Source organism: Chryseobacterium sp. 'Rf worker isolate 10' (genome assembly GCF_050753305.1).
Taxonomy (GTDB): Bacteria; Bacteroidota; Bacteroidia; order Flavobacteriales; family Weeksellaceae; genus Chryseobacterium.
The window spans coordinates 1-57671 of record NZ_JBOZOF010000008.1 but is presented as its reverse complement, the minus strand read 5'-3'; the positions used below and the strand labels follow the sequence as shown (position 1 = coordinate 57671).

At 35.7% G+C, this 57671-nt stretch carries 52 protein-coding genes (1 of these 52 running past the window's edge); 29 read left to right on the top strand and 23 right to left on the bottom strand.

Annotated features, from left to right (window positions below):
* The 8 genes from clpB to LKL37_RS22625 all read left to right on the top strand — a co-directional run.
* On the top strand, window positions 1-1343 hold the 3' portion of the coding sequence (gene clpB, locus LKL37_RS22660; protein ID WP_431612522.1) for an ATP-dependent chaperone ClpB. 1252 nt of this gene lie to the left of the window's left edge; only the last 1343 of its 2595 coding nucleotides appear in the window; its start codon lies off the left edge, out of view; the stop codon is at window positions 1341-1343.
* Window positions 1344-1480: 137 nt separating this feature from the next.
* On the top strand, window positions 1481-1633 hold the full coding sequence (locus LKL37_RS22655) for a hypothetical protein (RefSeq protein ID WP_164976812.1): 153 nt from the start codon (window positions 1481-1483) through the stop codon (window positions 1631-1633).
* A 203-nt stretch (window positions 1634-1836) separates the two neighbouring features.
* Window positions 1837-2400: a hypothetical protein gene (locus tag LKL37_RS22650; protein WP_431612521.1), complete on the top strand. Its 564-nt coding sequence runs from the start codon at window positions 1837-1839 to the stop codon at window positions 2398-2400.
* Between the two features lie 704 nt (window positions 2401-3104).
* Window positions 3105-3836 carry a sensor histidine kinase gene (locus tag LKL37_RS22645; RefSeq protein WP_431612520.1) on the top strand — a complete coding sequence of 244 codons (732 nt, stop codon included), beginning with the start codon at window positions 3105-3107 and terminating at the stop codon, window positions 3834-3836.
* Window positions 3833-4474, top strand: coding sequence for a response regulator (locus tag LKL37_RS22640; protein WP_431612519.1), 642 nt, complete (start codon window positions 3833-3835; stop codon window positions 4472-4474). The genes LKL37_RS22645 and LKL37_RS22640 overlap by 4 nt, the downstream gene beginning before the upstream one ends.
* Before the next feature lie 246 nt (window positions 4475-4720).
* Window positions 4721-5734 (top strand): zinc metalloprotease, encoded by a 1014-nt coding sequence (locus LKL37_RS22635; RefSeq protein ID WP_431612518.1) that lies wholly within the window; start codon window positions 4721-4723, stop codon window positions 5732-5734.
* A gap of 362 nt (window positions 5735-6096) precedes the next feature.
* Window positions 6097-7110 carry a zinc metalloprotease gene (locus tag LKL37_RS22630; RefSeq protein ID WP_431612517.1) on the top strand — a complete coding sequence of 338 codons (1014 nt, stop codon included), beginning with the start codon at window positions 6097-6099 and terminating at the stop codon, window positions 7108-7110.
* 109 nt (window positions 7111-7219) lie between these two features.
* On the top strand, window positions 7220-8629 hold the full coding sequence (locus LKL37_RS22625; RefSeq protein ID WP_431612516.1) for a phosphatase PAP2 family protein: 1410 nt from the start codon (window positions 7220-7222) through the stop codon (window positions 8627-8629).
* Between the two features lie 37 nt (window positions 8630-8666).
* On the opposite strand, the gene LKL37_RS22620 is transcribed toward LKL37_RS22625, so the two are convergent.
* The 3 genes from LKL37_RS22620 to LKL37_RS22610 all read right to left on the bottom strand — a co-directional run bounded on the left by LKL37_RS22620 (window position 8667) and on the right by LKL37_RS22610 (window position 14016).
* Window positions 8667-10532, bottom strand: coding sequence for a M1 family metallopeptidase (locus LKL37_RS22620; protein WP_431612515.1), 1866 nt, complete (start codon window positions 10530-10532; stop codon window positions 8667-8669).
* Between the two features lie 106 nt (window positions 10533-10638).
* Window positions 10639-13008, bottom strand: coding sequence for an outer membrane beta-barrel protein (locus LKL37_RS22615; RefSeq protein ID WP_431612514.1), 2370 nt, complete (start codon window positions 13006-13008; stop codon window positions 10639-10641).
* 174 nt (window positions 13009-13182) lie between these two features.
* Window positions 13183-14016, bottom strand: coding sequence for a GLPGLI family protein (locus tag LKL37_RS22610; protein WP_431612513.1), 834 nt, complete (start codon window positions 14014-14016; stop codon window positions 13183-13185).
* Between the two features lie 119 nt (window positions 14017-14135).
* Between LKL37_RS22610 and LKL37_RS22605 the strand changes: the two genes are divergently transcribed.
* Window positions 14136-15458, top strand: a complete 1323-nt coding sequence (locus tag LKL37_RS22605; RefSeq protein WP_431612512.1) for a sensor histidine kinase — start codon at window positions 14136-14138, stop codon at window positions 15456-15458.
* Entirely contained in the window at window positions 15448-16134 is a 687-nt protein-coding gene (locus LKL37_RS22600; RefSeq protein WP_431612511.1) for a response regulator transcription factor, read from the top strand. The genes LKL37_RS22605 and LKL37_RS22600 overlap by 11 nt, the downstream gene beginning before the upstream one ends.
* A 4-nt stretch (window positions 16135-16138) precedes the next feature.
* Here the strand turns inward: LKL37_RS22600 and LKL37_RS22595 are convergent, their stop codons facing one another.
* The 9 genes from LKL37_RS22595 to LKL37_RS22555 all read right to left on the bottom strand — a co-directional run bounded on the left by LKL37_RS22595 (window position 16139) and on the right by LKL37_RS22555 (window position 24566).
* The gene (locus tag LKL37_RS22595) at window positions 16139-16966 is read right to left on the bottom strand and encodes an endonuclease/exonuclease/phosphatase family protein (RefSeq protein ID WP_431612510.1); all 828 of its coding nucleotides are present in this window, start codon (window positions 16964-16966) and stop codon (window positions 16139-16141) included.
* Window positions 16967-17032: 66 nt separating this feature from the next.
* A complete protein-coding gene (locus LKL37_RS22590; protein ID WP_431612509.1) occupies window positions 17033-17236 on the bottom strand; it encodes a hypothetical protein in 204 nt (67 codons plus the stop codon).
* Complete coding sequence (locus LKL37_RS22585; protein ID WP_431612508.1) at window positions 17233-18495, bottom strand: S8 family peptidase; 1263 nt, start codon at window positions 18493-18495, stop codon at window positions 17233-17235. Before LKL37_RS22585 ends, LKL37_RS22590 begins: the two co-directional genes overlap by 4 nt.
* A 12-nt stretch (window positions 18496-18507) precedes the next feature.
* Complete coding sequence (locus tag LKL37_RS22580) at window positions 18508-19086, bottom strand: hypothetical protein (RefSeq protein ID WP_431612507.1); 579 nt, start codon at window positions 19084-19086, stop codon at window positions 18508-18510.
* Entirely contained in the window at window positions 19086-19784 is a 699-nt protein-coding gene (locus LKL37_RS22575) for a hypothetical protein (protein WP_431612506.1), read from the bottom strand. The genes LKL37_RS22580 and LKL37_RS22575 overlap by 1 nt, the downstream gene beginning before the upstream one ends.
* Before the next feature lie 15 nt (window positions 19785-19799).
* Complete coding sequence (locus tag LKL37_RS22570; protein WP_431612505.1) at window positions 19800-20687, bottom strand: DUF2589 domain-containing protein; 888 nt, start codon at window positions 20685-20687, stop codon at window positions 19800-19802.
* Window positions 20688-20854: 167 nt separating this feature from the next.
* Window positions 20855-22795: a M1 family metallopeptidase gene (locus tag LKL37_RS22565; protein WP_431612504.1), complete on the bottom strand. Its 1941-nt coding sequence runs from the start codon at window positions 22793-22795 to the stop codon at window positions 20855-20857.
* Between the two features lie 82 nt (window positions 22796-22877).
* Window positions 22878-23759, bottom strand: coding sequence for an SDR family oxidoreductase (locus LKL37_RS22560; protein ID WP_431612503.1), 882 nt, complete (start codon window positions 23757-23759; stop codon window positions 22878-22880).
* A gap of 396 nt (window positions 23760-24155) precedes the next feature.
* Complete coding sequence (locus LKL37_RS22555; RefSeq protein ID WP_431612502.1) at window positions 24156-24566, bottom strand: DUF1573 domain-containing protein; 411 nt, start codon at window positions 24564-24566, stop codon at window positions 24156-24158.
* A gap of 148 nt (window positions 24567-24714) precedes the next feature.
* Between LKL37_RS22555 and LKL37_RS22550 the strand changes: the two genes are divergently transcribed.
* From LKL37_RS22550 to LKL37_RS22540, 3 genes are all read left to right on the top strand, one after another.
* Entirely contained in the window at window positions 24715-25968 is a 1254-nt protein-coding gene (locus LKL37_RS22550) for a sensor histidine kinase (protein WP_431612501.1), read from the top strand.
* A gap of 12 nt (window positions 25969-25980) precedes the next feature.
* Window positions 25981-26664 carry a response regulator transcription factor gene (locus tag LKL37_RS22545; RefSeq protein WP_431612500.1) on the top strand — a complete coding sequence of 228 codons (684 nt, stop codon included), beginning with the start codon at window positions 25981-25983 and terminating at the stop codon, window positions 26662-26664.
* Between the two features lie 76 nt (window positions 26665-26740).
* Window positions 26741-29038, top strand: a complete 2298-nt coding sequence (locus LKL37_RS22540; RefSeq protein WP_431612499.1) for a GH92 family glycosyl hydrolase — start codon at window positions 26741-26743, stop codon at window positions 29036-29038.
* 104 nt (window positions 29039-29142) lie between these two features.
* On the opposite strand, the gene LKL37_RS22535 is transcribed toward LKL37_RS22540, so the two are convergent.
* Complete coding sequence (locus LKL37_RS22535; RefSeq protein ID WP_431612498.1) at window positions 29143-30480, bottom strand: dihydroorotase; 1338 nt, start codon at window positions 30478-30480, stop codon at window positions 29143-29145.
* A gap of 100 nt (window positions 30481-30580) precedes the next feature.
* On the opposite strand from LKL37_RS22535, the gene LKL37_RS22530 reads away from it, so the two are divergent.
* The 8 genes from LKL37_RS22530 (at window position 30581) to ribA (ending at window position 37642) form a co-directional block, all read left to right on the top strand.
* The gene (locus LKL37_RS22530) at window positions 30581-32008 is read left to right on the top strand and encodes an oligosaccharide flippase family protein (protein WP_431612497.1); all 1428 of its coding nucleotides are present in this window, start codon (window positions 30581-30583) and stop codon (window positions 32006-32008) included.
* A gap of 150 nt (window positions 32009-32158) precedes the next feature.
* Window positions 32159-33175, top strand: coding sequence for a sugar phosphate nucleotidyltransferase (locus LKL37_RS22525; protein ID WP_431612496.1), 1017 nt, complete (start codon window positions 32159-32161; stop codon window positions 33173-33175).
* Window positions 33176-33283: 108 nt separating this feature from the next.
* The gene (locus tag LKL37_RS22520; RefSeq protein WP_105704309.1) at window positions 33284-34135 is read left to right on the top strand and encodes a DUF4292 domain-containing protein; all 852 of its coding nucleotides are present in this window, start codon (window positions 33284-33286) and stop codon (window positions 34133-34135) included.
* Entirely contained in the window at window positions 34132-35694 is a 1563-nt protein-coding gene (locus LKL37_RS22515) for a M23 family metallopeptidase (RefSeq protein ID WP_105704308.1), read from the top strand. Before LKL37_RS22520 ends, LKL37_RS22515 begins: the two co-directional genes overlap by 4 nt.
* Before the next feature lie 31 nt (window positions 35695-35725).
* Window positions 35726-35941, top strand: a complete 216-nt coding sequence (locus LKL37_RS22510; protein ID WP_105704307.1) for a twin-arginine translocase TatA/TatE family subunit — start codon at window positions 35726-35728, stop codon at window positions 35939-35941.
* A gap of 15 nt (window positions 35942-35956) precedes the next feature.
* Entirely contained in the window at window positions 35957-36571 is a 615-nt protein-coding gene (locus LKL37_RS22505) for a DUF4254 domain-containing protein (protein ID WP_431612495.1), read from the top strand.
* Window positions 36568-37026 (top strand): hypothetical protein, encoded by a 459-nt coding sequence (locus LKL37_RS22500; RefSeq protein ID WP_105704306.1) that lies wholly within the window; start codon window positions 36568-36570, stop codon window positions 37024-37026. Before LKL37_RS22505 ends, LKL37_RS22500 begins: the two co-directional genes overlap by 4 nt.
* A 19-nt stretch (window positions 37027-37045) precedes the next feature.
* Window positions 37046-37642: a GTP cyclohydrolase II gene (gene ribA, locus LKL37_RS22495; RefSeq protein WP_105704305.1), complete on the top strand. Its 597-nt coding sequence runs from the start codon at window positions 37046-37048 to the stop codon at window positions 37640-37642.
* 225 nt (window positions 37643-37867) lie between these two features.
* On the opposite strand, the gene LKL37_RS22490 is transcribed toward ribA, so the two are convergent.
* Window positions 37868-38425, bottom strand: coding sequence for a hypothetical protein (locus LKL37_RS22490; RefSeq protein WP_431612494.1), 558 nt, complete (start codon window positions 38423-38425; stop codon window positions 37868-37870).
* Window positions 38426-38541: 116 nt separating this feature from the next.
* Here LKL37_RS22490 and LKL37_RS22485 point away from each other — a divergent pair, with 116 nt between their 5' ends.
* The 6 genes from LKL37_RS22485 to LKL37_RS22460 all read left to right on the top strand — a co-directional run bounded on the left by LKL37_RS22485 (window position 38542) and on the right by LKL37_RS22460 (window position 43536).
* Window positions 38542-40245 (top strand): glycoside hydrolase family 3 protein, encoded by a 1704-nt coding sequence (locus LKL37_RS22485; protein WP_431612493.1) that lies wholly within the window; start codon window positions 38542-38544, stop codon window positions 40243-40245.
* Between the two features lie 27 nt (window positions 40246-40272).
* Window positions 40273-41421 carry an N-acetyl-alpha-D-glucosaminyl L-malate synthase BshA gene (gene bshA, locus LKL37_RS22480; protein WP_193546784.1) on the top strand — a complete coding sequence of 383 codons (1149 nt, stop codon included), beginning with the start codon at window positions 40273-40275 and terminating at the stop codon, window positions 41419-41421.
* Window positions 41422-41449: 28 nt separating this feature from the next.
* Window positions 41450-41728 (top strand): DUF2851 family protein, encoded by a 279-nt coding sequence (locus tag LKL37_RS22475; protein ID WP_431612492.1) that lies wholly within the window; start codon window positions 41450-41452, stop codon window positions 41726-41728.
* A 35-nt stretch (window positions 41729-41763) separates the two neighbouring features.
* Entirely contained in the window at window positions 41764-42705 is a 942-nt protein-coding gene (locus LKL37_RS22470; RefSeq protein ID WP_431612491.1) for a DUF2851 family protein, read from the top strand.
* Window positions 42706-42798: 93 nt separating this feature from the next.
* The gene (locus LKL37_RS22465; RefSeq protein ID WP_027373948.1) at window positions 42799-43020 is read left to right on the top strand and encodes a PspC family transcriptional regulator; all 222 of its coding nucleotides are present in this window, start codon (window positions 42799-42801) and stop codon (window positions 43018-43020) included.
* 3 nt (window positions 43021-43023) lie between these two features.
* Window positions 43024-43536: a GNAT family N-acetyltransferase gene (locus LKL37_RS22460; RefSeq protein WP_431612490.1), complete on the top strand. Its 513-nt coding sequence runs from the start codon at window positions 43024-43026 to the stop codon at window positions 43534-43536.
* A 262-nt stretch (window positions 43537-43798) separates the two neighbouring features.
* On the opposite strand, the gene LKL37_RS22455 is transcribed toward LKL37_RS22460, so the two are convergent.
* From LKL37_RS22455 to LKL37_RS22440, 4 genes are all read right to left on the bottom strand, one after another.
* Window positions 43799-44533, bottom strand: a complete 735-nt coding sequence (locus LKL37_RS22455; RefSeq protein ID WP_431612489.1) for an SIMPL domain-containing protein — start codon at window positions 44531-44533, stop codon at window positions 43799-43801.
* A 110-nt stretch (window positions 44534-44643) separates the two neighbouring features.
* Window positions 44644-45456 carry a carboxypeptidase regulatory-like domain-containing protein gene (locus LKL37_RS22450; RefSeq protein ID WP_431612488.1) on the bottom strand — a complete coding sequence of 271 codons (813 nt, stop codon included), beginning with the start codon at window positions 45454-45456 and terminating at the stop codon, window positions 44644-44646.
* 12 nt (window positions 45457-45468) lie between these two features.
* Window positions 45469-46287: a hypothetical protein gene (locus LKL37_RS22445; RefSeq protein ID WP_431612487.1), complete on the bottom strand. Its 819-nt coding sequence runs from the start codon at window positions 46285-46287 to the stop codon at window positions 45469-45471.
* Window positions 46288-47034: a hypothetical protein gene (locus LKL37_RS22440; RefSeq protein WP_431612486.1), complete on the bottom strand. Its 747-nt coding sequence runs from the start codon at window positions 47032-47034 to the stop codon at window positions 46288-46290.
* Window positions 47035-47216: 182 nt separating this feature from the next.
* Here LKL37_RS22440 and LKL37_RS22435 point away from each other — a divergent pair, with 182 nt between their 5' ends.
* On the top strand, window positions 47217-50357 hold the full coding sequence (locus LKL37_RS22435) for a UvrD-helicase domain-containing protein (RefSeq protein WP_431612485.1): 3141 nt from the start codon (window positions 47217-47219) through the stop codon (window positions 50355-50357).
* 136 nt (window positions 50358-50493) lie between these two features.
* A complete protein-coding gene (locus LKL37_RS22430; RefSeq protein WP_431612484.1) occupies window positions 50494-50709 on the top strand; it encodes a hypothetical protein in 216 nt (71 codons plus the stop codon).
* Between the two features lie 151 nt (window positions 50710-50860).
* Here LKL37_RS22430 and LKL37_RS22425 read toward each other — a convergent pair whose 3' ends face one another.
* The 5 genes from LKL37_RS22425 to LKL37_RS22405 all read right to left on the bottom strand — a co-directional run bounded on the left by LKL37_RS22425 (window position 50861) and on the right by LKL37_RS22405 (window position 57296).
* Window positions 50861-51370 carry a ferritin gene (locus tag LKL37_RS22425; protein WP_068938790.1) on the bottom strand — a complete coding sequence of 170 codons (510 nt, stop codon included), beginning with the start codon at window positions 51368-51370 and terminating at the stop codon, window positions 50861-50863.
* 127 nt (window positions 51371-51497) lie between these two features.
* The gene (locus LKL37_RS22420) at window positions 51498-51953 is read right to left on the bottom strand and encodes a hypothetical protein (RefSeq protein ID WP_431612483.1); all 456 of its coding nucleotides are present in this window, start codon (window positions 51951-51953) and stop codon (window positions 51498-51500) included.
* Window positions 51954-52153: 200 nt separating this feature from the next.
* A complete protein-coding gene (locus LKL37_RS22415) occupies window positions 52154-53215 on the bottom strand; it encodes a hypothetical protein (protein WP_431612482.1) in 1062 nt (353 codons plus the stop codon).
* Between the two features lie 139 nt (window positions 53216-53354).
* Complete coding sequence (locus LKL37_RS22410) at window positions 53355-56006, bottom strand: 4-alpha-glucanotransferase (protein WP_431612481.1); 2652 nt, start codon at window positions 56004-56006, stop codon at window positions 53355-53357.
* A gap of 126 nt (window positions 56007-56132) precedes the next feature.
* Window positions 56133-57296 (bottom strand): T9SS type A sorting domain-containing protein, encoded by a 1164-nt coding sequence (locus LKL37_RS22405; protein WP_431612480.1) that lies wholly within the window; start codon window positions 57294-57296, stop codon window positions 56133-56135.
* Window positions 57297-57671 lie beyond the last annotated feature (375 nt).

Genomic DNA, 57671 nt, shown 5'->3' with positions numbered 1-57671 from the left:
TGCAGCTGGAAATTGAACTGGCAGCCATCTCAAGAGAAGGCAATCAGACAAAAATTGATCATTTGAAGGAGGATATTGCTAAAATTTCCGAGCAGAGAAATGAGATCAACGCAAAGTGGCTGAAAGAAAAACAAAAAAGTGAAGATCTTACCCAGATCAAAAAAGATATTGAATCTCTGAAACACGAAGCCGAAAGAGCTTCCAGAACCGGAGATTATGCAAAGGTAGCAGAGATCCAATACGGAAAACTTCGTGAAAAAGAAGAGGAACTCAGCAAAATGGAACTGGAAATGCAGAATCATCAGAATGAACTGATCAAAGAAGAGGTTACTGCAGAAAATATCTCTGAGGTGATTGGTAAATGGACAGGTATTCCTGTAACCAAATTATTACAATCAGAAAGAGATAAATTATTAAATCTTGAATCTGAGCTGCATCACAGAGTGGTTGGACAGGATGAAGCGATTCAGGCTGTTGCGGATGCTATCAGAAGAAACAGAGCCGGATTGAGCGATGATAAAAAACCTATCGGATCTTTCTTATTTCTGGGAACAACCGGGGTTGGTAAAACTGAGCTAGCAAAAGCATTGGCTGAATTCTTATTCGATGATGAAAACAATATGACCAGAATTGATATGAGTGAATATCAGGAACGTCACAGTGTTTCAAGATTGGTAGGAGCGCCTCCGGGATACGTAGGCTATGATGAGGGTGGACAATTGACTGAAGCAGTAAGAAGAAGACCTTATTCCGTAGTGCTTTTAGATGAAATTGAAAAAGCACACCCAGATGTTTTCAATACCTTACTTCAGGTTTTGGATGATGGACGTCTGACAGATAATAAAGGCCGGGTGGTGAATTTTAAGAATTCTATCATCATTATGACCTCGAATTTAGGTTCACATCTGATTCAGGAAAATTTTGAAAATCTTACGGAGGAAAATCAGGATGAAATTGTGGATAAAACAAAAGACGAAGTTTTTGATCTTTTGAAACAGACGCTGCGTCCGGAATTCCTGAACAGAATTGACGAGATTGTACTGTTCCAGCCTTTAAGAAAAAAAGAAATCGGAAAAATCGTACAGTACCAGTTGAGAGGATTCAATGAAATGCTATCTAAAAGAAACATTATCATGACTTTCACTCAGGATGCGGTAGATTATCTGATGAATAAAGGATATGATCCTGCCTTCGGAGCAAGACCACTGAAAAGAGTGATCCAACAGGAAGTATTAAACAAACTGTCTAAAGAAATTCTTGCAGGAAACGTAAACGATGGAGACAGAATCACTCTGGATTACTTCGTAGAAACAGGTTTGGTTTTCAGACCTACTGAACAATAAAATAGTTTTTTTCATATACATTATTTTTGTGGATAAGTGCTGTAGAATAATCTGCAGCACTTATTTTTTATCTAATTTATCCTTATTAAGTGAAATATAATTATATTTACTATTCTAATAACTTAAACAAAAACAACATGAAAAAGTTAAAAAGAAATGAATTAAAGAAAATTGATGGCGGAATTGAACCATTCCCAATTGCATGTGGTGAGGACTGGAGCTGTCCTCAAGGTCTTTGTTGTACATCTGGACTTGTCTGCAGGGATTGGAAAAAATATCCTTGTATTTAAAAAACAGGCGGAGAAATATACTTTCTCCGCTTTTTTCCAGAGCGAAACTGTGTTTGATTTATCTCCAAATTATTATACTTTACATACAATCCGTAAAAACACGGTAAAAATAACAGTATAATTCCCAATTCGCGAATACATTTTCTAGCATATTTTTTACGAGATTTGCATATTAATTGAGTTTTACCGTAAACCACTAAGCTATGAATACAGAATCAAACAACCCATTACAACCTGGAATCATGTCAAACAGTCTTATCCAGGCGCTGATCGACAATTACCGTCAAAACCACCTAACTGCAATTAACTCTGCTTTAGGAATTCAGGATGCACATTCCATTTGGTTTGATCTTCCGAAATTAAAAAGTTTTATTGCAAAAATTGAAGAAGAAGCAGCCAAAGTAAATCCTGCTACTTCAGAAGCAGATCTGGGAATCAGATTTTATTACGCAACATATCCTAAACAGGAAAACTGGTCTATGATGGACTCTCACCCTGTTCCTGTTCAGTTTGCCGGAAAGCATACTTTGGTAATGATCCCTACACTAAAAAAAGCTGGTGAGACGGGAGAATTACATGATTATGACTTTAATCCTTTTCAGGTAAATGGAGAAAATTCAAATTTAGCATTAAATGCACGTAATTTCACTCCATCTGGCAATGGCGGTGATAATGGTGGTGGCGGACCTCTTGGTGATGACTCCGGTCTTGGAGAAAATAATGGAATACTTATACCACCTTATACATCGGCGGGTGAATCTTTTTAATTATAATCAATATCCCTAATACATAATATGACAGAATTCCAGGAATTTGCACAAAAATGCATTCTTTGGTCTGAAGGACTTGCTGCGGCCATCGCAATTTTCCATTATAATCGTTTAAAAGAACGACATTGGAAATTTTTTGTGTTCTACCTGGTATTCATTTTCCTAGGGGAAGCCTATGGTAAATGGGGCAGTTTTATTCATTTTACTAAAGCCCAATACTATAACTATCTTTTGATGCCGATCCAGTTTATATTTTTTTACTGGTTATATGCTGTGAAATCTCTAGGTAGGACTAAATTATTTTGGATATTCTCTATTTTATATTTGCTATCATTCATTCCTAATGAATTATATTTTTCGAAAAGTAAGATAGTGTTTGCCTTTAACTATACATTTGGATGTCTTATCTTAATGCTATTGGTAATAATGGAGTATTATAAACAAATTAATTCTCACGACATTCTCAATTTTAATAAAAACAAAATGTTTTATATTAATCTCGGAATTACATTATCATACATAGGAACATTACCTTTTATGGCATTTTTATCATTCCTGGTAAATTATAAGGAGATCTGGAATATTTATTTCAACTATTTTCTAATGTCAGTTATTGTGATGTATATTTTATTTGCAAGTTCATTTATATGGGGAAAACGGAGCTCTTAATAGTTATCATTCTATTTAACATTCTTTTTGTAATGTTTGTAACGGCAGTATTAATTTATATCCGAAGCTACAGACAACGCAAAAAGGAGCATCTGAATGAAATTGAAAGAAAAAATGAACTTCATCAGAGAGAGCTCCTATCTACCCAACTCGAAATTCAGCAAGCTACCATGCAGCAAATCGGGCGGGAACTTCATGACAATATTGGTCAGAAACTTACCCTCGTAAGTCTGTATGTACAGCAAATGCTTTATGAAAATAAAGTTTCTGAAGCGAGTGAAAGAATTGATCAGGTTTCCCAGATCATCAACCAGTCTCTTCAGGATCTTAGGAGCCTGTCGAAAACATTAACGGATGACAATATCAACCAAAAGGAAATTGTAACTTTAATACAGGAAGAAGTAGACAATACCAATTCCTTTAAAAAGTGTCATGTAAGCTTTGAACATAATTTCAAGCAACTGGATTTAGGTTTTGTCCATAAAAATGTATTACTCAGAATTACTCAGGAATTTATTCAGAATAGCATTAAACATTCCGGTTGTAAGAACATTTTTATTACCCTGAATACATCTGAAGATATCCTTTGGGAACTCAATATTCGTGATGACGGAAACGGGTTTGATACTTCACAGATCAAATCTAACGGAATAGGCCTTACCAACATGAAAAACAGAGCTGAAATTATAGGTGCCAGTTTTCGCATTGAAAGCCATGAAAACACAGGGACACAACTCAATATTATCTTAAAAAAACAGTCATGAAAAAAACTATTGTAATTGTTGACGACCATATACTTATTGCGAAAGCGCTGGAAGGAATCATTGGTAATTTTAACGAATTTGAAGTCATCTATGTATGTGAAAACGGAAAAGACCTCATCCAAAAACTTGAAGAAGGGAATGCCATTCCGGATATTATTCTTTTAGATATCAGTATGCCCATTATGGATGGCTTTGAAACAGCAGTCTGGCTTACAAAAAATCATCCTGAAATTAAGATTATGGCTCTCAGTATGCAGGGTGATGACAACAGTGTGATTAAGATGATCAAAAGCGGAGCAAAAGGCTATCTTCTAAAAAACACCCATCCGAGAGACCTGGAAACAGCACTTACCCGATTGAACAGCGACGGCTTCTTTTATCCGGATTGGGCTTCAAAAATTATTTTCTCTAATCTTAATAAAGAAACAGAATCTGAAATTGCAGTAAGAATTTCCGACAGGGAGAAAGAATTCCTGAAATATACAGTTACAGAACTAAGTTATAAAGAAATTGCGGATAGAATGTGCTGCAGCCCAAGAACAGTAGAAAGTTATCGTGATCAGCTTTGTGACAAACTAGATTTAAAGACTCGTGTAGGGCTGGCAGTTTTTGCGATCAAAAATGGCTTTGCAAACTAATTTTATCTTTAAAAAATTTATTAAAAAATCAATTAAAACGAAATAATTTCGTTAAAAAATAAAACAACAACAAAACACATCATTATATTTTTAAAAATTGATTAAAATTTAAAACAAAACAGAAGTTATTAAATTAAAATCAATCAAAACCTAGAATCCATAATAATTCCGCAATTAATTCGCGGAATTATTTGCATATTAATTTCAAATAATATAATTTCACATTATCAACCAAATTATAACAATATGAAAAAACTATTATTCGGAGCTCTTATGCTCGGGTTAATGACAGCTTGTAACAATGACAACATTCAAAACCAAAATGAAGCACAGGCTGAACCAGAAACTTCTTCACTAGCCTCCAAAAGAATTTGTCCATCAGAGGAAATGAGACAAGAGGCATTACAAAAAGATCCTGCACTCAGACAAAAGGTAGAAGAAATTGAAGCTAACGCAAAAAAATTCGCCAACAATCTTGCTTTAGGAAAAGTTCTTGCAGATGGAACTGTTGAAATTCCTGTGGTTGTTAATGTAATTTATAAAACTGCGGCACAAAACGTATCTGATGCAAGAATTGCAGAGCAAATTGCAATTTTGAATGCTGACTATGGGGGTACAAACAGTGATGTTTCACAAATCCCTACAGAATTTCAGGGTGTAAAGGCTGGTGATGTAAAAGTAAGATTCAAACTAACCAACACCATAAGAAAAACAACTACCAAAACGTCATGGAGCAAAACGGACAGAGCAAACAATACCATGAAAAAAGCCTCTACAGGAGGAATTGATGCTACTAATCCTACCAATTATTTTAATATCTGGATTGTTGGAAGCATGCCGGATACTCAAGGAAGTATTCTTGGATATGCAACTTTCCCTGAGGATGCAGGCACATGGAAAGATGGTGTAGTAATTGCCGCTCCTTATTTTGGAAAAACAGGAGCTTCTGCTCCATTTAACCTGGGAAGAACTGCCACTCACGAAGTGGGTCACTATTTAGGCCTTAGACATATCTGGGGAGATACCAATTGTGGTGATGATTTAATTGCAGATACGCCTACCCAAACAACAGCTAATACAGGAACTCCATCTTACCCTCTTTACAACACTTGTTATGGTGTGAAAAGATCTGTAATGTTTATGAATTATATGGATTATTCTGATGACAATTCGCTCTATATGTTTACAGCAGGACAAAAGACAAAAATGCAGTCTGTAACAGCTTCTTCTGGAGCAAGATCCGGACTGAGAGTTTTATAATAATACACTTTTTAAAATAATTGAAACCTATCTCAAATGTTGAGATAGGTTTTTTACTATCATTACTGTGGTTACCCTTTAGTTTATGAAAACTTAAAAAAAAGCAGGAGTGCATTTTATTGTAAAAATATTCTACAAATAATAATAAATATAAAATTATTTACATTAAAAACACGCTAAATAGTGAAACAAAAAATGAAATATAATAATTTAACGAAAATTCAAACCAAAACAAATAACTTTAAATTAAAAACACACAAATACAACAAAACATATTAATTCCACAAATATTTTACAAATTGTTTGCACATTAATTTCAAATAATATAATTTCACATCCTCAACCAAATTATATTATACGATATGAAAAAATTCCTATTTGGAGCCCTGATTCTGGGCCTTATGTCGGCATGTAACACCGACAGCTTAACCAATCAAAACGAAACACCTCCGAACCAGGAGCCTACTATTGCCAGTGCTCTTAAAAGAAGCTGTCCTTCCGAAGAACTGAGAGCTAAAATGTTACAGAAAAACCCTTCACTTCGTTTAAAAGCAGATGAAATTGAAGCACGTACTCAAAACTTCGCGGATAATCTTAAACTGGGGAAAGTTCTGGCAGATGGAACTGTTGAAATCCCTGTTGTTTTTAATGTCATCTACAACACCTCCGCTCAAAATGTTTCTGATGCAAGAATTGCAGAACAAATCGCAGTATTGAATGCCGATTATGGTGCTACCAATTCTGATATTAATAAGATACCTGCAGCATTTCAGCCTTCTGCTTCAGGTGATGTAAAAATCCGTTTCAAACTGGTAGCTACCAACCGCAAACAAAATTCAAAAACAGGTTGGAAATCTAATCTGGAAGAAATGAAAAAAGCAAGCACAGGAGGTATTGACGCTACTGATGTAAATAAAAATATGAATATCTGGGTTGTGAACTCAATTCTTGACGAAAATGGGCAGGCCGGAACTCTTGGGTATGCTTATTACCCTGAAAATGCAGGGCAATGGTATGATGGTCTTGTAATCGGATATCAGTATATCGGAAAAACAGGTGCTTCTGCTCCATTCAATTTAGGAAGAACAGTCACTCACGAAGTAGGACACTACCTGAATCTTCCACACCTTTGGGGATCATCTGACGCTGGCTGCCAGACAGATTACTCTAACGACACTCCTACTTCTCCCGGCCCTAACTACGGAAATCCTACCTATCCTCTCAACAGAGTTTGTGGTGGTGTAAGCCGTTCTCAGATGTTCATGAACTATATGGATTATGTAGATGACAAATCTATGGTGATGTTTTCTGCTAACCAAAAAACAAGAATGCAGGCTGTAGTAGCTGCTGCAGGACCAAGAGCCGGATTAAGATAATTGATAATCTCGATCAGAATATTATAAAAACATTAAAATAGTCTATCTCAATTTTTGGGATAGATTTTTTTAATACTTTTACACGATTTAATTTCGCACCACTACTAAGATGAAAAAATTAGCACTAGCATCAGGAATACTATTGCACTTATACTGTATTAAAGCACAGGATACTATCCAAATAAAAACACAGGATACTATTCCGGCCAGGAATCTTAAGCAAGATCTTGCCATAATCAATTCTGGTTATAGCATTCAGGAGAAGACTCCTTTTTTCAAAAAACAATGGGTAAAAAAATCTATAGCACCCGCCATTCTTTTTACAGCCGCCGCCGCAACGTGGGGCGAAAAAGAGAATATTCGTGAGGTACGAAACCGATATCTGCCCAATTTCAAAGTCAAATATGACGATTATCTTCAGTACGCTCCTGCTGCAGCTGTTTACGGTTTAAAACTGGCAGGCGTAAAGGGTAGAAACAATCTCGGTAGAGCTACTCTATCTTACGGTACCAGTTTAGCCATCATGGCAATTTTAGTCAATTCTATAAAATATACTGCAAAAGTGGAACGTCCGGATGGCTCCAAGAACAATTCTTTTCCATCAGGACATGCTGCTATGGCTTTCACCAATGCCAGCTTTCTACACAAGGAATATGGAATGGTAAACCCAGCCTATAGTATTGCAGGATACGGTTCCGCCACGCTTACAGGACTTGGACGAAACTTAAATAACAGGCACTGGGTTCCGGATATACTTGCTGGAGCAGGGATTGGGATTATTTCTACAGAACTCGGATACTTCTTTATTGATAAAATTTATAAGAACAAGGGAGATAATTTAAGTCTCTTATCCAGAATACAGGGAAATGATTATCCGTCTTTTCTTGCTCTAAAAATGGGAACAGCTTTAGGTACTACCAACTTCCTGAAAGAGTCTGAACTGGATGACAAAAAACAAATCGGTTTTGAGGGTGGATTGGAAGGTGCCTATTTCTTTTCGAAAAAATGGGGTGTAGGTGCAGATGTGTCCTTCAGCAGCTTCCCTATTAAATCTCAAAGAATAACCTTTGATGACGACCAGAATTTTGGGGATCATGAACTCAAAACACAATCCCTGGGATTTCTTTCTGCAGGTATCGGACCCTATTTTTCCCATGAATTTTCTGATAAATGGCAGCTTATGCTAAAAGCAACAGGAGGTTATGCGGCAACTGCCAGCGGAAAAGTCTTCGTAAAAGGAAGCGATATAGACGCTCCTAACCACGAGCTTCAAATAGCCAGATACAAACCGAAACCAGCTTTCCGATGGAATACCGGAGCTTCTATGACTTATAAATTCAATCCGGGATTAGGTCTTACTTTCTACACGGATTATAACCAAATCAATTCTACTATCCGCTATTATTTCAGTGACGAGATTAAAGATGGTGATGAACTGGGTCAGGAACTTAACAACATGATTGCTAAGGAGAAAATCAGTTATATTACTTTAGGGTTAAGATTAACGGCCTATTTTTAAAAATATAAAAGCCTTCAGATTCTGAAGGCTTTTAGTTTTATAAGTTTTTACGATTGTCATCCGGCGTATAATCCATAAAGAGATCTCCATCCAGCTGTACAAATTTTATTTTCTTCTTAATAGGAATTACCAGATCAGTCAGTTTCTGATCTTTTTCCCAAACAGAAGGTGAAAAATGTAACTTCTCTGTTGTTCCATCCTCGTATGCCAATATAGCATCAAACGGAATGGCGAATCCACCTACATTCGCAACATTTACAGTAAGCATATCATTCATCTGAGATGCTCCTGTTACTTTTAAATCAATATAATTATTGGTATAAAACCAATTCTGGAAGAACCAGTTCAGATTTTTTCCTGAACCTGCATTCATAGAATTGAAATAATCCCATGGAACCGGATGTTTTCCATTCCAGTTGTCCATATAATGATGCAATGCTTTTTTGAAGAGCTCATCTCCTAAATAGTCTTTCAGAGCCAGATAAGACAAAGATGCTTTCACATAAGAATTGTTTCCATATCCGGCACCACTCACCTGCGTACTCATCGTAATCACCGGCTGATCCTGTTCTGTAGACGGGTCATTGATCCATTTTTTAACACGGAAGTTTTTATAAAATTCTTTTGCTGCAGCTTCTCCGTTTTCATCAATTCCTATAAGATATTCAAGCGTGGTAGCCCAGCCTTCATCCATGAATGCATATCTCGTCTCATTAATTCCCATATAGAAAGGGAAATAAGTATGAGCAATTTCATGATCCGCAGTTAATCTTGCATCTTTAAGGTCATCAGGAATACTGGTATCATTGATCATCATCGGGTACTCCATATCTGCATACCCCTGAATAGCTGTCATTACATTATAAGGATATTCTACGCCCGGCCAGTTTTTTGAGAACCAATCCAGATTGTAACGCATCCAGTCTACATAATGTTCAAAATCTTTAGCTCCGTTTTTATATCCAGACTGAACGCTGGCTCTTTTTGTTTTTAACTGAACACTTGCTGCATCCCAAACATAATGGTTGCTCATAGCAAAACAGAAATCTGTGATGTGGCTGGCTTTAAATTTCCAAACGTTCCATTTGTTCTGAAGGGTTACTTTTCCAGACTTCATTTCCTGCTCTGTAGCAATCTTCATTACTTTATCGCTTTTTAATGAAGCTTTATATCTTTTTAAATATTCCGGCTGAAGTACAGCTTCCGGGTTCAGGAAATCTCCGGTGGCCCAGACTACATAGTTTTTTGGTACGCTGATCGCAAAGCTGTAATCATTAAAATCATTATAAAACTCCTGTCTGTCCGAGTGCTGAAGCATATCCCATCCGTTGTAATCATCATACACTGAAATTCTTGGAAAAGAATACGCCACATAGAATGTTTCAGGATCAATCTGCCCTTCTCTTCCACTCTGCACTGATAATGGATACTCCCATTCTATTTTAACCTCAGCTTTTGATTTGGATTTTAAAGCTGTTTTTAATTTTACTTTTTCAACAGTGCTCCAATCATCACTGTTGATATCATATTTTTCGTTGTTTACAATAAAAGATTTAATTTTTAGTCCTGAGGACAGAAAATCCTTAGATACAAACCCTGATCTTGGTGACTGCGGCTTGTGAAGATTATTCACAAATCGTATAGCCAGTTCATTAAGGCTATCCGGGCTGTTGTTGGTATACACAATTGTTTCTTTTCCGGTAACCGTTTTTGTACCGGCATCCACTTTTACATCCACATTATATACTCCTTTGTTCTGCCAGTAGTTTTTACCTGGAGCTCCGGAGCTGTCACGTGTTCCTTTTTCATAAGCTTTTTTGATATTCCTCGGCATATACAGTTCCTGTGCAGACAATTGTAGTAAAGAAACAACCATCAGCATTCCGGAAAAAATTTTCTTCATAGCGATCTTTTTAGAGATAGGTATCAAAATTAACGAAAATGTGACATCAAAAGATCATTTCTTTTGTAATAATATTTTATTGTAGTGGAGTTTATATCATATTATTCTACAGTCTATCCTGTTCGGCAGTTTTTTTAATGGTTTTTGCATTTTTCACAGCCTGGTTTCCAAAATTGAATTTCAATGAAAATGCAATCCCCTGAGTATCCGTATAATCAAGAAAATAGTTATCCTGATTCGCATATTTTGTACTCACTTTCTGACCTGTAGATCTGAAAATATCGCTGAAAACAAGACTTGCATCCAGTTTTTTATTAAAGAATTTTCTGTTCATTACAAAATAGGCTGACCAGAGAGAGGAAATCCTGAAAGTTCCCTGTATTCCCGGAGAATAGTAACGGTGCCCCATCTCCATTTTCCAATCGCTGTTTTTATCAAGAGTAAAGCTTGTGGAAATATTGGAAACCCAGTTCCAGACCTGGTTTTTATACAGCATTCCATCTGTTCCCTTGAAGTAATTTTCGTTGTGTTCAAGGTTTTCAGATAAGATTACATTCCACCATGGCTTGACCTGAAAGTTTTTGTATAAGCTCAATCCGAAAGCTTCTCCTTTCTCGATATTGGTAAAATAATAAATCAAGCTGTTGGTACTCGGTTCCTGATAGGAAATTTCCATGGACGGATAGATTTCTTTTCTATAATACAAATCCAGATTCCAGTCTTTCCAGGAATAGGTAAAGTTGAGATTGTGGGTAATCGTTGCTTTTAATTTTGGATCTCCCTGATAATATGAAAAGAGATTATAGTAAGATTTCGCAGGATTCAACCATGAATAGGAAGGTCTGCTGATTCTTTTCCCATAAGAGAATCCGAATTCCTGCTTATTTTCTGTGGTATATTGTGCATAAAAAGTCGGAAAAAATTTCCAGTAATTGCTTTTATTCAATTCATAAGGTTCGGAAACGATTCCTTCAAGATCTGTCATTTCTGCACGAATTCCTCCTTTGAAGCTCCATTTTCCGATATTGTAGGCTAATGAAGAATACAGGGCAAGATTGTGTTCTTTATAATCAAAAATACTGCTTTTTTCCGGTCGGTATTGTAACATTCCATTCTCGTTGTCTGAGAAATCCAGTTTACTGCTTGTCTTTACAAAACTATATTTTGCTCCGGATTCCAGCTCCAGTTTATCCCCTTTCCACTGATAATCGAATTGTGTAGAATATAGCTGAACATCTGCTTTATTCTGGGTAAGAAAATTATCTTCTTTAGGAGGCTGGCCTGCAAAATTCAGATAGGTAATTACATTTTGGTATTTATCGGCATTATTTCCTGTAAAATAGTTGATCCATGAAAGGCTGCTTTTTTTATTCAGTTTTCTGTCTATCTGAAAACTCACAGAGTTGTTGATGGAACGTGACCGATGATCATTGATTGTTGTATAATCAGATTCTACTATATCCTGCTGATTATAGATCAGTGTAGGAACATTGTACACGCCGAAGGACTTTGGAGAAAAATACCCTGAGTAGTTGAGGCTTACATTGGTCAAACTGTCCAATTCATATTCCGCATTAAAATTCAGGGTATTCTGGTTATTGTTTTTATCCTTCCTGTTCATCATACTTACCCATCGGGTCTGGCTTTCCGGATAGTTTACATAGTCTGTTCCTTCCCGGTAGTACGTTCCGAGCCCTCTATAATAGCTTCCCATAACGGAAAGTTTATCTTTTTTATAATATTGGGAAAGACCAAAAACTCCTTTCGCATATTGTGTCTGCACATATTTTGATGAGAGAATTCCGCGGTAGCCTTCAATTTTATTCTTTTTCAGAACGATATTCAGTACAGCGCTTCCAGAGGCTTCGTATTTTGCAGGCGGATTGGTAATCACTTCTACTGATTTCACCTCATCTCCCTGTGTATTTTCAAGAAGATTTTTAAGCTCATCTCCCGTCAGCATTACTTTTTTATCATTAATAGTCACCAGAATTCCTGTGCTTCCTTTTACACTCAATACACTATTATTGATGGTGACACTTGGAGTATTTTTTAGGATTTCCCAGGCATTGAGTGAAGAAATATTACTGTTTTCCACATTAAATTCCAGGCGGTCAACTTTTCTTTTCACCAAAGGCTTTCGTTTCGTCATTACGACTCCCTCTATTTCCTTTGATTCCTTTCTAAGAACGATATTCAATGGTTCAGATTCATTCAAATCCAGTTTTTTCTCAAATAAAGAATACCCCTGATTTTTAACAACCAGTCTTACATTCTGCTCTGAAATACCCTCCAAGACAAATTTTCCGCTATCATCCGTTTTTAATTCTTTGATTAATTCATTTTGAGCATTATACACTTCCACCTTTACTGATGAAAGCTTTTCGTTTTCGCTGTTCACAACTGTTCCTCCTAGTTTCTGTTTCTGGGCAAGAATCAAAACTGGAAAACACAGAAAAAAAAGAATTTTATACATGGTTATTTTTTTATCCTCAGGAGCAAAACCATTGTTCTGCTCTACGGTACAAAATTCTATATTGAAAGGGAGAATTTCGGTTAACGGTGGGTTAATGATAGGTTAATACCTTTTTCTTTAAAATAAGAAAACCTGAATTCGGAAATTCAGGTTTTAAAAATCAATACAATATTATTATGGATAAGGAATTATTTTATCCAGTTCTATTGGATTATAATATTTTTTTATGTTGATCTGTGTTTGCCTGGTTAACCCTGCAAACTCTTCTTTACTTTTGATCTGCTGTCCATTAATGCGTACATTCCAGTCCGGCTGAAATTCGGTTCTCATTCTGGCATAGGGATCATTATAAAACTCCAGATTCAGTTTCACCCATTTTTTAAAGTCTATGGCAATAGGAGCCAATGAATAATGCTTTTCGAGAAAGCCTTTTGTATCATATGTTTTGGAGAGATTACTATTTCGCGAGAAAGAATATATAAAATCTTTCTTATCATCTTCCACATACAGAACCAGTCCCGGAAGTCCTCTAAATTTATACGGACCTTCAGGAATGTTGATATCCGGAGTAAACCAGGCAGTCCAGTTTCTTCCTCCAAACATGGCAGTAGCTTTTTGCAAATTATAATTATTGATCTTTTTAGTATCGTTCTCTATTTTCCACTGAACATTATCTTCCGTTTCAAAAACATAATAATATGGCATCATCATAATCTGAACAAAGTTTTTGTTTTTATTGGAATTTCTTTTTCTGAGAATGGTCTGTCCGGACTGGCTGGTATGCTGAGAAGTCATTCCTCCATGAAGAATATTCAGAGAATCGTTTGCTAAAAATTCAAATTCATAAAATTTCACTTCTTCAGGATTGATATCCAGTACCATTTCTTCTTTATCATACTCTGTCCCTTTAGGATCAGATCTGTACTGAAGCTCATATACAAAACGATGCGTTTGGGCATTGATGATTATCCCAAGTAACATAACAAGAAGCATGAATCTCTTTTTCATGAGTTAAATAGTTTTTTATTTTATAAAAATACCAAAAATCATACTAATCATCAGGTTAATAAAAGGTTAATGATAAAAATATTATTTCAGTAGAATGGTAAAGCTTTATCTTTGTTTCGATGATAGCCAAGAGTAAAATTCTGATTTCTGTTTTTGCCGCTCTGTTCCTGCTTTTACTGGGGATCCAGGTGTATTTTATGTATAAAACCTATCAGGTAAAAGAGAGGGACATCTACAGATCTGTGAATGACGGGCTTACCAACTATACCGATAACCTGGAAGACATCCAGGAAGCCAAAGAGAGAAACGATGATTCTCTGCAGCAAATCATCATCAGATATCATAATAAGGAGATCAACAGAAAGGACTTTCTCAATTATTTCATAGAAAACAGAAAATCTGCAAGAGAAAGACTGATCCATTATATCGACAGCCGTTACCAGAAAGACGGTTATGAAATTTCGGCAAGAATACGATATCTTTCAATTATACATCTTCCGGACAGCACAAAAGTAATTACTGAACCTATTGTCATTTTTGAGACACCAGATGTCATTAAAAATCCCCGCATTGCCAGCAATGGAAGCTGGGAAACCTCAACCACCAAAAGAGATGATAGCGAGAAAGGCCACGTTGAAAAAAAGAATACTTTTCTTGTTAAAACCCAGGCAGATTTTGAGATCAAAAATATAAAAAGCATTGTTTTCAAAGAGCTTACATTATTGATTATTTGTTGTGTGATTCTTCTTTCAGGAGTTCTTCTGCTTTATATTTTCACCATTAGAAATCTGATCCAGCAGCAGAAGCAGGTAGAAGTTCTCCACACCATTGTGGATAACATTTCACATGAGTTTAAAACTCCGATCGCTACTTTAAAAATAGCTTCAAAAGCATTAAAAAAAGAATGGAATCCAGAAACACTTCCCCTTATCGACAGACAGATTTCCCGGCTTGAAAGTCTGATGTTTCAACTTCATAAAGATGAAATGACAGATGAAATGACCGCTATACAGCCTGACGACTGGAACTTTTTCATTCAGGATCTTTCAGTTACTTATTCTGATACTGATTTTAAACTTGAAAATTCAGTTTCACAAAAGCTTCCTTTTGATAAAAATCTGATGGAAACAGTCATTAAAAATCTTTGTGAAAACAGTGTAAAATATGGGGCTTCTGTTGTGAATATAAATATCAGCAACAGATCTCAACAATTAGAAATCGAAGTTTCTGACAACGGCCAAGGCATGGAAACAAGAGAACTCAATAACATTTTTGAAAAATTCTACAGAATACAGAATAATAATATCTATAACAGTAAAGGGCTTGGATTGGGTCTTTATTTCGTGAAGAAAATCATTGCCAATTATAGCGGCAAAATAGAGGTTTCCAGCCAACTCAATACAGGCAGTTCTTTTAAAATATCGATTCCTTATGAAAACTAAAATCCTTCTTGCAGAAGATGATCCGGATTTCGGAATGATTCTTAAGCAGTATCTTGAATTGGAAGATTTTGAAGTCAGCTGGTTTCAGAATCCTGAAGATGTCGTACCATTGCTTCAGACTGATTTTCCTTTTCAGATAGGAATTCTGGATGTGATGATGCCTAATATAGATGGTTTCTCGCTGGCGAAAATCATCATCAAGGAAAGAAGTAATTTCCCTTTGTTATTTTTAACAGCCAAAAATCAAAAAATAGACCGCCTCACCGGGTTGAAAATAGGTGCTGACGATTATATTTCCAAACCCTGCGATCCTGAAGAACTTGTTTTACGAATTAAAAATATTCTGAAGAGAACACTTCCTGCCGTTACGGAAAGTCAAATAAAAATCGGAGAATTTTCACTGGACACGGCCAAACTTCTGTTGTCTCATCCTAACGGAAACAATCGACTGACCATAAGAGAACAGGAACTTCTTCTGTATCTTCTAAAGCATAATCGTACTATTATTACAAGAGATAATATTCTGGATAATCTTTGGGAAACCAACGATTATTTTACCGGAAGAAGTCTGGATGTGTTTATCAGTAGGCTACGTAAATATTTCAACAGTGATCCTCAAATAAAAATCCAATCCCTGAGAGGAATTGGATTTGAAGTCGATTTTCCAACCAACTGATTTTTTATAGAGAAAGATTCACAATCACCGGAAAATGATCTGACGGATACAAAAGATTCTCTCTTCTGTCATTGATGTGCCTGTGAGATCTGATCTTAAAGCCATTTGTAAAAATATAATCAATTCTGTCTTTTGGAACTTCATTCACGTTAAAGCCTGTGAAAGTTCCTACCGGTCCGTAATGTTTAGTTTCCGAGTGATAGAAAGTGTCTTTCATATTCTGAGAAAGAATTTTAATAGGTTCAGAATCATCTGTCAGGTTAAAATCTCCGCTTAGTGCTACCGGAAGATTCTTTGGGTTCAGTTCTTTGATTTTTTTCAGAATCAGTTCGGAAGACTTTACTCTCGCTACATTTCCTACATGATCGAAATGAAGGTTCATCGCAAGGAATTCTTTCTTTGATTTTTTATCTTTAAATACAGCATAGGTACAGATTCTGTTCAGTGCAGCATCCCAGCCTTTAGAAGGTTTTTCCGGAGTTTCGGACAACCAGAACGTTCCTGATTTTACCACTTCAAGTTTATTTGTATCATAAAAGATAGCAGAAAACTCTCCTTTTTCTTTACCATCGTCCCTTCCTACTCCAATATAATCATAGTTCTTCAATCCTGTTTTAATATCTTTCATCTGTTCCGGAAGCGCTTCCTGCACTCCGAAATAATCCGGATGGTAATAGGTAAGCAAATCAGCAACGTCCTGCTTTCTTTTTGGCCAGGCATTATCTTTATCCGACTCTACATTCAGCCTGATATTAAAACTCATTACGGTAAGGTCCTGTGAAAATCCTAATGCAAAAAGCATCAGAAACACCATTGAAAATCTGAAATTCATATGTTATTTTATCAGTAAGAGACAAAAATAAAACTTCTCTGCGACAGAAAAGCTTTATTGATGTGATTATATTGTTAAATTATCTTTTTCTTCTTCTATAGATATAAAATACTCCTGAAACTCGGTTTCGGAAACTGCCAGCTGGCTTTCAAGTTTTACAACACCGATGGTTTTGTAGTGGGCAGCCAGTTTTATGCTTTTACTTTTAAGAAGTGCTTCCAGCTTTTTAATGTTTATATCTTTTTTTAAAACTGCGAGATAAGTGATCATATGTATACCTGTATTAAACCGTTTCCTATATCTCTGTATTTTATGCCTTCAATAGGCCTAGCTTTGTTTTCCATGAGTTCCCAGATCTCTTTTGCTGATTTGTCAGGAAACTGTTCCATGTACAAAGCGGCAAGTCCGGAAACATGTGGTGCTGCCATACTTGTACCGCTTATGCTGTAATATAAATTAGATTTGTTCTTTGTATTTTTGGGATAAGCACTGATAATATCTACTCCGGGAGCACACACATTGATATTCCCACCCGTAGATGGATTGATTCCCGCATTTGAGAATCTGGCAATCTTCATTTGAGCATCAATGGCTCCAACCGCCATAATTGATTTTGAATTGGCCGGCATAGAAACCGGCTGTGGAATCTGGGGTCTGTTGCTGTCATTTCCAGCCGCCGCTATAATAAGACAGTTATTTTCCAGCGCTCTTTCTCCAATAGTTTCAAAGAGAACGGAAGGCTGATCATCAAGTCTCACCGGAGATGCCAGCGAAAGCGACAATATTCTGAATTTTTTCGTGATTGCCCAGTCTATTGCATCAATTACACTACTGGTAGTTCCTCTCCCATTGTCTGCGAGTACTTTTGCTATTTTCAGATTGCAGTCTTTGGCAATTCCATAACGTCGGCCTGTATCACTTCTGGTATTTCCTGTAGCCACTCCGGCACAGTGAGTCCCATGTCCGTTGGGATCTCTGCTCCAGTCCTGACCATCTATAAAAGATTTTCCTTCAATTTCTTCAGAAGAAAAATCGGGATGGGAAGTTTCAAGTCCGGTATCCAGAATGCAGACATCAATTCCTTTTCCTGTATAATTGGCATTTTCTAGGCCGATAGCTTTTAATCCCCATTCCATTTCAACAAATGATTTTTGAGGTAAAGGTTTGGTGGTTATATATTTTTCGAGTTCTGAAATTTTTTCTGCGAGTCCCGCTGATTGTTTTTTAAGTTCACTGATCAGCTGTAATTCATCTGCAGGAAAAAATTCTCTTTCTTTTTCGTAATAAACAATAGAATTTGATTCATTTTTCACGACGCTTTTCAATTGCTCTTCATCCATATTTTCCACCACAAGAACTCCAAGATTTTTGTAAAGTACCCCATTGTCCTGATCAATGATTTCATAAGAACGGTTTTCTTTGGACAGCAATTCTGAAGAAGTAATATTCACTTCCAGTTCTTTCTCTATTTTTTTGAGCGAGTTTTTCTGCTGATCCTGCAGCAGAACAATATATCTTCCGGTTTCCATAATGATCTTTTTTTAAATTAATTTCAGAAATACTTTTTCCAGAATGATGAAAATATCTTCAGGAATGATGGACAGTCTGAGTTTTTTATTAATTCCCGATATGGCAGCATTCTGCTCTACAAGAGAGTTCCAGAAACTTTCAATTTTAGGAACAGAATTCATTTCTTTCAGCTTTTCATCATTCAAAATTCCGTTCTGGTATAATGAGACAATAACCCCGGAAATAAGTTCTTCTGCATCATCAAGTTTTTTGTTTTCCTTTGCATCTATTTCCATTAGAATATCATAAATACTTTCTATTCCGTTGAATGAAAATCCTCCGAGAAGTTCTCGTCTTCCGGACATTATTTTCTCCATTTTTATTGGATTAAAGCCTCTTTTAACGGTCGCAATCATATTCATCACTTTCAAAACTTCAGATTCATGGCTGGTGTTTCCTTTTGTACGGAAATATTCCAGAACTTCGTTGAGAAATATATCAAAGCGGGCATCAAAGTCAAATGATTTTGACAGATATAAAGCCTGAACTTCATTGAAATGTTCCAAAAGCTCTTTAATTTTCTGTACTGTAAAGTGAATAAGTTCCTGCATTACTCAAAAGTTATCTGTTCTATTTCATTACCGTCTTTATCTTTGTAAGACACAATCCTGATTCCCTCTTCCTCCATTTCCACATGAAGGTTGATGAATAATTTGTCTTTATCTTCCGCTGCACTGGTGTTGGGATCTATGTAAATATTGTTCAGTTTGGCATTCACCAGTGTATATTTATTCAGTAAAACTTTTGAAAAAATGTCTTTCAGCTCATCGGTTTCTTCTTCTGTTGTTCCATCCTGAGGCCTGAAGATTCCGGAATTAAGAAGGTGGATTTTGTTTCTGAGATCCAGTTTGAGCACTTCATTGGCAGGAAGTTTTCCGAATTTTTGATCATTTTTTTCCAGTTTGCTGAATAGTGTTTTAAACTCTTCAGTCTGAATCTGTTTTATAGTAATTTGAGGGATATTCATCCTTTTCTCTTTGTTCACCAGACGGATTCTCTCATTCAATTCTGTAACAAACTGATTCTGATCCAATTTAAAATTATATTTGGGAGCAGAATCTATATCTGTGATTTTGATCGGGATATCCATCTTTACACTGGGCAGGGCATATCTTGGAACCTTAAAATATTTAAGGTATTCATGACGGGCATATTCTTTTGCAATAAGAACCGCATTTTCGTCTGCTTTTTTACGAGCCTGAATTATCTCGTTGTTGAGATAATCCAGGTAATCTGATAGTTTTATCATCTTTCGTAAAATATATTATTGTGAAAGAAGTCCAAGAACCTTTTCAAGTCCGGCAGGCATTTCGTCATTGGTTGCACGTACTTTTACGCCAAGAGAATATTCTTTTTCCACTTTAATTCCTGTGCTGGAAGTTCTTTTGTAAGAAACATCCACTTTAAATTTCACAGGACCCCATCCTCCGGATACTCCGGCATTGATACCAAATTCATCACTTACATCTTTCGTATAAGTTGAATTAAGCTTAACATTAAAATCTACTTCACAGGTTTCAATTCTAAAGCTTGGAACGTTTAACAATGCTATGAAAGGAACGGAAAGTTCTACCGGATCCGGAATGGTCTTAGGATTACTGTTGCTTACTGGCTGATCCGGGTCAAAATCAGGGTTCGGAATGTTTTTGGTGTATTTGAATTCTGCCATTCTCAGTTTTTTCGCACTGTTCGGATTGTTGGGATCCGTAAGCTCAAAACCTACTTCATTGATAAAATTAACGGTAGCAATAGAGGCATTAGACTGTGCTTTTACGCAAGCATCCAAAGGTCCGCCAATGATGGTGGCAAAGTCAATACTTCCCAATTCTGCTGCAAAATCTGCACTGGCAGCGTCTGAAGTTTTGAAGATTTCTTCGTCAGCAGCTATTTTTCCGGCAATCAGTTTCATGATCTCTGAAGAAGCTCCGGAAAAAGATTTTTCCCATTTTGCATCATAATTCTTTTTGAAATCTTCTACGATATTCAGCAATTCTTTATTGGTCAATGCGCTTAATTCTGAAGTCTCAATTCCTGATACTTTTTCATACACTGCAGGAGTAAGTACTTTTTCTACTCCCGATAAAAGGTCGATTAACTCATTTTTTGTTTTTTTGGCGTGGCTTGCTTCAAGCACTGATTTTAATGTTTCCATGTTGTTTTGTTTTTGATTAATATGGTGAGACAAAATTATATCGCCGACCACCAAAACATTGCAGGAGAACCCCTTCACTTGACCCGGAAAAACACCCTAAAAATAAAAGCCTGAACTTACGGTGGTAAGCTCAGGCTTTTGTGTTGTTGATTTTTATTTTGTATAAACTATGATGGTTTACGGCTATTATTTTCCAGGTTTACATCAGGAACAACAGAATTCGGATCCAGTTTCACCTCATCAATTTCCTTGTTAGAATCTACTTTGAAAGTCCATTCTGTATTTCTTTTCCAGACTTCCACAGGAATATTCACCGTTTGTGCCGTTCCATCTTTGAATTTCAGCTGAACTGTTGTAGGCATTGGCAGCTGACCAAGGTTTTCAACGGTAATCTGAACTCCGTTTTTAAAATTTCCGTTGACGTATTGTACATTCTTAACTGCCTGATCAATTTTCCATTTGTTGAAGTACCATCCTCTCCAGAACCAGTTCAGTTCTTCGCCGGAGACATTTTCCATTGTATGGAAGAAATCCCAAGGTGTAGGATGTTTGAAAGCCCATCGGTCTATATAGGTTCTGAAAGCTTTGTCGAATTTTTCAGGTCCCAGAATAGTTTCTCTTAAAACATCCAGTCCTGTTCCCGGCTTATAGTAGGCCAAAGCTCCGATACTTCTTTCTTTCATATTGTCCGGTCCTACCATTACAGGCTCCAGACTGTCGGTCAAAAGATAGGTTCCTGATCTTGCCAGATTCGGTTTACGATAATATTCTCCTTTATTGAAAGCTTCGGTTGAAAGTCCGTTGATGAATGTATTAAAGCCTTCATCCATCCATGCGAAAAGTCTTTCATTAGATCCTACAATCATTGGGAACCAATTGTGCCCGAACTCGTGATCTGTAACACCCCAAAGATCTTCTCCTTTGGAATCCATATGACAGAATACAATTCCCGGATATTCCATTCCTCCTTCATTTCCTGCTACATTGGTGGCAGCCGGATACGTATATTCATACCATTTTTTTGAATAATGTTCTATGGCAGCTTTCGTATATTCTGTAGATCTTCCCCATGCTTTTTCACCGGAACTTTCTGCAGGATAAGCCGAAATAGCCAAGGATTTCTTTCCACTAGGCAAGTTAATTTTTGCAGCATCTAAAATAAATCCTGCAGAAGATGCCCATGCAAAATCTCTGGCCTGTGTAATTTTAAATTTCCAGGTTTTTGTACCGGAAGCTTTATTTTTACCGATTTCAGATTCAGAACGGATCATTACTGTTTTATCACTGTTTCTTGCCTCATTCCATCTGCTGATCTCCTCTTTACTATATACTTCTTTTTCATTCAGAAGTTCTCCGGATGCCACCACATAATGATTAGCCGGAACAGTAATATTGGCTGTAATATTTCCATATTCCAAATAAAACTCTGAAGCACCAAGGTATGGAAGTGTATTCCATCCTAAAACATCATCATACACACACATTCTCGGATACCATTGTGCCATGGTAAAGATTTTACCGTTTTTGGTATCCTGGATTCCCATTCTGTCTGAGCCATATTCTGGAGAGATAAATGAGTATTCAATTTCTATTTTGGCAACACCTCCATTCGCTTTCAGTTCCTTTGGAAGATCAATCTGCATTCTTGTATCAGTAATGGTGTATTTTACTTCCCTTTTTCCGTCAAGTCTTACTGACTTAATCTTATATCCACCATTAAATTCTTCACCATGCGCTCCATTTCGGCTTCCCGAAAGCGGAACGACTCCATTTCCTCTGGAATCTTTTGCAAATAGATTCTGATCCAGCTGCAGCCAAAGAAAACCTAATTTATCCGGGCTGTTGTTGGTATAAGTAATTTCTGCTGTACCTGTAATCTCTTTTTTATCTTCATTCAGGCTGACATTCAAATGATAATCTGCTGAATTCTGCCAATAAGCATGCCCTGGCTGTCCGCTTGCAGAACGGGTTGCTGTACCTGTCTGCGGATAGAAAAACGGCTTAAATGCTTCTACATAATCATATTTTGGGGTTTCCTGTGCGTATACAGAGCCTGATAACAGGATCACTGCAACGGTGGAAACAAGGGTTGGAAGTTTAAAATTCATTTGAAAAATATTATTTACTGTATAGGTAAAAAAAACTCCCGGATTTGTTACACATCCGGGAGCTTTTTAATATAAGTTTAATTTAATTTGATTTTTTTGCTTTAATCATCGCTTCTAAAGCATCCCACATTTCCTGAGGAATTGCTTCAAGCATGTTAAATTCTCCTGCTCCCTGAAGCCATTCTCCACCATCAATGGTTACTACTTCACCATTCATATACGCTGAATAATCGGAAACCAGGTAAGCTGCAAGGTTTGCCAGCTCCTGATGTTCTCCTACTCTTCTCAACGGAACTTTTTTCTTCATATCAAATTTCTCCTGAAGATCCCCCGGAAGAAGTCTGTCCCAAGCTCCTTTTGTAGGGAAAGGTCCCGGAGCAATCGCATTGAAACGGATTCCGTATTTTGCCCATTCTACCGCTAATGATCTGGTCATCGCCAAAACTCCTGCTTTTGCACAGGCTGATGGTACTACGTAGGCAGAACCTGTCCATGCGTAGGTTGTTACAATATTCAGTACAGTTCCCGGAGTTTTAGAATCTATCCAGTGTTTTCCTACAGAAAGGGTGCAATTTTTTGTTCCTTTTAAAACGATATCCAGGATAGAATCAAACGCGGAATGAGTCAGTTTTTCTGTTGGAGAAATAAAGTTTCCTGCAGCATTATTCAATAAGATATCTATCTTTCCGAACTCTTTCAATGTTGCTTCTTTCATGGCTTCCACCTCATCCCAGTTTCTAACATCACAAGCTACACAAAGCACTTTACCTCCTGTTTCATCTTCCAGTTCCTTAGCTGTTGCTTGTAGCTTCTCCAGATTTCTGGAAGTGATCACTACTTTGGCGCCCAATTCAAGAAAGTATTTGGTCATCGCTTTTCCAAGACCGCTTCCGCCTCCTGTTACAATCGCTACTTTATCTTTTAATGCACCTTCGCGCAGCATAGGTTGGGTATATAGACTCATAAAAATATTTTTTCTTAAAAATACTAAATATTGAAATGTAATCCTTTAAAATGGCTTGATAAATAATGCTACAAATAATTATTCTTTACATAGAAGCTGTCTCAACTTTTATATTCATGATTTTTTAACCACAAAAGACACAAAAGTTTTAAACGCTTAAATTTTTTAGAGCCAAACTTTATGTAAATAAGTACATCAAAGATTTTCATCTTATTTGAACTTTTCTCCAGCATTATTTTAAATTTACTTAAGTGGACAAAATGAAGGTTCTTATGACTTTTGTGGTTTTATAAAGTTTAAGCATCTTAATAATTAAAAATAGATCAAACATTCAAAAAAGAAAACAGCCTGATAATTACTGATCAGGCTGTTTTTATCTTTTAAAAAAGTAATATATTAAGAAGCTACTACTCCTTTGAACGAAAGTGTTTTAGGAGTTTTGCTGTCACTTGTCGTAACGTTTACAGTCTTCATAAACGGACCAGCTGCTGCTGCGTTATAGCTAGCTTCTACAAATCCTTTTTTTCCTGGCTGGATAGGCGTTTTTGTATAATCCGCTGTTGTACATCCACATGAAGGAGCTACATTCTGGATAATGATTGGTTTTGAACTTGTATTCGTGAATTCAAATCTGATCAATTTTGGTTTTCCCTGAGGAATATTTCCTACATCAATAGATTCTGATTTCCATTTAATAGCATCAGCTATCATTTTTACGATGGATGGAGCCTCCCCAGTCATTACATTAGCGTAAAAAGGAGAGAATGCCAATACTGCCAAAAGAGCTGTAATTTTTAGTTTTTTCATGAGTATAAATTTTAATATTATTATATTTCGATATAGCAAATGTAAAGCAGAGAGTGATTACAACTTGTTAACCGCTGTCAAACATTTGTTAACGAGTTGTTAATAATAAAAGATAAATAGATATTTTTGGATAATATTGTTTCAGGAAATGAAAATAAAAAGACTCAATATTATAATAACCCTGGGATTTGTTGCTATTATCGGAATTTTAATAGCACAGCTGATGTGGACGCGCCAGGCTTATAATCTTGAAGATAAAAAATTTAATCAGAAGGTCAATATTGCCTTAATGGAGGTTGCAGAAAAACTCTCCGGTGGAAAGACATCCTATACTGAAAACCCTGTTCAGAATATTGCCAATGACTATTATGTGGTTAATATTAACAATGAATTTCATCCCGTAGTGCTGGAATATTATCTTAAAACAGAATTTACACGTTTCCAGATCAATACAGATTATGTGTATGCACTATACAACTGCCACAGTGATAAAATGGTGTACGGAAAATACATGACTTCTCATCAGGAAAGCCCCAGTAACAAGATGATCAATTTCCCGAAGCACAAAAACCTGATCTATTATTTTTCTATTCGTTTTCCCGATAAAACAACTTATCTGATCAGTTCACTAAGATTCTGGTATCTTTTGACATTTGCCCTTATCATTATTCTTTTGGTATACGTATATTCTATTTATACCATCATTCAGCAGAAGAAATTTTCAGAACTGCAGCGGGATTTTATCAACAATATGACTCATGAGTTTAAAACTCCTTTATCTTCGATCCTTTTAGCTTCAGAAGCGCTCAATAAGCAGGAAATGGTAATGGAGAATTCCAAACTGCAGACCTACACCTCCATTATCATCAACCAAAGTCACAAGCTCAATAATCATATTGAGAAAATCCTGAATATTGCTAAGAACGATGCTGCCGGACTTTCATTAAAGCCTCAAAAAATATTGCTGCTCCCTTTTATTCAAGAGATTACAGATAACATACAGCAAAAGAATAAAGACCTCAGCATTGAGATCGATATTGAAAACAGTACTTCAGTAATGGCTGATGAATTTCACTTTACCAATATTATCTATAACCTTTTGGATAACTCCATCAAGTATTGTGAAACGCAGCCTGTGATTAAAATTTCTGCGCACAAAGATTCAAAAGGCTTATATTTAAAGTTTAAAGATAATGGAATGGGAATTCCCGCTAAAAATATTCCTCATATTTTTGAAAAATTTTACAGGGTGCATACCAAAAGAAGTGAAGAAGTGAATGGTTTTGGGCTGGGATTATTTTATGTAAAAAAAGTAGTTCAGCAGCATCACTGGAAAATTTCTGTGGAGAATAATGAAGACAAAGGAATTACTACAACAATCTTCTGCCCGTTTTCAAATTAATCATGTGTAAATATGGAGAAATCTAAAATTTTATATGCCGAAGATGACCAAACAATAGCTTTTCTGGTGGAAGACAGTCTGGAAAGTTATTATGATATCAGCTGTTATTCTGATGGAGAATCTGCATTGGAAGCATTTAACAGTCAGAATTTCGATATTTGTCTGCTGGATATTATGATGCCCGGCATAAACGGATTTGAGGTGGCACAACATATTCGGAGTAAAAATTCTGAGATTCCGATTATTTTTATCTCTGCAAAAGCTTTAAAAGAAGATAGGATTAAAGGTCTTAAAATAGGCGCTGATGATTATCTGGTAAAGCCATTCAGCATTGAAGAACTGATGCTGAAAATTGAAGTTTTTCTGAAACGTACAAAGAAAACAGATACAGCTCCTTTAAAATATAAAGTTGGAAAGTATGATTTTGATCCTAAAAACTATACCCTGCAAGGAATAGACAGCAAAATTACCCTTACCCAAAGGGAGTCTGACCTTCTTTTATATTTTATCCGTCACAAGAATCTGGTGGTCAAACGACAGGACATTTTGAAGGCCATCTGGGGCGATGATGATTATTTTATGGGGCGAAGTCTTGATGTATTTATTTCCCGATTGCGAAAAGTATTGGCCGACGAACAGAATGTTCTGATAGAAAACCTGCACGGAATAGGTTTCCGCTTTTCCGAAAAAGAATAAATAATATTCAAATTATCTAAAACACAACAGCAAATGATGATTTTAATTAATTTTAAACCTTGAAAATTTGTCATTAATGAAAAATCTCAGACCCACTGTTTTTCTATTTCTTCTCTTTGCAAGTGCCCAGTTTAAGGCTCAAAAATCTGAAAAATTAATCCAATATGTCAATCCTCTGATCGGAACTGAAAAGATGGGACATACTTACCCCGGAGCTACGGTTCCTTTTGGCGCGGTACAGCTAAGCCCTGAAACAGATACCATTTCTTATGCGCTTAACGGAAAATACAATGGTGAAGTTTATAAATACTGTGCCGGCTACCGTTATGAAGATAAAACGATTGTAGGTTTCAGTTCTACTCACTTCAGCGGAACAGGACACTCTGATCTGGGAGATTTTCTGGTGATGCCTACCGTAGGAAAACTTCAATTGAATCCGGGAACAGCTTCCAATCCGGAAAGTGGCTACAGAAGCAGATTCTCACACCAAAATGAAACGGCAGAAGCCGGATATTATAAAGTAAAACTGGATGATCACAATATTCTGGCAGAGCTTACAGCAACACCAAGAGTGGGAATTCACCGCTATACTTTCCCAAAGTCTGACCAGTCTCATATTATTCTGGATCTGATGGCAGGCATCTACAATTATGACGGGAAAAATATCTGGACATACGTGCGTGTAGAAAACGGAAATACCATCACAGGTTACCGTCAGACGAATGGCTGGGCAAGAACCAGAACTGTTTATTTTGCCATGAAGTTTTCAAAACCTTTTAAATCTTATGGTCAGCAAAATTATGATGAAAAACAGGTTTATAAAGGATTTTGGAGGAAGTTTGACCAAAATCAGAATTTCCCGGAAATCGCAGGTAAAAACCTGAAAATGTATTTTGATTTTGATACCAATGAAAATGAAGCCATTGAAGTAAAATTGGCCATTTCACCGGTAAGCCAGACCAATGCTTTGGAAAACCTGGAAAAAGAAGCAGGAAATATAACTTTTGATCAGGCAAAAACTCAAGCTCAAAATAATTGGAATAAGGAATTAAATAAAATTGTCATCAAAGGTTCTGATACTGAAAAGACCAACTTCTATACAGCCATGTATCATACCTTCATTAATCCTACCACTTATATGGACGTCAATGGAGAATATAAAGGTCTCGATCAGAATGTTCACAAAGCGGATGGTTTTACCAATTACACAACCTTCTCTCTGTGGGATACATACCGTACGCTGCATCCTTTCTTTAATATCATTCAGCCTAAACGAAATGGTGACATGGTAAAATCTATGATGGCTCATTATAATCAGTTTTCGATGAAAATGCTGCCTATCTGGTCACATTACGCGAATGACAACTGGTGTATGAGCGGATATCACAGTGTAAGTGTAGTTGCCGATGCGATTATTAAAGGAAATTATGATGGTGATCCTGAAGAAGCTTTAAAAGCCTGCATAGAAACCGCCAACAAAAGAAATTATGAAGGTATCGGGCAATATATTGATCTTGGCTACATTCCGGCAGAAAAAAACGGAACTTCAGTTTCCAATACATTAGAATATGCCTATGATGACTGGGCTATTGCTCAACTGGCAAAACATTTGAACAAAACAGAAATCTACAATCAGTTTATCAAGAGATCTGAAAACTGGAAAAATAATTTCGATAAAACCATCGGATTTATGCGTCCGCGTTTGGCAGATGGAAGTTTTAAAAAAGATTTTGATGTGCTAAGTACCCATGGACAAGGTTTTATTGAAGGAAATTCATGGAACTACAGTTTCTTTGTTCCACAAAATCCTGATGAATTGATCAACTTGATGGGCGGAAAGAAGAAATTTGCTTCAAAACTTGATGAACTGTTCACGATGCATTTACCAGATGAATTCTTTGCAGACACCGAAGATATTACCCGTGAAGGTATTATCGGTGGATATGTTCACGGAAATGAACCCGCTCACCATGTTGCCTATTTTTATAACTGGGCAGGACAGCCATGGAAAGCACAGGCACAAATCCGCCGTATTCTGGAAATGCAATATAAAGCAACCCCGGACGGACTGGGAGGAAATGATGATGCCGGGCAAATGAGTGCATGGTACATTTTAAGCTCATTAGGGTTTTATCCTGTAGCTCCCGGTTCAGAAGATTATTCTATCGGCAGCCCTGCGGTTGATAACGCTGTATTGAATCTGGAAAATGGAAAAACTTTTGAAATTGAAACCATCAATCAAAGTCCGAAAAATGTATATGTTCAGAAAGTTCTTTTGAATGGAAAAGAGATTAAAAATTTTACGTTGAAGCATTCTGAGATTATGAATGGTGGAAAACTTACTTTTTATATGGGAAGTAAAGCGAAGAAGTAAGAAGGCGAAGGGTTGAATAAGTTTTGGCTAAAGCCAATGGAAGTTTTCAAAATAAAAGAGCGGGCTAAAGCCCGCTCCTATTGATTTATCGTAATAATATCTTATTAATCTCTTGGTTCAAAAAGCAATCTCTCACCAAATTTCTCTTCTGCAATTTTTCCATTGTCATACACCAAATGTCCATTAACAAAAGTATGGGTAACCCTAGAATGGAAATTCATTCCTTCTAATGGACTCCAGCCGCATTTGTACAGTAAATTATCTTTGGCAACCGTCCAATCTTCATTAAGATCTACTAAAACCAAATCCGCTTTATATCCTTCTCTCACAAAACCTCTTTTTTCAACTTTGAAAAGGATTGCCGGATTATGACACATCTTTTCAACGATTTTCTCAAGAGATATTTTACCGTTTTTATAGTTTTCTAGCATTACCACCAGTGAATGTTGTACCAAAGGTGCTCCTGAAGGACATTTTGTATAGACATTATTCTTTTCCTCTGCAGTATGTGGTGCATGGTCTGTAGCAATCACATCTATTCTGTCATCCAGCAACGCTTCCCAAAGGGCATCTTTATCTTTCTGAGTTTTTACAGCAGGATTCCATTTGATAAGACCTCCTCTTGTTTCATAATCTTCGTTCGTAAAAGTAAGGTGATGAACACATACCTCAGCAGTGATCATTTTATCTTGTAAAGGAATGTCATTTCTAAAAAGGTCCATTTCCTTTGCTGTGGAAAGGTGGAAAACGTGAAGTCTTGCCCCTGTTTTTTTTGCCAGCTCGATAGCTTTGGATGAAGATTTGTAACATGCTTCTTCGCTTCTGATCAGGTGATGGAATTTTACAGGAATATCATCCCCATATTCATCCATATATTTCTGAGTATTGGCTCTGATAGTCGCTTCATCTTCACAGTGAACCGCAATCAGCATTTTGGTATTGCTGAAAATATTCTCCAGTGTTTCCGGATTATCCACAAGCATATTTCCTGTGGATGAACCTAAGAATAATTTGATTCCCGGAACATTTCTCGGATTTGTTTTTAAAACTTCCTCCAGATTATCATTGGTTCCTCCCATCATAAAACCATAATTGGCATATGCTTTTTGAGATGCTATTTCATATTTGTCTGCCAGCAGTTCCTGAGTAACAGCATTGGGAACCGTATTAGGCTGATCTATAAAACTGGTAATTCCTCCAGCAATTGCAGCTCTTGATTCACTTGCAATATCTCCTTTATGAGTAAGTCCTGGCTCACGGAAGTGCACCTGATCATCAATCACTCCCGGAAGAAGATACTTTCCTGAACCGTCAATGATCTGATCTGCATCTTCAGAAATACCGACAGCTATTTTAGATATTAAATCATTTTCTATCAGGATATCACTTTCAACAACTTTTCCTTCGTTGACGATATTTACGTTTTTTATAAGAACTTTCATTTCAATTTATTTCCCCACAAAATTAAGATTTTAAGTTTTAATTCACTCCAAAATCACCAAACGAATACTTAAAGTTTTACATTTGTAAAAAATTTCGACTTTGTACAAAAAACTATTAGGGCAGACAATCATCTATGGAGCGGGGGCTATCGCACCCAGAATTATTTTATTCATCCTGAATCCACTTTTGATCTATAAGATTCCCAATGAAGGTTTTGCTATTTTCACACAGCTTTATGCGTGGATTTCATTTGTGAATATCATTCTTTCTTTTGGTTTTGAAACGGCATATTTCCGCTTTTCGGCCGAAGACGGTAATGAAAAAAAGACTTTCAATACTTCATTCTGGTTTTTGTTTTCAACGTCCACGGTTTTTCTTGCCTTATGCTATCTGCTCAATCAGCCTATTGCAGATTATTTAGGCTATCATGATAATCCTGAATATATCAGATGGTTTGCTTTAATTGCCTTTTTTGACAATTTATTGGTGATTCCATTTGCGTGGCTTCGTTTTCATAATAAACCCATCAAATATTCTGCGGTAAGAGTAGTTCAGGCTATTTTTCAAGCTATTTTTACAGCAGCGTTATTCTTCTGGATTCCGGAAAATATATCAAGAAGCATAGGACTGGATCAGAATGTAGATTATCCGTTCTTCAGTAACTTGGCTGGAAGCGCCCTAGGCTTTTTATTATTACTTCCTGTTATATTAAAAGTAAGATTTCAGTTTGTCACTTCATTATTCGGACGTATGATCAAATACTCCTTCCCACTGATGCTGGCAGGTCTGGCTTTTATGGTGAATGAAAACTTTGATAAATCTATTCAGAGAAACTATATTTCAAACGAACAGGCAGGAGCTTATGGAGGTTGTTATAAACTGGCTGTACTGATGACATTATTTGTAACCGCTTACAGAATGGGTATTGAGCCTTTCTTCTTTAAACAGATGGATAAAGGGGATGCCAAGAAAACCTACGCCAAAGTTGCGGAGTATTTTGCATTTTTCGCCTGTGCCGTAGCGTTGGGAATTATCGCCAATATTTCATGGCTGAAAGCTGTCTTTATCCCCAATAAATCTTATTGGATCGCTATAGATATCATCCCCATCATTGTTATTGCCAATCTTTGTTTCGGAATTTATTATAACTTTTCTACCTGGTACAAAGTAACAGACAGAACAGGTGTTGGAACTATCATTTCATGGCTTGGCGCAGGGATCAATATTGGCCTTAACCTTTTGGCGTTAAACTATTACAAGAGCATGATCGGTTCTGCGTGGGCTACATTCGGAGCTTATATTATTATGATGATTGTCTCTTATCTGCTCGGACAAAAATATTATCCTATCCCTTACAGAATGAAGAAAATGTCTTTCTTCCTGATCCTTCTGGGAGTCTTCAGCTTCGTTATAGTAAAATATCTAGATTATAATATTATAACAAGTAATTTACTATTTTTGGTCTTTACAGGAATTTTGATTTATTCTGAGAAAAACTTGATTTTATCGAGAATCAGAAAGAATTAAACTTTGGTCTTTATTTTGATAATAAACAATCCTATTCTCAATTTTAACAAATATTTAAAAAGATATAAATCATAACCCGACAACAGTTTTAATTGCTATCTTTAACCTTAATATAAAAAACAACTAATAAAAACATCTTTTATATAATTTATGAAAATTATTGTTCCTATGGCTGGACGTGGTTCCAGATTACGTCCTCATACATTAACAGTTCCAAAACCTCTTATTCCTATTGCAGGAAAACCTATCGTACAGAGATTGGTGGAAGATATTGCTAAAGTGGCAGGAGAAAACATTGAAGAAGTAGCTTTTATCATTGGAGATTTTGGTCCTGAGATTGAAAAATCTCTTATTCAGATTGCTGAAAAACTGGGAGCAAAAGGAAGTATATATTACCAGAACGATCCTCTTGGAACAGCTCACGCCATCAAATGTGCTGAGCAGTCTATGCAGGGAGATGTTGTGATTGCATTTGCAGATACCCTTTTCCGTGCAGATTTCCAATTGGATAAAAATTCAGATGGGGTTATCTGGGTGAAAAGTGTAGAAGATCCATCTGCTTTCGGAGTGGTAAAATTAGATAACTATGGTTTCATCACAGATTTTGTGGAAAAACCAAAGACTTTTGTTTCAGATCTTGCGATCATTGGTATTTATTACTTCAACAGCGCTGAAAAACTGATGGAAGAGATCAATTATATCATGGACAATGATATTAAAAATGGCGGCGAATATCAATTAACAACTGCCTTAGAGAACCTTAGAGCAAAAGGAGCTAAGTTTACATTAGGAAAAGTGAATGACTGGATGGATTGCGGTAACAAAAATGCAACAGTAGAAACCAACAGCAAAATCCTTGAATATGAAAGAGAGGAAATGAAGAACTTTCCTGCTTCTGCTGTGATTGAAAACTCTCTGATCATTCAGCCATGCTTTATTGGTGAAAATGTGAAAATCTCCAATTCAAAAGTAGGACCCGGAGTTTCATTAGGAAACAATACCACTGTTGTGAATTCGAATATTGAAAATTCTCTTATCCAGGAAAACACCAGAATTAATCATGGAAACCTTTCTAACTCTATGATCGGTAATTCTGCACAGTATTTCGGAGTTGCCAGAGAAATTTCTTTAGGAGACTACTCCGTTTTGGATTTTCTTTCTAAATAAGAATAGAAATTATTTAACTTAAAACAAGATATCATCAGGCCACACAAAAGATTTTGTGTGGTTTGGCGTTAATATTGCACCGTATTTTTTTAATTTAAAGATAAATACATGAAAAATTGGATCCCGCTTCTTTTATTGCTCCTTGCTTTATCATCCTGTAAAACCCGTACCAAAGCTCAAAATGATACAGATCATACGCGAGACAGCATTGCTGCTACAAAAGATCAGGATAATGGAAATCCAAAAGACGTGAATGAACCCGTGAAAGATAAACTCACCTTTTACGAGCATGTATTAGTTCCACCAAAATTTGAACAGATCAAGATCGACAGTAAAATAAGGGTAGAAACGGGAAGCTATGTACCTACGCTGGACGCTACGGTTTATATTGAAAACGACACAAAGGTTTGGATGAACCTCAGAGCACTGTTCATTAACGCCGCCAGAGGTATTGCCACTCCTGAAGGAATAAAAGGACAGGATAAAATTAATAAAACCTATATAGATTCAGATTTTGATTATCTTAATAATCTCCTGAACGTTAATTTCATTGATTATAAATCTCTGGAAAAAATCCTGTTGGGAAGAACTTTTGTGAAAATCAACGACAGACAATTTAGCCTTACCCAAAATGCACAGGGTTTCAAAATGGTTTCTAACACCAATCAGAAAATTGTGACAGATGAAAAAAACAGGGAGTATAAAATTGCCCTTCAATATGATACCAATTACGATTTACTGAATGTCAACTTAAAGGATATTTTGTCTTCAGACGAGCTTGACGTTTCTTATAGTGACTGGAATGAATATGAAGGAATCCGTCTTCCAAAAAATGTTAAAATAATTATAAAAGGCTCAAAATCTAGTCAAATTTTAATGGAAAATACGAAATTTGACTTTTCGAGGATGGAAACACCTTATTCTGTACCATCCAGTTATAAGAAAATTGAGATTAAATGATTAAAAAATTTAGCTTTTTAATAGGTGTTTTGATGTTCGGACTGCACCAGGGACAGCAGAACAAAGAACAGCTGCAGAAACAAAATGCCGAACTTAAAAAACAAATTGCACAAATAAACTCCGATTTAGCCAAAACCAGAAGTGAATCTAAACTTTCCGTAGCTTATCTTTCTAATGTCAATCAAAAATTGGTATTAAGAGAAAAGGTATACAATAATACACAGAAAGAAAAAAGATTCATTGAGGATGACATCTATCTGCGTCAGCTGGAAATCAACCGTCAGAATAAAGAACTGGCTGTTTTGAGAAAAAACTATGCTGAGGTTTTGGTGAATGCTTATAAAAATAAAGGAGTACAGAACAAAGTAACCTTTATTCTTTCTGCAAAGAATTTAGGAGAAGCTATACGTAGAGTACAATATCTGAAACAATACTCAGATTATCAGGATAAAAAAGCAGCTGAAATTACCGATGCTGCCAATCTGATCAAAAAAACAATTGCACAGAAACAAAATTCTGTAAAAGAGAAAACAAACCTTCTGGTAAACCAACAGAAGGATTTGGCGACGATTAATGCTGAAAGAGCCCAAAAAGAACAATTGGTAGCCGACTTTAAGAAAAACGAGTCCAAACTGACTGCTGAACTTAAACAAAAACAAGTTCAGTCTAAGGCATTGGAAGGACAGATCAGAGCCATCATTGCTGAAGAAATCAGAATTGCCAAAGCAGAGGAAGAAGCAAGAAGAAAAGCAGAAGCAGAAAAAATTCGTTTAGCGAAACTGGCTGCTGAAAGAGAAAAAGCAAGAATTGAAGCAGAAGCTAAGGCAAGAGCAGAAGCCCTTGAAAGAGAAAGAAGAATTGCTGAAGCTGAAGCTAAAAAAGCAGCAGAACTGGCAGCAAGAAGAGCTGAAGAAGAAAGAAAACGTAGTGAAGATGCTGCTAAAGCAGAAGCTAATGCCAAAGATGAAGCCAGAAGAGTAGCTGCTAAAAAAGCCTCAGACGAAGCCAATGCAAGAGCCAAAGATGCGGCAGATAAATTGACAGCAGCAAGAGCCGCAGAAGCAGCCCTTGCCAAGAGAAAAGAAGAAGATAAAAAAGCAGCTGAAACTAAAGCTATGACAAGCTACGGAGTTTCTACCGCTACCGGAAACAGCTTTGCAGACAACAGAGGAAGACTTGGTTACCCTGCAGACAGAGCCGGACAAATCACTCACCGTTTCGGAAGACAACAGCATCCGGTTTTCAAAAATATATCAGAAGACAATACCGGTATTAAAATTTCTGTGCCTTCAGGTACACGTGCCAAATCTGTATTTCCAGGAACTGTATCTTCTGTTGTAGCCAGCAGTGATGGTACAAAAACTGTTATTATCAAGCACGGAGGTTACTTTACCATTTATTCCAACTTATCCAATGCAAATGTTTCCAAAGGACAGCAGGTTTCATCAGGAACACCGATAGGTACAATTGCTCAGGATTTTGACGGCGCTTATACACTTGATTTCCAAGTATGGAACGGAAGTACACCAGTTGATCCATTAGGTTGGATTTCATATTAAAAAAAGTGTAACTTTACAAAAATTTTAAGAGATGAATACACTAACAATACTTGCCTTATCTTGGCAGCATATCCTTATCGTAGCAATACTTTTAGTATTACTATTTGGAGGAAAGAAAATTCCGGAATTAATGAGAGGAGTAGGTTCAGGCATCAAGGAATTTAAAGATGCGGTAAAAGAAGAAGACAAACCAGGTTCTGAAAACAAGTCTTCTTCTGACAATAGTAATAATTCTTCAAGCAACTAAAATTCCTTAGAATTAATGAAATTTACTGAGACTGCATGGAAAGTCTTCAATCAAGCTATTGAAGACTATCACGTGTCTGATGACGTTAACACTCTAATTGATAACCCGTTCGAAAAAGATAGTTTGGAACGGATTTTGTATGCAAAGAACTGGATTGATACCGTTCAATGGCATCTGGAAGATATAATTAGAGATGAAAATATTGATCCGGCTGAAGCTCTTCAACTCAAGAGAACAATAGACGCCTCCAATCAGAAAAGAACTGACCTGGTAGAATATATTGACGGCTGGTTCCTTAATAAGTTTGAAAATATAACTCCTAAACCTGAAGCAAAAATAAATACGGAAACTCCCGCTTGGGCAGTAGACAGGCTATCAATTCTTGCATTAAAGGTTTATCATATGTCGTTAGAAGCTAACAGAGAATCTGCTTCTGAAGAACACAGAAACAATTGCCAGGCTAAACTGGATGTTCTGCTTACTCAGAAAGAAGATCTGTCAACTTCTATAAATCAGTTGCTTGCTGATATTGAGAACGGTAACGTTAAGATGAAAGTATACAAACAAATGAAAATGTATAACGATGAAAGTCTTAACCCAATCCTTTATCAAAAAGGGCAACAGAAATGAAACGACTAATTTTTCTTGGAGTACTTATCATATTAACATCTTCCTGCGCAACGGAAAAGCTTAACCTTTCTCCGTTGTCAAATAATTTTTATAGTGATACCAAAGGTTCTGATTCCGACAGAGGCTCAAAGAAGAATTTTAATATCAATATTAAAGAGAATGTAAATGCTTCTGAAATTTCAAACATGGTCTCTACCTTTCCCAAGTTTAAAAACAACGGGCTGAATGATGAGATTACAAGTTTGAAATACAGTCTTCAGAATTATTTATATGCCATTGATGCCAATAATTCTACAGGAAAGAGCAGAGCCCTTAAAAGCTTTGAAAAATCTTATAAAAAAATTCAAAAGCTAAGGCAGAATCTTGACAGAGATGACGATGAAGTTCTCAACAGATATCTGGTTCGTTTAAAAACCAATATTTCTGTTATTGAAGATGCTTTGCCAGGAAGTTAAAAACTAATTTGAACTATCAATGATTAAAATTCAGGCGGAAGCCAATGTTCCTACAGAGCACGGTACTTTCCGAATGATAGCTTTCTCCGAAAACGTCAACGACTGGATGCCGCATATGGCTATTGTTGCAGAAAATACAGATTTCTCAAAACCAGTGAATGTTCGTTTCCATTCAGAATGTATTACCGGAGAAGTTTTCCATTCAAAAAAATGTGAATGCGGCCAGCAATTAGATGCTGCAATGAAATATATCCATGAAAACGGTGGAATTATCATCTACCTTCGCCAAGAAGGAAGAAACATCGGGATCATCAACAAGCTGAAGGCATACTCCCTACAGGAAAAAGGTTTGGACACCGTACAGGCCAATCTTGAACTGGGACTTCCTGCAGATGACAGAAACTTTGGCGTAGCCATTGAAATCCTTAATCTGTTGGATGTAAAAGATATCAACCTTCTGACGAATAATCCTGAAAAGGTAAAATATGTTGTAGACAGCAATATTCACCTTAATTCTAGAGTACCGCTACAGATTCCTGCGAACGAAATAAGCAAAGGATATCTGCAAACAAAAAAAGACTTCTTTGGACATCTTCTTGATGACAATGATAACTAAATAAAACAAAAGCTTCAGAATAGTTTCTGAAGCTTTTATTTTTAAGACAACTGATATAAAACTGATTCGAGATTCAAGGTTATGGGGTTTATATTAATTTAATACTACTATCTATCCCTGAATCATTATTCTGTTAGAATATATTTTTCAGATATAAATCAAAAGCCCCGGAAGATGTTCTCCCGGGACTTTTTTAATTATAAAAAACTGAAAAGATATTCTAAATTATTTAGTCTTAATTTTAGACTCATCAATATTGTAATACTTAATTACACTCTTGTAATCATTGTAATCTACAGTACCAGTACCTTTAGCAGCTACTTTTGCACCACCAGTCCCTGTTGAATTTGCAGGAAGAATAAGAACTCTGAAGTTTTTATTCTGATAGTAAGATGGATTAGCTGTTAAGCTGAATGTAGAAGTAGAGTTAATATTAATCGTAGCGCCAAACTTGCTGAATTCATAAATATAATCTACAGCATCTTTATTGGCATTACCTACGTAGTAAGTGTACGGTAGAAGTTTCCAAATAGGTGAACCCGCATCATTTCCAATCTGCATATAAATAAGAACCATATCGGCTTGTACTAATGGGCTTTTAAAATCATCACTCCATCTGTAAAGATTATCATTAATTCTTGTAAAACTAACATTTGTTAAATCAAAAGCCTGGCTTATCGTATCATAATCCTTTCCCTGTACAACAACATCATCCTTGTTATCACAGCTATAAGCAGTAAAACCTACAGCGCCCAGGAATAAAAAGAGAAGTATTTTTTTCATTTCTTATTAAAGTTTAGTTATTATTTATATTGCGTATTCAAATCATATACCAAAAATCTCAAAAACTTTGTTTTCCTCATTTTTTTAATCGTATTTTTGTTCTTATTCAAAAAGTCATGAAGAAATTATTATATACTTCACTCTTTATTGTCGCATTGATAAGTCCTAAGGTGAATGCCCAGTATCAGCCTAAAAATGCTTCTAAGGAAGATTTGAAAAAGGCTCAGCAATGGGTGGATAAAACATACAAAAACCTTTCTCAGGATGAAAAATTAGGACAGCTTTTTATTATTGCGCTTTATACCAATAAAGGAGAAGACTATATCAGCCAGGTAAGAAATATTGTTACAACAGATAAAATAGGCGGTCTGATTCTAATGCAGGATGACGCAGCAAGGGAAATCAATCTGGTGAATGAATTTCAGCAAAAATCTAAAATACCTTTAATGATCGGGATGGATGCAGAATGGGGACTATACCAGAGAATTGCAACGGCTCACAAATTTCCATGGGCAATGACATTGGGTGCTATTCAGGATAAAAATCTTGTGTATCAGCTGGCGGCAAAAATTGCCGATGACTGTCACAGAATGGGAATCAACTGGGACTTTGCTCCTGTAGTAGATGTAAATACCAACCCTGATAATCCTATCATTGGGAACAGAAGTTTTGGTTCTGAGGTAAATAATGTAATCAGCTCTGCCCTATCCTATTCTAATGGTCTTCAGGATAACAATATATTAGCAGCTATCAAACATTTTCCGGGACACGGAGATACCAGCACAGACTCACACCTTGATCTTCCAGTGGTTTCTCACTCGATGGACAGGCTTAATACAATAGAACTGGCACCATTCAAAGCTTTGATGAATAAAGGAATTGGTGGTGTAATGGTTGCTCATTTATATGTTCCAAGCTTAGAATCAGGAAAAGGAATTCCAGCCTCTGTTTCTAAAAACATCATTACAGGATTATTGAAAGATAAACTAGGTTATAAAGGTTTAATCATTACCGATGCCTTAAACATGGGCGCTGTAGCAAATAAGTACAAACCAGGTGAACTGGATGCTATGGCATTTAAAGCAGGAAATGATATTATGCTTTTCTCCCAAGGCGTTTCTGAAGGTAAAAAACTGATTCAGAAAGCTATTGATAAAGGAGAAATCCCGCAATCCAGAGTAGAGGAAAGTGTGAAAAAAATTCTCTTGACCAAATATTTCCTTGGACTGACTCAATACACTCCAAAAAATCCGGAAAATATCAATGCTGACCTGAATAATAATTCTCATACTACTTTGGTACAGAATCTTTATTCTAACGCATTGACTTTATTAAAAGACGAAAAGAAATTACTTCCTCTTACAGGAAAACAAACTTATTATGTTCCTCTGGAAGAAGCACCTTATCAGACTTTTGCCAACAGATTGGGAAATAATGTAATCATTAAAAAGGCTGGCGAGATTAATACGATACCTGCCGGATCAACGGTAATCGTAGGTTTCCATAAAGATAATTCAACCGCTTATAAACCTTATAAAATTTCAGCAGAATCAAAGAAAGTGCTTTCTGATCTTACCAAAAATCAAAATGTAATACTGAATGTATTCGGAAGTGCTTATGCATTAAAAGATATTGATATTTCAAAAGTTTCAACAGTTCTTGTTTCTTACGAAAACAATGATGATTCAATGAATGCTGCTGCAGATGCTTTTAACGGAAAAACAAAAATATGGGGTAAACTTCCTGTACTGGTTAATGATCAGTTGAAACCAGGAATGGGTATAGAGCTTAATGCAACTACCTCAGCTACTACCAAATAATACAACATCAAAAACAACAATAATCTAATGAAAATAGGCATACTTTGCTATCCAACATACGGAGGAAGCGGAATTGTAGCAACAGAATTGGGAATGTCTCTTGCGAATAAAGGATATGAAGTACATTTCATCAGTTCTGCACTTCCTGCAAGATTAGACATCACCAACCCGAATATTTTCTTCCACAGGGTAAATGTTCAGACCTATCCTCTTTTCCAGTATCAGCCTTATGATATTGCATTGAGTTCGATGATCTACAGAGTTGTCAATCTTTATAAACTGGATCTGCTTCATGCACATTATGCCATTCCTTACGCATATGCAGCCTTTACGGCAAAGCAAATGCTTCGGGAGGATAATAATGATATTCCTTTGGTGACTACATTACACGGCACAGATATTACCCTTGTAGGCCAGCACCCAAGTTATAAACATGCAGTAGAATTTTCCATCAATCAATCAGATGCGATTACTTCAGTTTCTGAAAGTCTGAAAAAAGATACCCTTCAGTTCTTTAACATCAAAAAAGAAATTCAGGTAATTACCAATTTTATTGATAATTCTGAATTTGACGACTGCTCTGAGTGCCAGAGAACACAGTTTGCCAATCCTGATGAAAAAATTCTGATTCACGTATCCAACCTGCGTCCTGTAAAACGTGTGGATGAAGTACTTCAGATCTTCAAAAATGTGGAGAAAAAAGTAAAATCCAAGCTGATCATCATTGGTGAAGGTCCGGATATGGAAAAAGTCAATCAGTTTTTGGAAGAAAACCCGGAGCTTATTTCCAAAATCCGTCTTTTAGGAAAGGTGAATGATTTGTATAAAATCTTACAGCTTTCCGATGTATTTCTTCTTCCTTCGGAGCAGGAAAGCTTCGGTCTGGCGGCTTTGGAAGCGATGGCGGCTTATACTCCGGTCATCAGTTCCAATGCAGGAGGAATTCCTGAAGTGAATATTCAGGGTGAGACAGGATACCTTGCTGAAATCGGGAATGTGGAAGCCATGAGTAACTATACTATCAAGTTGTTGAGCAATGACGAACTTTTAGCCAAAATGAAACAAAATGCGAAAGATCAGGCTATAAAATTCGATTTGAAAAATATTCTTCCTATCTATGAGAAAATGTATAGAACAACCATAGAAAATTTTAATAAGGAGCTGACGAAAGTATAATATTTCTATTATATTTATCGTCATACTTATGACGGAAAAACTACTTCAATATCTTTGGAACTATAAGATTTTCAAACATTTTGACTTCAAGGATATTGAAGGGAATTCCGTTGAAATCATCCATTTTGGAAAATGGAATAAAAATGCCGGACCTGATTTTCTGGATGCTAAAATCAAAGTAAACAGCTTACTTCTCGCAGGAAATATCGAGCTGCATGTACGTTCTTCAGACTGGATTTTCCATAATCATTCCCAGGACCCCAATTATCAGAATATCATTCTCCATGTAGTTTTCTTCACGATATAGATATTCATGAGCTCACCGGAAAAAATGTTCCAACTTTGGAGCTGAAGGATTATATTGATGAAAATATCTTCCGGAAATATGAAAAATTTGTTGACGAAGAAGAATTTATCGCCTGTGAAAACATATTCGATACAGAAAAAATCCCTGTCAATTTTCATGAAGAAAATATTCTGAAAAAGCTGGATGAGAAATCTTCAGAACTTGAGCAGAGTTTAATTCATTATAAAAATAATTTTGAAGCTGTTTTATTTCACAGCTTTGCTTATTCATTTGGTTTAAAAGTCAATGCTCATATTTTCCGGCAGATTGCTGAAAGTATAGATTATAGCATCATTAATAAAATCCGTCAGAATCCTATTCAGCATGAAGCTTTATTGTTTGGGATTTCAGGCTGGCTTAATGAGCCACAGGACGATCAAATGAAGATTTGGAAAAGAGAATTTGAATTCATTAAAGCCAAGTTTTCTATTCCAGATCTTACTTTTCATCCCAAATTTTTACGTTTAAGACCTCCCAATTTTCCAACAATCCGCCTTTCTCAATTGGCAGATCTTTACAAACATCAGAATTTATTCTCAAAAATCATGGAAGCCAAAACTGCTGATCAGTTGTACAATATCTTCGGTTCTATAAAAGCCTCTGAATATTGGAATTCTCATTTTAATTTTGGAAATATTTCCAAAGTACACCCTAAAACATTGAGCAAAGAATTTATTGATCTACTTATTTTAAACACAGTGCTTCCTTTAAAATATGCTTATCACAGATATCACCACGAAGAAATTACAGATGAAATTATTGAACTGTACAAATCTATTTCTGCTGAGAAAAATACCATCATTACAGGCTGGAAAAAACTGGGACAGGAAGTTGCTAATGCATTAGAAAGCCAAAGTATGATCTATCATCATAAAACCAATTGTGAAACAAAAAACTGCCTGGCATGCGGCATTGGATTTAAACTTTTAAAAGAATAGACGTAGATAATAGAGACCTACGAGAAAAACCTGTATCAAAAAAATTCCTTAACTTGCAGTATTGGATTTAAACTTTTAAATAACAATCTGGAAATGCTGAGTAATATCCGTCATAAAATGGAGAGAGAGTGGTTTGGTGTACTGACAAGAATGGGTGCCAAGCTGGGGATTCCCGTATCTAAGCTGAGAATCTTCTTCATCTACTCTACTTTTGCCACAGCCGGTTTTTTCTTCCTGATCTATCTGGGACTGGCATTTACACTTTGGATTAAAGATATTTTCATCACCAGAAGACCTAGCGTCTTTGATTTATAAACTATGGAATTTTTACCGATTACTTCAGCTGAAGATCATAGAGTTCAGGAAATCTATACTTCTTACACCACTACTTTTCCTGTAGACGAACAAAGAGATAAAAAACAGTTTGAGGGTTTATTTTCAAATCCACATGTAAGGTTCATGTCTGCCATTCATGAATCTGAAGCTATTGGCTATCTCATTCTTTGGGAGCTCAGCTCTTTTGTTTTTGTTGAACATTTTGAAGTGTTTGAAGCATTCAGAAGTAAAAAACTGGGTTCTCATATTATGAATCATTTATCAGAAAGTTATCCGAATATTATCTTGGAAATTGAACCAGCGGAGCTGAGTGAAGATGCTTCAAGGCGCTATACTTTTTATCAGAGAAATAATTTTAGCCTGATTGATACTACTCATGTACAGCCAAGTTATGGAGAAGGAAAAAAATCTTTGAATTTGTGGCTGCTTGCTAATTATACTCCAGAGAATCTGGAAGAGCTTAAAAACGAAATTTGTAATACTGTTTACGCTTAAAATATAAAACGCCGGAATTGTTTTCCGGCGTTTTTTTATTTTTTTACCACAAAAGGCACAGAAGTTTTAAATACTTAAGTTTTTTAGAGCAAAGCTTTATGCATAATGAGTGCACCTAAGTTTTGTAAAAATCTTTGATTTTCATCTTATGTGAGCTTTTATGGGATATCATTTTAAACTTACTTAACTAAGCAAGAGTGTTTTAAAATAAATGCTTTTGTGACTTTTGTGGTTTTATAAAGTTTAGTAGACAACTTTTCTGTTAATTCACTTCATATTCCAGTTTGATTGTGATACTGGCTTCTTTTTCTTTGGAAGAGGTATTGAAAGTTCCTCCATATGAATAGTCTTCATTAGAATTGGGTGCTGTAATCTGAATAACTCCCATGGTTGCTTTCTTTAGATTTCCCAGACTGCTTCCCGAGTTTTCCGCAATTTTTTCAGCACGTTCTTTAGCATCTTTTGTGGCACTGGCAATCATTTCCTGCTTTACTGTGGCCAATTTAGTATAAAAATAGGCTGGTGAGGAAGAAGTGAATTCAATTCCCCGATTGATTATTTCTGTAATATTTCTGGACAGATTTTCTATTTTCCCTACTTCTTTACTTTCAATAGAAACTTTCTGAGTAAGATTATAACCTGAAAATTCTCCCTGTACATAATTCCCATTAGAATCATTATAGCTTCTGAACTGTTTCTGAATGTCTACAGAAGAAAATACAATCTCCTTTTGCTGTATTCCTTTTGAAAGCAGATAGTCGTTGATTACTTTTCTGTCTGTTGCCAGCTCATCATAAGCAGATTTCAGGTCTGCATTGTTTTTGGAGAAACTTCCGGACCAGGTGATCAGGTCTGAAGTAAACTGTTTTATACCAAGCCCTGTCACAGAAATTGTATTTTCAGATTTGTTTCTGTTTTTAATGGCATTTCCTAAAAACCCAAGCCCAATAACGAAACCTAGCGCAGCAATTGCTACTGCAAAAATGTTTTTATTCATAAAATTTGTGAATTGAATTGTTGTTACAATAAAGATTATATCAATTTCTATTCCATTATTTTAAGGTTTCTTTAACATTTTAAGAATGGAAAATCTTAAAGCAGATAAACCTATTTTTGATTCTGTTTCAGCCTTTCTATAAAAAGAGGGACAGTTTCTTCTAACCTCAATAGGACGCCGGAAAGATTTCTTGCTTTTACGTACGTTCGTACCTGAGGTTTTGCTAAAAATGAAAACTGAATAAATTCTGAAATCCTGTCTTCCGGAATTCCCGCCTTCACAAAATATTCATCATCTATTCTCTCCCGAACCCATGCAATGTGCTCCTGGAGATCATCATATTTATATTGTCTTTTCTGTCTTCTTGCTTTCCCACTGATCAGATCATATACCCCCTGAACATTCAGGTTTCCTAAAAGTATCGGCAAAAGAACGCTTTTCACTTCTGCCGGCTTTTCTCTCATCTTTCCGACAGGCTGAGGAAGTCCTACAGCATCTCTTACCTGCTCCCCTTTATCTACTTTGGCAACAATCCGTGAATCTGTTTCCAGATCTCCCGTGAGCTTTTTTATAATCTTTACTTCACCTACATCTTTCGGAATCTGATAAAGAGTAATAAACAACGGTGAATTGATACCATTGGTAAGAACTCTTCTGGATGTCCTGTTGAAATCTTCTTTCACAAATCTCAGTTCATCATTAGGATTGGCATCTATTGAAAATATTCCCTGTACATCAGAATATACTTTTTTGTCGGTAGACATATTGATAACGATTACTTTACTTAAATCTCCACCGGCTTCATCTACTATTCGTCCTGTCACAGTCTGCTGAGAAAAGATAAAACTACTGCACAGCAGCATAAGAAAAAGAAAAATTTTTCTCTGCCCCAATGCTTTAATATTTTTAATGAAATAATTCAATTTTTATAAAAGTTATTCTTTAGTTCCTTCTAGTTTATTCGTTTTACTGTATTCTGCAAATGCTATTTTAAGTTCATATTCTATATCACTTATCTGAAAATCTTTCCTAAATCTTTTTGCCAGTGAACGTGTTTTTTCTGCATAGAGAAGAAAACTATCAATCTGCTCTTCATCCATCCCATATTTTTTCAGGAAACCCAGATTGATTTGATTTCTTACTCTCATAAGAAAATCCTGGGTTTCATTGTAATTGGCTTTAGTAATTTTAGGCTTTGTTGCTTTTTTTACCAGCCCAGCTACAGCACTTAACACGCCAAGTACATTTACCTGTCCTGCATTAAAATCATGCCCTGTAAAAGTTTTTGATATACTATTATTTGGCAAAGGCCGATAAAGCGGACTTTTCATATAATCCTCCAGATCAGATTTTAATGATTGAAGTTTTCTGGATTCATTCAGATGCTGATTATCTTTTGCAAGATTTCCTGTAGGTTTATATTTTATTTTTACCTCCGGAATCTGGATCTCCATCCTTTTCAGAATAATATTCAACGGAGAATTAAAATCTTCTCCGGTAATTTTTTTATCAACACGGTAATATCCTTCTTTTACAAATCTGATCTCATCATTTTCTTTTGCTTCGATCTCAAATTTCCCGGACATATCACTTAAGAGACTTTTGCCATTTGAAATATTAACAACAAGTGTGGGAGTTAAATCCAGTTCACTGGCCGTTATCACCTTTCCAGATATTTTTTGCTGTGCCCACATTCCTGATGCAAGACAAAAAAGTACAATAAATAAACTTTTGCTGATATACTTTATTTCCATCTATCTTTGAGTTTGTGGTGCACGATAAGATGAAATTCTTGTCAGGACAAAACTTTGAAATCGGTTCAGGTCTGCATCGCTGCAGAATCCATATTTAAGGATTTTTTTTCTTTCGAAACCACCTGCAAAAACATAATAAATAAAATGATCTATCAGTACTTTTTCTATCTTAAGATTGGTAAAATAGTCATCTCCAAGACTGGCTCTGATATATTTCATCAAATCAACATCATCCCATTTGTCTTTCACTTTTCCTATAGAGAACCCCTGCCCTTTTGGCTGCACAAATTCTCCCGGTTTTGCCGCTAATATTCTTGGATCTGATTTCTGAGCAATATATTGGTCTATCTCTTTGATCAATTTTTCTACCTTTTTAGGTCTATTATAAAGTTTTGAATCTATTTTCAGGTTTCCGGTAAGCCCTTGTTTCACTTCAACTTCAGGAATCAGAATAGTCTGGCGTACAAGACTTATATTCATCGGGGATTGTGTATTTTCCTGGGAAACCTTTTTTATCAGTCGCTCATATCCTGCTTTTACAAACCTCAATTCATCTCCCTGTTTTCCGGAAATCATAAAGTGTCCATCCCTGTTTGAAACCACTATTTCATCAGTTCGTATGTTGATTACATTTACATCTTGCATTTCAGCGCCGTTTTCAGAGGTAATTCTACCAAATATATAACTTTGGGCATGGGTATGGATAAAAATAATAAAGGATAAGAAAAAGAATAGTTTAAGTTTCACGGGCTATTTTTTATAAAGCAAAGCTAAAATTATTTTTAATTTATACGATAAGTTTAACCACAGTTAACGCGTTTTAATATTTCTTTTTAATTTTTGCCTTCTAAACTGTTAAATCGGTTGATTAAATTGTTAAAATTTCTTTTAAATTTTAGCTAACTTGCAGTCTCAATTCTCTTTCAACAATGCAAAATTCTTACACAGTCATCAATGCTTCAGCCGGATCCGGGAAAACTTACGCCCTGGTACAAAGGCTTTTGATGATCTGTCTCCGCTATCCTAATCAACAGCAGTCGATCAGGAATATTCTCGCTCTGACTTTCACCAACAAGGCAGCGAACGAGATGAAGGAAAGAATTTTATCATGGCTGGGAAATTTCTCAGCGAAAGAATATGCAGAGAATACAGATCTGAAAAATATCCAGAAAGCATTTGAAGAGCAGGGATTAAAAATCACTATTGATGAGCTTCATCACCGTTCTAAAAAGCTATTGGATTACGTTCTCCACAATTATTCCACACTGAATATCGGAACCATTGACCGTTTCAATTCAAGACTGGTAAGAAGCTTTTCCTATGAATTGGGACTGGCGAAAAATTTTAATCTTGAAATTGAAGCTGAACCATTTCTGATAGAAGCGGTTGATAAAATGCTGGATCAGATTGGTGAGAATGAAACGATCTCTAATTCTTTCATGGATTATGTAGACTACAGTCTCGAAAATAATGAAAGAATCAATCTTAATAAAAACCTTTATGATTCTGCCAAAGAATTTGTGAAGGATATTCATTATGAGCATCTGAAAAGCAATAAAAGTTTTGATGATGCCAATTATGAAAATATAAAAAATACACTTCGTAAAGAGATTGTTCATAATAAAAAACAATCTGCTGAGCTGGCTGTCAGTTCTATTGAACTATTCAAATCAAGAAACATTGATATTGAAGATTTTGCACAGGGTAAAAACGGAATTGGAGGTTTCTTTACTAAGGTCATAGATTTTTATCAACAGAAAAGAGCCGGATTTCCTTTTCCTACGACTCAGGAAGAATCTGTTATCAACAATTATAGAAAAGGGGCGTCTTCGAAATCAAAGCATAAAGAATCTGAAATCTTTGAAATTTTAGATCAGCTTCTTGATAACAGAATGAAACTTATTCTTCTGTTCATTGAGACCCAAAAGAAAGAGAAAGTTTTGTCTGCCCTTCTTCCTTTAAAGGTAAATAAGGATATTCAGGATGAACTTCAAAAAATTGAGGAAGAAAATGATCTTGTCCTTCTTTCTAAATTTAATATTCTGATCAATGAAAATCTTAAGAATGAACCTTCTGCTTTTATTTATGAAAAGGTAGGATCGCAGTTTCAGCACTATTTCTTTGATGAGTTTCAGGATACCTCAGAACTGCAGTGGCAGAATTTTGTTCCACTGAGAGATCATAGTGTTTCTACAGAATATACTTCATTTACATTGGTGGGTGATCCCAAGCAGAGTATTTACAGATTCCGTGGTGGAGAGAGTAAACTGATGCTCGACATTATCAACAAAAAAGAATTTTCACCAAAGGAAGCAGATCTTTTGGTATTAAAAGACAACTGGAGAAGTGCAAGAAACATTGTACAGTTCAACAACGAATTGTACCGTTTTCACTCTGAAGGGCTTTTGGAAGAACATAAAAATATTTTTGGAGCAGACGCTGAGCAAAGTCCAAAATCCAAAATGGATGGACGTGTAAAGGTGAATCTGATCGAAAATCTCACGAATGAAGAGTTTTATCAGGATACTTCAGAAAGAATGCGAAAAGATATCCAGGAATGTCTGGATAATGGTTTTAAGTTTTCTGATATCACTATTCTTTGCCGTGGTAATTTTGATATTTTCAGTTATTCCCAAAAACTGGGAGGATTAAAAGTCAATTATCGTGGTGAGGAAACCAATATTAAAACAATTTCCGATAAGGGTCTTACGCTGGAACTTTCCAATACGTTAAAAGCTGTTATTGAATTCCTTCGCTGGGAAATTAATCCCAAGAATAAACATTGTCTGATCATGATGATGTATCACCTGAATACATTGGGGAAAATTCAAATGCCGGATTTCACTTTAAACATGAAAGAGATTCTGGATATTGAAGGCCATGAAGAAATACTTCAGTTTCTTAAGGAGAAATATTCACTTCAGCTTAAGCAGGACAATTTCCCGAGATTCAATCTGTATAATTTCATTGAATATTACATCAACGAATTTTCTGTCGAAAATAAAGAAACTGACTTTTTACTGAACTTTCTGGAAATGCTTTTCAACTTTACACAGAATGCAGGTGCCAGCACAAAAGAATTTTTGAAATATTGGGATGAAGAGGCTTCTTCGTACACCATTCAGGCTTCGGAAAATATTGATGCCATTCAGATCATGACCATCCATAAGTCTAAAGGACTGGAATTCCCGATTGTTTTTATACCTATGATCAATAAAAACAGAGACAGCGAATTTACCAACTGGTTTGATACGAATGAGAATGAAGCTTTGAAGTCAGTCAACATCAACCAGTTTAGCAAAAACCTGGAAGCTTATGATGAAGAAATTCTGTTTTTCAACACTAAAAACTCTTATAAAAATATGATCGACAGGCTTTGTCTGCAATATGTAGCTACAACGCGGCCTGTTGAACAGTTGTTTTTCTATCTTCAAAAAGCGAATAAGACTTCTAATAATCTTGAGCTTCTGGAATTCCTTCAAACCAAGAATCCGGAACAGGCTGATGAATTTGATGTATATGAAGTAAATCCTGAAATGCTGAAGAAATATTCGAAAGATAAAAGTTCATCTTTTAAAACCAAGAATATTCAGGATCTGAAGAATGTCAACGAAAAAAGTACTTCTATCAAGATTGCAACTCCGTCTAAAAATTACCAGGTAAGAAATGAAAAGGTAAGGATCGGGCTTTTTGTACACGAGCTTTTATCAAAGATCAATACAGAAAAGGATATCAGCAAGGTGTTGGAAGGTTATGCATTGGAAGGTCAAATTACTTTGGAGGAAAAAAATGAAATTCAGCTCACTCTGCAGGAAATCGTCCGAACCTATTCGGAATTTTTTGATGAAAAATGGGAAGTAATTAATGAAAAAGATATTATGATCTCTGAAAATGGAGAAAGTCATATATTCAGACCAGACCGTATTTTAAAAGGTGATGAAGGCTATATGATTGTTGATTTTAAAACCGGTGAACAAAAAACCAAGGATGAAGCGCAGGTAGAAGGCTATAAAAATATTCTTGAACGCCTGGGGAAAAAGGTACTCAAAACTCAGATTATCTATTTATAAATTTTTCATAAACGAGTTTACTAAAAAGGCTAATATAATAATTCTTATAAAAGTTATTCAAAATAGAAATGGTTTTGTTATTTTTATTAAGTATGAATAGAATATGATGTATCATTTATTTTGATTACAACCAACCATGAGAATATATTTAATTTCCTTTATAATAAGCCTGATCATCATGTTGATCTCTACAGTGATCACTTATAATATTATTGATATCATAGATCCACCTGTTACAGAGGATGGACACCGCTATATGCCTGTCGGGAATATTCTAAAATCGTTACTGCTAAGTTTTGTACTGGGAGCATTTGTTTTTATTGTTGCCGTTAAAATACAGAGGAAAAAATGATCCTTATTAAAAGTTATAAGTTTTGGCTAAAGCCATATGGATTTTATGACCTTATTAAAAATGGCTAAAGCCCATTTCTATTGAATATGAAGAAAAAATAAAAACCGCTGTTCCATTGGAAAGCGGTTTTATATTTTGAAAAGTTTCAATCTTAAGCGGTTGGATCTGGAGTAAATACTCTCTGTGATAATTCCTGGTCAAAAAGGTATAATGCTGATGGGTTATCGCATACCATTTTGATTTTCGTTACATACTGAGAAGCGCTGGCTTCTTCTTCTACCTGCTCATTGATAAACCATTGCAGGAATGATGTTGTTGCAAAATCTCCCTCTTCGTTAGCATTCTTTACAATATTGAAAATACTTTTAGTTACGATTTTCTCATGTGCCAATGCTTTTTCAAAAATATCTGTTGCATTTTCGAACTCATGTGGAGGTTTTGGGATTTCTCCAATGATAATTTCCCCTCCTACATCGTTCAGATAATCGAACATTTTGTCAGCGTGCATCAATTCTTCTTTGCTCTGTACTCTGAAATAGTTGGCAATTCCATCAAGATCTTTTCCGGAAAACCATGCAGACATTGAAAGATAATATTGAGCGGCGTATTGTTCGTGGGCAATTTGTTCGTTAATTAATTTTGCAATTTTTTCGCTAACCATAAGTATTAAATTTATAGTCAAAAATAGGGAATAAAAGCCCGAAATCAAAAGTTTTAAAGAAAATTAATACATAAAGGATGGAAAAACATCCATCCTTTACACATTAAAAAACTAAAATTACAAGCTGTTATTTTACATCAGAAGTTCCTGTATTCATCGGCTTTTTCATCATTCTTCTTTCTTTCATAGCCATCTTCATTTTCTCTCCTTTTGCTTTTCTGTCAGCCTGCCATTTATCATATTGTTCGGGGTTTAGAATTTTTTTCATGTCGGCATCCATTTGTGCTCTTTTAGCCTGCATTTCCTGCATCTTAGCTTGTCTGTCTACTTTATTTTTTTCGAAATTTGCTTTCATTTCACCTTTCCTTTGGTCTTGAAGAGCTTTTATTTGAGCTACCTGAGACTGGTTAAGATTAAGATCTTTTTGCATTTCCGCAAGACGATCCTGTTGTTTCTGCTCCATTCTCTGCTTCATTTCAACGGCTCTAGCCTGTCTGTCCTGTGGAGTAGCTGTATTGGTTTGTTGTGCCATTGCAAAACTTCCCATTCCGATCAATGCTATTGCTAAAACTAATTTTTTCATCTTTTTAAAATTTAATTAATTGTTATTTTCTAATTGTTTTCTTGTTGTTATATCTTTTTGATTATGAATTAAAACACAAGTTAAATTAGCAAATTCATAAATAATGTTAAATTTCAATAAAAACAAATCAATTAAACACAAAAAAAAGGGCAGATTATAAAAACCTGCCCTTCACACCACTTAAATATAATATATGAAAATTAATTCCTTGCTAAACTGCCTCTAAATCCACCTCCATTACCACGGCTTTCGTGTCTTGAGCCAGAACTTTCAGATCTTTGTCTGAAGCCGCCTCCATTACTGTTTCTAAAACCACCGTTATCTTCTCTTTTTGGAGCTTCTCTTCTCACTTCACTGTTTCCTCTGAAACCTCCGCCATTATTATTTCTGAAGCCTCCGTTATTGTCTGCATTTCCTCTGAAACCACCATTATCAGAACTTCCTCTGAAGCCTCCTCCATTACTATTTCTGAAGCCGCTGTTGTTGGTAGTGTTTCCACTGTTTGTTCCATTATTACCTCGGAATCCTCCATTATTAGAAGTGCTTCCACTATTTGTTCCATTGCTGTTTCTAAAACCTCCATTATTGCCTCTGAAGTTTCCTGAACTTTCTGTAGTTCCTGTATTTCGGAAACTGTTACCACCTCTGTTATCTCTTCTTACAATATCAAAAGTAGGGTTATCCATTCTACGGAATCTTGATCTGTCTACTCTGTAAACATTGATATTGATATTTCTATATCTTGGCATTACAGTATATCTCGGTACATAATACGTTCTTCTGTAATTTTGGAAATATACAATTGGGCTGGAACCTCTGTAATAGTTGTTTTGGAAAACAACAAATACTCTTGGCCCTAAAATTCTTTGCATTGCATAAAACCTGTCATAGTACCATCTGCCTGGATTATATCTGTAGAAATTATTCCATGATGTAAAACTTGCATACAGATTATTCAATCTCATAATCTGATCTACCTGCCATCTGTTTAATCTGTTCTGTACGAAAAATCCGTTCCAGTCGATATTAATAATACTGCTTCTGTAGTCGTTATAATAGCTTTGATAATAATCACTTGGATAATAATCCTGAGGATAATTGTAATAATAATCATCAGGGAAGTAATTTCTATCATCTTCATCGCTGTAACTGCCTCCATCATTCTGATAATAACCATCATCACCCCAACCATTGTTCGGATACTGCTGAGCCGACGTCAAAACGCCCAACCCAAAAGCTAATCCCAATAATATTTTTTTCATCTCTATAGTCGTTAATTGGTTAATATATAGCAGAATATCTTAATTCTATCTTTTTGATACAAATAAAAAAAAGAAGTTAAATCATAAGATCAAACTTCTTTTAAAATATTATTAAGTAATTGATAATCAAGTGTTAAATTTACAATCTTCCACTATCTTTTATCCATAAAGCAATTTTTTCGTTGAAAGATTTTTCCATTTTCAGGTCTTCCAGCTTAGTATGCATTCTGTAACGCCAATAGTGTGGAAAGACCGCTGGATTATTAATTCTTTCATTATCCATTTTCTTATTAGTAAGCCCCGCATCTGTTGCCAGAAACTCCTGAATAGGGAAAATTGCCAGCATCGCTTCATTATACAAATGCTGCTTCATAATGATCTCCGCAAGATGAGGAGTAAGGTCAGCAGGAGCTTTTCCGTATTGTATCAACTGTTGGTTGAAATATTTTTGGGTAAGCGCAGCATCTTCTTTCCACCATTGTCTCAATGTTGAGCTGTCGTGGGAAGAAGCTGTCACTACATTCATATAGCTTGCATTCTTAGGATTATAGAACGGAATATTTTCAGAAGGCATTCGCTGTACTTTTAATGCAATGATGGCTAATTCGTCCATTACCTCAGGTACACATGCAGGAACCATTCCCAAATCTTCTCCGCAAATCAACATTTTGGTTGCATTCAGGATAACCGGAAGTTTTTCCATAGCCTTTTCATGCCACAAATGATCCTGTCTTCTGAAGAAATAATCGTGATACAGCTCGTAAATACCTTTCTGCTCAGCATCCGAAAGGTATCTATAAGATTCTGTATTGTATACATTGAATCTTGGATGATAAACCGTCTTCCCGTTTCGCTCTTCAGGTAAGAACAAAACATTGGCGCAAAGTGAAATCAACTTTTCTTCAAGGGAGCCATATGATTTTTTCTTAAAGAAATTAACCAGCTTTCTCTGGGTATCAAATTCCTCTTTAAAAGCGTAAGTTCCGTTGTCATTGCGATTCATGAATTCAAGAGCTTTACCTCCATCTTCTCCAAAATAATCCCATACGATCTGATTGTTGATAAAAGGCTTACAATATCTGTCAAAATTAAACGGAATCTGCCAAGCCTTAAATTCATCTGCAACAATAGGAACAGCTGGATAAAAGTACCCTAAAATTCCTTGTACAGCAGAAATAGGCATTCTCCATATTCTGAAAAAACCTAGAATATGATCTATTCTCATAGCATCAAAATATTGTTCCAGTGCTTTGAACCTGTTTTTCCACCATCTGTAATCATCGGCTTTCATAGCTTCCCAGTTATAAGTTGGGAATTCCCAGTTCTGCCCTAGTTCTGTAAACTGATCAGGTGGTGCTCCGGCCTGAAAATCCATCCCGAATAATTCAGGTTCTGTCCAGGCTTCCACAGAGTATCTGTAAATACCAATTGGAAGATCTCCTTTCAACGAAATTCCTAGGTGATGCGTATAATCTACAGCATCTTTCAGCTGTACATGCAATTGATACTGTACCCAGGCATGAAGCATTGAGCTATCGTAATCTTTATTTTTTGTTGTAAAAAACTGTGATATTTTTCCTGCAATATACTTTTTGTGAGTTTTCCACTCGTTGAAATTGGGCGTTTTATATTTATCCCTCAATACACAGAATGCAGAATATGGGACAAGCCAATATTCATTATCCTTGATAAATTTTTTGAAGTTTTTGTCTTTATAAATTTTATCCTTTTCTGCATTGAAAACTGCAGTAAGGTATTTCCATTTACCCTCGATCATTTTTTCATAATCAATCAGATCTAAGGTGTTTAACCCTTCTTTTTCAGCTAAATAATCATCAACTAACTCTTCCGGTAAAGAATAATCAAGTTTTTCTAAAGAAATATATTGTGGATGCAACGCATAAACAGATACGGCTGCATAAGGATAAGAATCTGTCCAGGAATAATTAGCTGTTGTATCATTGATCGGGAGAATCTGAATAATACCAAGGTTCGTTTCTTTCGTCCAATCTGCCAGTTTTTTAATATCTGCAAATTCTCCTACCCCGAATCCATCTTCACTTCTCAAAGAGAATACCGGAACTGCAACACCGGCATCATGATACATCTGATATCCTTTAAATCTAAAATAATGATTGGATACTACCTGTAAAACATCAGCTAACTGATTAGATGTTGTACATCTATTTTCTCCGGTTTCTACATCAATAACTCGATTTTGTTTGGTATCGTAAAGACAATACTTGAATTGGATAAATTCATTCTCCGGAATTTCAACAGAAACTTCCCACATTCCAAAATCTGTCTGATGAAGATGAATCGCTTTTTCATAACTCCAGCTTCCTAAAGATGCTGTATTTCCAAAAAGTACAACTCTCCAGTCCGGATTATAAATAGGAGCTTCTATTCTGAATAAATGTGTATGTTTTTTTAAAACTGCTGCTTTTTCAGGAACAAAATCATGTAGTTTGTTGTAAAGAATTTTGTTGTTTAAATAGTTTTCGGGAAAATTTTTGTTATTCCATTCGTCAAAAATGACAAACTCCTTATAATTATGAGGAAAACTAAGGTGGTGGGGAACAAATTCTTCTCTTAATACATTTCCTTTTTCATCTATCACTCTGTATTGATAAGAAATGGATTTTGAAAAGTTATCTACTTCACATTTCCATAAACCATTCTCACCATAAAACATAGTATGGATATGTACTGCAGCCCCTTCTTCGCCAATTACCAGCTGTAAGTTCTCTCCGGAGTTTACAATATATCCTACATTGAAGTATAGTTTCATCTATATTTTTTTTATAAAAGTACATTTTAATATCGAAAAATAAAACTTATTGAATATCAAATAATCATTAAAAGACCTTTTCAAAATATTTGAAAAGGTCTCTATATTGTGTATTATAATCTTTATTTATTTTGTTATAAGAATCTTCTTATTGAATATTGCTTTTCCTGATTCATTGGTAATATTTACAATGTAAGCACCACTCACTAATCCCTTAAGATATACTCTTTCATCCAGTGATTCATTTTTCACAGAAAGATTCTGAGTCATTACATTTTTACCTGACATATCAAAAATATTCAACTGGATATTCCCTTTTACATTTTTATTAACATGAACGTTGATGTAATGCTCTTCCACTTTTGTTGGATAAATATCCAGATCTGCCAGAGTATTAGCCGTAGAGGCTTTATCATTAACAAAGTATTTACTTGCCAAGTCATAGATATGCAATCCCTGTTCTCCCGGAAGCTGCTTAGCCTGTAAAGTTTTCAGATCTACCTCATATAAAGCACCTCCTTTTGCACTTGCAATGATTACCTTCCCTTGAGTATTTACAGCTGATCCATTTACAGAATAGTTATCCGGAATTCCTGCTATCTTACCAACAAACTTAGCTTTTAAGTCTTTTGTCAGAACTTTGAAAACGTTTCCTGAAGCAGAAAAAACATAAAAATTATTATCAGCATCAGCAATCATGTCTCCACCAAATCCTGTTTCCATTGCTGTAAATGAATTTTTTCCATTAGAAGAATCATCTTTAATAATCCCTAAATCATTTACCGTATACTCGCCACTTTTTTTACTGATTTCCAAAAACTGTGTTCCGGCATTGTTTACAGCATAAATATTTCCATTATACCCTGTTGTCATTCTTGTAATATGAGAATTGATGTCACAGGATGAAATTCTTGCTACATTATTCTCCACTAATGTAATCTCCTTAGTTTTAGAATTTAAAACATAAATATTGGAAGAAAACATAGGCATATACACAAGATTATTATTTGAAGAGTCATAGGCAAGAGCTGCCAAAGTAATTGCCTGAGAATTGTTGTAAGAATTCTTATCTTCAGCTACCACACCTTTTCTAGCCTGTGAAAATACTTTTGCTGAAGAATCAGCAGTAAAGATTTTTTCTCCAGAAGTTCCATTAGTAACATCGATTGTTCTAAAATCGCTAAAGGTAATACTTTGAGTATCTTTTCCTGTAATAGCAAAGAAATCTTGTTGTGCCTGTGCATTCACACCAAATAACAGCAAAAATAGAGGGAATAAATGTTTTTTCATAGTATATAGTTTTAGATTCGTAATTATTTTTGATCGTACTAATTTACACAATTTTCAAATTAAAAAATAAAAAATCCCTGGTATTTGAATAAATATTAACTGATAATGATATAGCAGTGTAGATAATCGGTTTATTCTTCTTGATTTTGCCTCCATTGGAGTGAGAGATAGTGGAATATAGATAATAATGAAAGTAAAGATTGAAGATGGGAGCTTGGACAACTTATCATTTACACTGATTGCTCATTGCCCATTACTCATGTATCTGTTGCGGTTGGGTTGAGTTGAGTTGAGTTGAGTATAAAACAAAAAAAATCCTTTATCATCAGATAAAGGATTTTTTAAAAATAAAATAAAAACTGGCGGCGGCCTACT

What these genes read in the sequence shown, in the direction of transcription:
- LKL37_RS22655 (WP_164976812.1), top strand. Translation starts at nt 1,481, where the DNA reads ATGAAAAAGTTAAAAAGAAATGAATTAAAGAAAATTGATGGCGGAATT.
- LKL37_RS22650 (WP_431612521.1), top strand. Translation starts at nt 1,837, where the DNA reads ATGAATACAGAATCAAACAACCCATTACAACCTGGAATCATGTCAAAC.
- LKL37_RS22645 (WP_431612520.1), top strand. Translation starts at nt 3,105, where the DNA reads ATGTTTGTAACGGCAGTATTAATTTATATCCGAAGCTACAGACAACGC.
- LKL37_RS22640 (WP_431612519.1), top strand. Translation starts at nt 3,833, where the DNA reads ATGAAAAAAACTATTGTAATTGTTGACGACCATATACTTATTGCGAAA.
- LKL37_RS22635 (WP_431612518.1), top strand. Translation starts at nt 4,721, where the DNA reads ATGAAAAAACTATTATTCGGAGCTCTTATGCTCGGGTTAATGACAGCT.
- LKL37_RS22630 (WP_431612517.1), top strand. Translation starts at nt 6,097, where the DNA reads ATGAAAAAATTCCTATTTGGAGCCCTGATTCTGGGCCTTATGTCGGCA.
- LKL37_RS22625 (WP_431612516.1), top strand. Translation starts at nt 7,220, where the DNA reads ATGAAAAAATTAGCACTAGCATCAGGAATACTATTGCACTTATACTGT.
- LKL37_RS22620 (WP_431612515.1), bottom strand. Translation starts at nt 10,532, where the DNA reads ATGAAGAAAATTTTTTCCGGAATGCTGATGGTTGTTTCTTTACTACAA.
- LKL37_RS22615 (WP_431612514.1), bottom strand. Translation starts at nt 13,008, where the DNA reads ATGTATAAAATTCTTTTTTTTCTGTGTTTTCCAGTTTTGATTCTTGCC.
- LKL37_RS22610 (WP_431612513.1), bottom strand. Translation starts at nt 14,016, where the DNA reads ATGAAAAAGAGATTCATGCTTCTTGTTATGTTACTTGGGATAATCATC.
- LKL37_RS22605 (WP_431612512.1), top strand. Translation starts at nt 14,136, where the DNA reads ATGATAGCCAAGAGTAAAATTCTGATTTCTGTTTTTGCCGCTCTGTTC.
- LKL37_RS22600 (WP_431612511.1), top strand. Translation starts at nt 15,448, where the DNA reads ATGAAAACTAAAATCCTTCTTGCAGAAGATGATCCGGATTTCGGAATG.
- LKL37_RS22595 (WP_431612510.1), bottom strand. Translation starts at nt 16,966, where the DNA reads ATGAATTTCAGATTTTCAATGGTGTTTCTGATGCTTTTTGCATTAGGA.
- LKL37_RS22590 (WP_431612509.1), bottom strand. Translation starts at nt 17,236, where the DNA reads ATGATCACTTATCTCGCAGTTTTAAAAAAAGATATAAACATTAAAAAG.
- LKL37_RS22585 (WP_431612508.1), bottom strand. Translation starts at nt 18,495, where the DNA reads ATGGAAACCGGAAGATATATTGTTCTGCTGCAGGATCAGCAGAAAAAC.
- LKL37_RS22580 (WP_431612507.1), bottom strand. Translation starts at nt 19,086, where the DNA reads ATGCAGGAACTTATTCACTTTACAGTACAGAAAATTAAAGAGCTTTTG.
- LKL37_RS22575 (WP_431612506.1), bottom strand. Translation starts at nt 19,784, where the DNA reads ATGATAAAACTATCAGATTACCTGGATTATCTCAACAACGAGATAATT.
- LKL37_RS22570 (WP_431612505.1), bottom strand. Translation starts at nt 20,687, where the DNA reads ATGGAAACATTAAAATCAGTGCTTGAAGCAAGCCACGCCAAAAAAACA.
- LKL37_RS22565 (WP_431612504.1), bottom strand. Translation starts at nt 22,795, where the DNA reads ATGAATTTTAAACTTCCAACCCTTGTTTCCACCGTTGCAGTGATCCTG.
- LKL37_RS22560 (WP_431612503.1), bottom strand. Translation starts at nt 23,759, where the DNA reads ATGAGTCTATATACCCAACCTATGCTGCGCGAAGGTGCATTAAAAGAT.
- LKL37_RS22555 (WP_431612502.1), bottom strand. Translation starts at nt 24,566, where the DNA reads ATGAAAAAACTAAAAATTACAGCTCTTTTGGCAGTATTGGCATTCTCT.
- LKL37_RS22550 (WP_431612501.1), top strand. Translation starts at nt 24,715, where the DNA reads ATGAAAATAAAAAGACTCAATATTATAATAACCCTGGGATTTGTTGCT.
- LKL37_RS22545 (WP_431612500.1), top strand. Translation starts at nt 25,981, where the DNA reads ATGGAGAAATCTAAAATTTTATATGCCGAAGATGACCAAACAATAGCT.
- LKL37_RS22540 (WP_431612499.1), top strand. Translation starts at nt 26,741, where the DNA reads ATGAAAAATCTCAGACCCACTGTTTTTCTATTTCTTCTCTTTGCAAGT.
- LKL37_RS22535 (WP_431612498.1), bottom strand. Translation starts at nt 30,480, where the DNA reads ATGAAAGTTCTTATAAAAAACGTAAATATCGTCAACGAAGGAAAAGTT.
- LKL37_RS22525 (WP_431612496.1), top strand. Translation starts at nt 32,159, where the DNA reads ATGAAAATTATTGTTCCTATGGCTGGACGTGGTTCCAGATTACGTCCT.
- LKL37_RS22520 (WP_105704309.1), top strand. Translation starts at nt 33,284, where the DNA reads ATGAAAAATTGGATCCCGCTTCTTTTATTGCTCCTTGCTTTATCATCC.
- LKL37_RS22515 (WP_105704308.1), top strand. Translation starts at nt 34,132, where the DNA reads ATGATTAAAAAATTTAGCTTTTTAATAGGTGTTTTGATGTTCGGACTG.
- LKL37_RS22510 (WP_105704307.1), top strand. Translation starts at nt 35,726, where the DNA reads ATGAATACACTAACAATACTTGCCTTATCTTGGCAGCATATCCTTATC.
- LKL37_RS22505 (WP_431612495.1), top strand. Translation starts at nt 35,957, where the DNA reads ATGAAATTTACTGAGACTGCATGGAAAGTCTTCAATCAAGCTATTGAA.
- LKL37_RS22500 (WP_105704306.1), top strand. Translation starts at nt 36,568, where the DNA reads ATGAAACGACTAATTTTTCTTGGAGTACTTATCATATTAACATCTTCC.
- ribA (WP_105704305.1), top strand. Translation starts at nt 37,046, where the DNA reads ATGATTAAAATTCAGGCGGAAGCCAATGTTCCTACAGAGCACGGTACT.
- LKL37_RS22490 (WP_431612494.1), bottom strand. Translation starts at nt 38,425, where the DNA reads ATGAAAAAAATACTTCTCTTTTTATTCCTGGGCGCTGTAGGTTTTACT.
- LKL37_RS22485 (WP_431612493.1), top strand. Translation starts at nt 38,542, where the DNA reads ATGAAGAAATTATTATATACTTCACTCTTTATTGTCGCATTGATAAGT.
- bshA (WP_193546784.1), top strand. Translation starts at nt 40,273, where the DNA reads ATGAAAATAGGCATACTTTGCTATCCAACATACGGAGGAAGCGGAATT.
- LKL37_RS22475 (WP_431612492.1), top strand. Translation starts at nt 41,450, where the DNA reads ATGACGGAAAAACTACTTCAATATCTTTGGAACTATAAGATTTTCAAA.
- LKL37_RS22465 (WP_027373948.1), top strand. Translation starts at nt 42,799, where the DNA reads ATGCTGAGTAATATCCGTCATAAAATGGAGAGAGAGTGGTTTGGTGTA.
- LKL37_RS22460 (WP_431612490.1), top strand. Translation starts at nt 43,024, where the DNA reads ATGGAATTTTTACCGATTACTTCAGCTGAAGATCATAGAGTTCAGGAA.
- LKL37_RS22455 (WP_431612489.1), bottom strand. Translation starts at nt 44,533, where the DNA reads ATGAATAAAAACATTTTTGCAGTAGCAATTGCTGCGCTAGGTTTCGTT.
- LKL37_RS22445 (WP_431612487.1), bottom strand. Translation starts at nt 46,287, where the DNA reads ATGGAAATAAAGTATATCAGCAAAAGTTTATTTATTGTACTTTTTTGT.
- LKL37_RS22435 (WP_431612485.1), top strand. Translation starts at nt 47,217, where the DNA reads ATGCAAAATTCTTACACAGTCATCAATGCTTCAGCCGGATCCGGGAAA.
- LKL37_RS22430 (WP_431612484.1), top strand. Translation starts at nt 50,494, where the DNA reads ATGAGAATATATTTAATTTCCTTTATAATAAGCCTGATCATCATGTTG.
- LKL37_RS22425 (WP_068938790.1), bottom strand. Translation starts at nt 51,370, where the DNA reads ATGGTTAGCGAAAAAATTGCAAAATTAATTAACGAACAAATTGCCCAC.
- LKL37_RS22420 (WP_431612483.1), bottom strand. Translation starts at nt 51,953, where the DNA reads ATGAAAAAATTAGTTTTAGCAATAGCATTGATCGGAATGGGAAGTTTT.
- LKL37_RS22415 (WP_431612482.1), bottom strand. Translation starts at nt 53,215, where the DNA reads ATGAAAAAAATATTATTGGGATTAGCTTTTGGGTTGGGCGTTTTGACG.
- LKL37_RS22410 (WP_431612481.1), bottom strand. Translation starts at nt 56,006, where the DNA reads ATGAAACTATACTTCAATGTAGGATATATTGTAAACTCCGGAGAGAAC.
- LKL37_RS22405 (WP_431612480.1), bottom strand. Translation starts at nt 57,296, where the DNA reads ATGAAAAAACATTTATTCCCTCTATTTTTGCTGTTATTTGGTGTGAAT.